The sequence below is a fragment of the Sphingomonas pruni NBRC 15498 genome (assembly GCF_001598455.1).
Lineage (GTDB): Bacteria > Pseudomonadota > Alphaproteobacteria > Sphingomonadales > Sphingomonadaceae > Sphingomonas > Sphingomonas pruni.
Genome location: NZ_BCYZ01000022.1, coordinates 1 through 53,917, shown reverse-complemented (window position 1 = coordinate 53,917; position 53,917 = coordinate 1). Strand labels below are relative to the sequence as shown.

Here is a 53,917-nt window from a genome sequence, read left to right as displayed (position 1 = left end):
ATCGCCGTCGTGACGACGCTGATTGTGCATTTTCCAGGAACTTTGGTCGGTTCTCAGGGCGAGTTATGTAATCATCTTGTCGGCGGTGAGACCTCGTGTCGGTCGCTAACTTATGCTCCGTCGTTTCTTCCGGACTGGAGCACTGCGGCCGAAATCCTTATCGCGATTTTGATCGGCGCCTCGATCGGTATCGTTACCGCTCGCCGTATCGCAATGACCGCGATGCCGCAGCTCGTGGCCGCCTTCCACTCGCTAGTCGGTCTGGCGGCCGTGCTCGTCGCGGGCGCCGCCTTCCTCAACCCCGAAGCCTTCGGCATCGCCGCGGCTGGCCAGATCTTCACCCAGAGCCGCATCGAAATGGGCCTGGGCGTCGCGATCGGCGCGATCACGTTCAGCGGCTCGGTGATCGCCTTCCTCAAGCTCAACGGCAATATGGGCGGCAAGCCGATCATGCTGCCGGGGCGTCACGTCATCAACCTGGCGGTGCTCGCGGGCATCCTCGGGCTGGTCGCGTATTTCACCCAAGATCAGTCGCCCTGGGTATTCTGGACGATCACCGGCCTCTCGTTCGCGATCGGCTTACTGCTGATCATCCCGATCGGCGGCGCGGACATGCCGGTCGTTGTCTCGATGCTCAATTCCTATTCGGGCTGGGCGGCGGCGGCGATGGGCTTCACGCTGCATAACACCGCGATGATCATCACCGGTGCGCTGGTTGGCTCGTCGGGCGCGATCCTCAGCTACATCATGTGCCGCGCGATGAACCGCAGCTTCATCAGCGTGATCGCCGGCGGGTTCGGCGGCGACAGCGGCGGCGGCGCGGCAGCCGCCGCGACGGATCGCCCGTGGAAGCGCGGCTCAGCCGAGGACGCGGCGTTCCTGATGAGCCAGGCCGAACAGGTCATCATCGTCCCCGGTTACGGCATGGCGGTGGCGCAGGCGCAGCACGTGCTGCGCGAGATGGCCGACAAGCTGAAGGAAGAGGGCGTCCGCGTCAAATACGCGATCCACCCGGTCGCGGGACGCATGCCGGGGCACATGAACGTGCTGCTCGCCGAGGCCAACGTGCCTTATGACGAAGTCTTCGAGCTCGAGGACATCAATAGCGAGTTCGCCCAGACCGACGTCGCGTTCATCATCGGCGCCAACGACGTGGTCAATCCGGCGGCCAAGACCGACAAGAGCTCGCCGATCTACGGCATGCCGGTATTCGACGTGAACAAGGCCAAGACCGTGCTGTTCATCAAGCGATCGATGGGTGGCGTCGGCTATGCCGGCGTCGACAACGACGTCTTCTACCAGGACAATACGATGATGCTCCTCGCCGATGCCAAGAAGATGGTCGAGGAGATCGTGAAGGCGCTGGGCTGAGCATAATGGACGGCGCGAGCTCGATTGCGCGGCCCGGAGCGCTCGTACTCGGTCAGACCGGTGCGCGGGTCCACCTCGCCGCAGCGGCGGTCCGAGCCGGCGCCGAGGTCGTTGCCGAGGCCGATTGGGCGGATGCCGTTTTGCCCGGTGCGACGGGTGCGCAAATCGTCATCGCTGCGCTCGAAAATCTCTCGGGCGACTCGCTGAACGACGCGGTCGACCGGCTCGGTCATGTGCCGGAAACCGAATTCGGCCTGATCGTCACGCTGACCGAAAGCCAGATCGACGCGGTCGCGGCGCCATTGCTCGCCCGGCGCATTACTTTGCTGTGCGATCCGCGGCCGGCCGACCTCGCAGCGGCGATCGCGCAGGCCCTGGTCGCACCGGCTGAGCCCGTGGCGCGCGTGCTTCCAGCCACGGTCGCCGATCAACGCAGCGAATACGGCTTGCCCGCCGAGCCGGTGCAAGTCGCGGCGGCTGATGTCCGCAAGGCGATCCGTGCCCGACGGCTGCGCAGCCGTCCGTTTCCCGACGTGCTGTTCGAGGACCCGGCCTGGGACATGTTGCTCGATCTGTACGCGGCGCATCTCGAACGCGCCCAGGTGTCGGTATCGAGCCTGTGCATCGCCGCCGCCGTGCCGCCGAGCACCGCACTGCGCTGGATTTCGAAGATGACCGAGGACGGCCTTTTCGTGCGTGAGCCCGACCCGTTCGACCGCCGCCGTGCCTTCATGGCGCTGAGCGCAGCGTCGCTCGATCGCATGAACCGCTATTTCGCGACATTGGCGCAGAACGGCCTGGCGATCGCCTGACCCCCTTGCGCTGGCGGCCAAGCCGCGCCAGAGGACTGGCGTACGGGCGGTTAGCTCAGTTGGTAGAGCATCTCGTTTACACCGAGAGGGTCGGCGGTTCGAGACCGTCACCGCCCACCATTCCCCAGCGCAGCGCAGAGGGAGCCGGCATGCATTGCCGGGCGGAGCATTCGACGTCGAGCCGAGCGCCCTGACGCCGATGCGGTCGTTCGCGGCGAATACTGCCGCCCGCCCAAAAGTTCAATCGCAAGGGTCTGGATTCTCATTCGTGCATATGTAATTCTCGTTTTCATAGGCGAGAAACGTCGCGAGATGTTTCCGGACCCGTGGAGAGCGACCGATGCTGACGAGACGTGACGCCTTGCTGAGCGGGGCAGCGGCCGCCTTGGCCGGCAAGGTTGGTGTCGCCCAGGCGACAGCAAGCGCGCCATTCGCTGCCGACTGGCAATCGCTCGCGGCCGGGTACCGCCACCCCGAATGGTTCCGCGATGCCAAGCTCGGCATCTGGGCGCATTGGGGGCCGCAATGCCAACCCGAATTCGGCGACTGGTATGCGCGGCTGCTGTATATGCAGGGGCGCCAGCGCTGGGAACATGGCGAGACGGCCTATGAAAACCATGTCCGGCGCTATGGGCATCCGAGCCGGACCGGCTTCATCGACATCATCGGCGACTGGAAGGCCGAGAACTGGCAGCCGGATTACCTCGTCAGGAAATATGCGGCGGCGGGTGCGCGCTACTTCGTCGGCATGGGGTGCCATCACGACAATCTCGATCTGTACGCGAGCAGGCATCACGAATGGAACAGCGTGCGCGTCGGGCCGAAACGGGACATCCTGGCGGCCTGGGAAAAGGCCGCGCGCGATGCCGGCTTGCGGTTCGGTGTGTCCAACCATTCGGGCCATGCCTGGCATTGGTATCAGCCGGCCTATGGCTATGATGCGGAAGGGCCGATGCGCGGCCGGCGCTACGATGCCTATTGGCTCCGCAAGCAGCACGGCGCGGGCAAATATTGGGAAGGCCTCGACCCGCAGGACCTCTATACCGGCCCGTATTACGTGGCGCCGGACGGCATCGAATCCGCCAAGGAAATGTCGGACTGGCACGACAAGCGCGACGGCCAGTGGCTCGAGGGAGTGCCTTCGGGCAATCTCCGCTTCGTCGAGACATGGCTGAAGCGACAGAAGCAGATCGTCGAGGATTACAAACCCGACCTCATGTTCATGGACCATGCCGGCGTGCCGTTTGGCAAATACGGGCTGGAGGCGGTCGCCCATTATTACAACCAGGCGGTCGAATGGCACGGATCGCCCGATGTGATCATGACCGGCGGCGTGCTCGACGCGTTCGCGCAACGGGCGATTACCTGGAATGTCGAGCGCGGCGTGCTCGACGATATCCACGAAACGCCGTGGCAGACGTGCACCTGTATCGGCGCGTGGCATTATTCGCGGCCGCTCTATGAGAATAACGGCTATAAGAGCGCTAAGCAGGTCGTGCAGATCCTGGCCGATGTCGTGTCGAAGAACGGCACCCTGTTGTTCAACGTGCCGGTGCGCGGCGACGGCACGATCGACGAGAAGGAAGAGGCGATCGTCGACCAGTTCACCGGCTGGACACAGCGTAATGGCGAAGCGATCTTCGCCACGCGTCCCTGGCGCAAATATGGCGAAGGCCCGACCAAGCCGCCCCCCGCCGGCGCGTTCGGCGAGGACAAGCAGAAGCCCTTCACCGGCGAGGACATCCGCTTCACCAAGAAGGGCGACACGCTCTACGCGATCTTCCTCGACTGGCCGACGAGCGAAAGCGCGATCGCCTCGCTCGGCAAGACCGCGCTTCGCGACGCGGTGATCGAGCGCGTCGACCTTATCGGCGGGCCCGAACTGCGGTTTCACCGCGACGCCGACGCGCTGCGGCTGACCTTGCCGGCGCCGCAGGACGGCGCCTTCGCGCCGGCGTTGCGGATCAGGGGGAGGGGGCTGGTCTAGCGCGTCGCGTCATCACAAGGCACGGACCAGCGTCCGCGCTTCCGCGATCCAGGCAGGATCGCTGATCACTTGCTGACGTTGGCCGGAGCCGAGTGGGAGAAGTTGCAACCGGTCGCCTTCGCGCCCGATCAGCCGCCCGAACAGGAACCGCCCGCCGGGGCGTGGTACCAGCACGTCGCGGTTGAGCGCGCGGCCGAACGCTTCGGGTGCCAGCCGCGCACACCAGATCGTGTCGCCCGCGCGATAATCGCCGATCCCCGCGCTCACCGATATCGCCATCGCGCCGGCTTCGGGACGCGGCGGCGGGATCAGGCTTTCCCGAATGGGCGCGAATACGCCCTCTGCGCTCAGCACGGCGGCTACCGGCAACTCCGTCTGGTCGGGCAAGCGCACCAGGTCCGCCGCTTCGACGTTAAGCGCAGCGGCGATGCGATTGAGCCATTTGACCGAAACGGTGCGCATCCCTGTCTCCAAGCGGCCGATCGTCTGCGCGGTGGTCGGCGGCACGCAGCGTTGCGCGACATCGTCGAGCGTCATCCCCTTGGCACGGCGTACTTCGCGGATCGCGGTAATCATAACGCCCTCAGGAAAACCAAATCGGTTCATCATCGTGCTGCAATTTAGTCGATCCGGCAACACAGAATATAGACGATGCCTGTCCGCTCTTCGCGAACTGCATCCGCAATCATTAAACCACTCGGTTGACAATACCCATCGTCCGCCAATATGAAACCATATGGTTGAACGACTCGATCTCACCTTCGCGGCGCTGGCCGATCCCACGCGTCGCGCGATGCTCGCCAGTCTCGCGCTGGGCGAGCGATCTGTCGGCGAACTTGCCGCGCCGCATGCAATGAGCTTTGCCGGGGCCGCCAAGCATGTCGGCGTGCTGGAACGCGCCGGGCTGGTCGAACGCCGCAAGGCCGGCCGTCAGCAACTCTGCCGGCTGAAGGCGGAGCGGCTGCGCGAAGCCGACCAATGGATGCGGCAATGGGAACGTTTCTGGACGTCCACGCTCGATCGGCTGGAGGCGATCATCGTCGAGGATCAGGACAAACTGAAATGACCGACGCCAAGCCGTTTCTGATGTTCGAGGGACGCGCCGAGGAAGCGCTCGACTTCTACGTCGCGACGATTCCGGAAAGCCGGATCGAGCATATCGACCGCTATGGCGCCGGCGAGCCCGGCCCGGAAGGATCGGTCCGGCTGGCGCGGGCGGTGGTCGCCGGGCTTCCGATCCTGGCCAGCGACAGCTTCGTCCACCATGGCTTCACCTTCACGCCGTCGATTTCGTTCATGCTCGGCTGCAAGGACGAGGACGAGCTCGACCGCCTCACCGCCGCATTGGCCGAGGGCGGCGGCGTGCTGATGGCGCCCGGCAATTACGGGTTCAGCCGGAAATTCGCCTGGGTGAACGACCGGTTCGGCTTCTCCTGGCAAGTGAATCTGCCATGACCGACCCAATTATCCTGACGGTCAGCCGCGATATTGCCGCCTCGCCCGAGCGGGTATTCGACGCCTGGATCGATCCCGCGACGGCGCGGCGTTTCCTGTTCGCGACTCCCGATGGCGAGATGCTGACGTGCGAGATCGACGCGCGGGTCGGCGGGCGCGGGCTGATCGTCGAGCGGCGGCCGTCGGGCGATGCGCGTCACCGTCTGCTTTTCGAGGAAATCGACCGTCCGCGCCGCCTGGTGTTCCTGTTTGCCGCCGACCCGGCCGAGGAAGGGCAATGGACGCGCGTGACGATCGAGATCGCGGCGACCGCGGCGGGCGCGCGACTGACGCTTACCCACGCAATGGACCCGGCCTGGGCGGCGTACGAGGAGCAGACGCGCCACGGCTGGACGATGATCCTCGACACGCTTTCCGACACGATTGGAGAAGAACGATGACCGATAGCATCACCGCAACCGAGCTCCGCTTCGAGCGCCTCTTGCCCGCCCCGGTCGAGACCGTCTGGAAATACCTGACCGAGTCCGAGCTTCGCCAGCGCTGGTTTATGGGCGGGTCGATCGACGCCCGCGTCGGCGGCGATATCGAATTCGTGTTCGATCACGACCGATTGTCGGACGACGACGTGCCGATGCCCGAGCGCTTCGCCGGCAATGTCGGCCGCCGCTGGAGCGAGAAGGTGGTGCGCTATGAGCCACCTCGCGTCCTCGCCTATACGTTCGGCAGCGACGCCGACAGCATCGCGACGTTCGAGCTGAAGGACGCCGGCGACGGCAAGACGTTGCTCACCCTGGTGCATAGCGGGATCAAGAATCGCGACCAGGCGGCCAATTTCGGCGGCGGCTGGGCATCGCATCTGGCGGTGCTCGAAGCCCGGCTCGAAGGACACGGTATCCCGGATTTCTGGGCGCTGCACCGGGAAGCGGAAAGCCGCGCCAAGGCGATGCTGGCCGGCGCGGAGGTCTGAACTACTCCGTCATGCCGGGCTCGTCCCGGCACCCACCGGGCGGCGGGCGAGCCGCAACTATCCTGGAGCGGCCGTGGGCGGTGCCGAAAGGTGCTGCTCGACGTTCGGAGGGCAGCCTTGCGGTCGCGTCACGGGCGCCGCTACGTCGTGCGGCCCATAAACGACCGCTTCGCAGTCCAGGCCTGAGGGGCCATAAGCATGTAGGAAACCGACCGAGGTTCGGCTCGCTACGTTGAGCTCCAAGGCGCTATTTCGAAGCTGACTTCCGAAAAGTCGATGTGAACTGTTGGCTCGCCAGCATTACTATACCCTTCAATCATCGTGAGGCGACCTTCGTTTCCCCAGATTAGAAGCCCGATACCGTATTCCACGCCGGATACGGAGGCGTTGCCGCCTTCCAACGGGAATTTGTCAGTAATCGGCGGGACGTTTTCCGCGACAGCCAAGTTGGAAAAGAATCCTCCGCCGGTGTTCTCGAAGGCAACGACCTGTGCGCTGCCGATTTGCGACCGGATCGCCTCAGCAGACGCAGGGTACTCCTTTATCGTCATTCGAAGAGCTTCAAGCTCGATTGGCCAAAGAAAACGCATCAACGTCTGATACATGACTTTGGAAGGTCGGCGAATGTATAGCTCCGGGAGAGGCGGCTTTATGCGCCCGCCAACAAACCAAAACGCTGCTTTTCCGCCCCGTCAGGCCTTCGAACGGTAACGCACATGCTATAGGCCCGCGCTCCAGCGACAATGGAGGCTAGGATGGCGCGAGAGGTTCGGTTCGAGAATGCGACGGGCGTGTCGCTCGCGGGATCGCTCGAATTGCCGCCGGGGCGAGTCCGCGCCATCGCCCTGTTCGCGCATTGCTTCACCTGCACCCAGGCAAGCCATGGCGCGCGGCGCGTCAGCACCGCGCTCGCCGCGCAGGGCATCGCGACCCTGCGCTTCGACTTCACTGGTCTCGGGAAGAGCGAAGGCGACTTCGCCGACAGCCATTTCGGCGCCAATATCGAGGACCTCGTCGCCGCGGCGGCGCATCTCGAGGCGACGATCGGCGCGCCGTCGATCCTGATCGGCCATTCGCTGGGCGGTGCGGCGGTGATCGCCGCGGCCGCGCATATCCCGTCGTCGCGGGCCGTGGTGACAATCGGCGCGCCGTTCGACCCGGCGCATGCGCTGCATCATATCAGCGCGGAGGACGCGGCGCGGATCGAGGCCGAAGGCGTGGGCACGGTGGCGATCGGCGGGCGCCCGTTCCGCGTCGGGCGCGACTTTCTCGACGCGGTCAAGGGACAGGACCAGGCGACGCGGCTGGCGCATCTCAAGAAAGCGCTGCTCGTGCTCCACGCGCCGACAGACGCGGTCGTCGGAATAGAGAATGCCAAGGCGATCTACGACGCCGCCAAACATCCGAAGAGCTTCGTCGCGCTGGACGGCGCCGACCATCTGCTGACCGATGTCGAGCGCGCCTCCTATGCCGCGTCGATCATCGCCGCCTGGGTCGAGCCCTTTTTGCTGCCCGCCAAGTCGCCCGACATGTTGCCCGAAGGCTGCGTCCGCGTCGGCTCGGGCGAAGGACCGTTCGTCCAATTGGTCGATGCCTCGGGGCACACGCTCCTGGCCGACGAACCGCTGCGATCGGGCGGCGGCGACCTCGGGCCCACGCCGTACGATCTGCTGCTCGCGGCGCTCGGCACCTGCACCGCGATGACGATCGAACTCGTGGCGCGCGCCGAAGGCATCCCGGTCGAGGGTGTCGAGGTGCTGCTTCGCCACGAACGCCGCCACGCCGATGACTGCGCCGCCGCGGCGGGCGGACGGCCGCGGCTGGAGATCCTTCATCGCGAGATCCGGCTGGACGGCAACCTCACCCCGGAACAGCGCGACCGTATGCTGGTGATCGCCAACAAATGCCCGGTGCACCGGACGCTGGAAAGCGGCCCGACGGTGGAGACGAAGTTGGTCGATTAGCCTGGAGCGACTCTAGCTATTTGTGGTCGCATCGCTTGCGCGGAAAACCGGTACCCACTTTTCTGCGCGATGCTCTAGAGGGGGCGCGATGACTGTCCTCAAACTCGGCACGCGAGGGTCGCCGCTCGCGCTGGTCCAGGCCAATATGGTGAAGCATGCGCTCGCGGCGGCGCACGATATCGCCTGCGAGATCCACGTGATCCGCACCACCGGCGATCGCGTCCAGGATCGCGCGCTGGCCGACATCGGCGGCAAGGCCTTGTGGACCAAGGAGCTCGACCGCGCGTTGCTCGAGGGCGAGATCGACCTCGCGGTCCATTCGATGAAGGATGTCGAGACGATCCGGCCCGACAGCATCGTCATCGCCGCGATGCTGGAGCGCGCCGATGTCCGCGACCGGCTGGTCGGTGCCGAGAGCATCGCGGCGATCCGCGAAAACGGCGTGGTCGGCAGCAGCAGCCCGCGCCGGCGCGCGCAGATCCTCCGCGCGCGGCCGGACGTATCGGTGGTGCTGTTCCGTGGCAATGTCGACACCCGGCTGGCCAAGCTGGCGGCGGGCGAAGCCGATGCGACCTTGCTCGCGGCGGCGGGGCTCGCCCGATTGGGGCGCGACGATGTCGGCGTCGCCTTGGCGGTCGAGGAAATGCTGCCCGCCCCGGCGCAAGGCGCGGTGGGAATAGAATGCCGTGCCGATGACGCCATGACGGCGGCGCTGCTCGCGGCGATCGACCATCGCGTCACCAGCCGCGCGGTCCGCGCCGAGCGCGCGTTCCTCGCCGCGCTCGATGCGACCTGCCACTCGCCGATCGCAGCGCTGGCGACGATCGCCGACGATGTCGTGACGTTGCGCGCCGAATTGCTGTCCGAGGATGGCGGCGAGCACGTCGCTGGTGACGCATCGGGGCCGGATGGCGAAGCATTGGCGCGCGACCTGGCGAGCGCGCTGTTCGAGCGCGCGACGCCGGCGATTCGCGCGGGGTTTGCCGGATGAGCCGCGCCGTCGCGGTGCTGCGCCCTGAGCCGGGCAACGCCGCTACCGCCGCCGCGATCGAGGCGGTGGGATTGACCGCGATCCGCCTGCCCTTGTTCGAAATCCATGCGATCGACTGGACGCCGCCGGACGTCGCGCGATTCGATGCATTGTTGCTGACCAGCGCCAACGCGGTGAGGCATGCCGGACCGGGGCTGGCCAGCCTGCGGAGCCTGCCCGTTCACGCGGTCGGCGACGCCACCGCCGCCGCGGCGCGCGGGGCGGGGCTGGAGGTCGTCTCGGTCGGCGATCGCGATGGCGCGGCGTTGGTCGCGGCCGCCGCGGCAAGCGGTGTGCGGCGCGGCTTGCTGCTCGGCGGCCGCGACCGCGCCTTGGGAAGCGATCCAATCGTCGCCGAGGCGATCGCGGTCTATGCCAGCGACCCGGTTGATGTACCGGCCGAGACGCTCGACCAACTGGCCGGCTCGGTCGTGCTGGTCCATTCGCCGCGCGCCGCACGCCGCGTCGCCGACCTGATCGATCGCGCCGGAATCGACCGCCGGACGATTCGGCTGGCGGCGATCAGCACGGCTGCTGCCCATGCGGCCGGCGGTGACTGGGAGCGGATCGCGGCGGCGGTTTCTCCCGATGATGCCGCGGTGATCGCGCTCGCGCGCACCCTGGCCGATTGACCGTCCCTGCCCTGCGGCGGATAAGGGCGCCATGAGCGACATCGCGCAAAGTCCGCCGGAGCCCGCCCGGCAGCTGACCCTGAACGCGACAATTGGGATCGCGCTCGCCACCTTCATCATCGGGTTGCTGATCGCCGGGCTCGTCGTCTGGCGGATGGTCCCCGCGCAACCCGTGCCCGAACCGCAAGCCGCGGAGCCCGCCACCAAGGTCATCGTCGCCCCACCGGTGGCGACCGACCCCGCCTCGCTCTCGGCGCGCCAGCAGATGCTCGCCGCCGAACTCTCCGCGCTTGAGCAGCGTACCGCAGTGGTGACCGGGGAGGCCGCCAATTCCTATGGCAATGCGACTCGCGCCGAAGGCATGATGATCGCATTCGCCGCTCGCCGCGCGATCGATCGCGGATCGCCGCTGGGCTATATCGAACAGCAATTGCGCGACCGGTTCGGCACGACGCGACCCAACGAGGTCGCCGCGATCATCGATGCCGGGCGCAACCCGATCACGGTCGAGGACCTTCGGCTCGGGCTCGACCAAATCGGATCGCAACTCGCTTTGGGGCCGGCGGGCGACGGCTGGGGCGGGTCGTTCATCCGCATGCTCGGCAGCCTGGTGGTGATCCACCCGCGCAACGCGCCCTCGCCGGTGCCGGGAGAAAGGCTGGCACGAATTCGCCGCTTCCTCGCCCAGGGACAGGTTGAGGCCGCGGTCGAGGAAGTGAAGCGGCTGCCCGGTGCCGCGCAATCGAAGGCTTGGCTCGATGGCGCGCAACGGTACGTCGCGACTCGGCAGGCGCTGGACACGCTGGAAGCGGCGGCGCTGCAGGGGAATGCCGTGGCGCCGGCACCGGCTAGAAGGTAGGGATCCACCCCTCGTCATCCCCGCTCCCGTGGGATGACGGCTTGGGGAAGCGGATATTGGCCCATAGCTTCATGGACGCGGTCGGGCTGGAAGCGACGAATTGCACATAGGCGAAATCGCGACGAGAATACCTAGATGCGACGAAATGAGACCGTCGATGGTGTTGAAGCCATCCGAAAAATGGCGTCCATGTCGCCCGAAACGCAGCAGCGCTTTGACATGGTCGTCTCGGCCGGCTCGAACGAGCCGCTACAGATATACGTGGGCTGCGCGGCCATCGGTGCTGCAATAGGTTCAAAGCGTGCGCCAATAAGTGACGCAAACAAGAAACGAATCTTTGATTATGCAGAGTACCTGTTGAGGTTCGGCTCCGATCAAGTCAGCAACGCCGTTGCAACTTCTATGCTTGAAGCGATCTGGAACGCAGCACTCGAAAGCAGCTTCGATTTCGAATCGGTGGACTCCTTTTTAGGGCCGGAGGCACGGCGCTATCTCGTAGCGTGGGATGATTTCAATGATAGGCGCACACCCGGGCTTAGGCGATCGTAGTTGCGTGCCTCGAGGTCGACAAAGCGGCAGGGCGTGGGCCGCTGAAATAAGGTAATAGCCGCTAATCACCCGACCTCGGACGTGTTCCCGTTTATGAGCGCACAACCTAAATCCGCGCGATCAATGCCTGCGCTGCTGCCGGCGCGCGGACCTTGGCGCCGTTGATCATGAAGATGAAAGTATCGCGCGGCGTCTTCGGCGCGGGATCGGCGACATAAGGCAGCCCTTCAGGCGATCCGCCCGCCGCCCATTCCTTCGCGACAACCGCCCAATGGTCGAGCGCGGTGGAGGAATAACCCTGCGGCTCTTCTTCCACCGCATTTTCGAGCCGGGCATAGACGAAATCGCCGGTCACGTCGGCGATCGCGGGATAGTCGGCCGATTCGGCATAGACGATCGCGACGCCAGCCGCGCGGCACAAGGCGACGAATTCGGGGACGTGGAAACTGTCGTGCCGGACCTGCACCGCGTGGCGTAGTGCCACGCCTTCATGGCTCGCGGGCAGCAGCTTCAGGAACGCGCCGAAATCGTCCGCGTCGAATTTCTTGGTCGCCATGAACTGCCACAGGATCGGCCCGAGCTTGGGGCCGAGCTCGACGATGCCCTGGCCGACGAATCGCGCGATCGATTCGCCGCCTTCGGCCAGCACCTTGCGGTTGGTGCAGAAGCGCGATGCCTTGACCGTGAAGACGAAGTCGTCTGGCACGACTTCCGCCCAGCCGGCGAAGGTCGCCGGCTTGAACCCCGAATAATAAGTGCCGTTGATCTCGATCGCGCTGAGCTGGCGCGATGCATATTCAAGCTCTCGTTTTTGCGGCCATTTTTCCGGAAAGAAGGTTCCGCGCCACGGCTCGTAGGTCCAGCCGCCGATTCCGATTCGTATGTTCGCCATGAAAGAGAGGATATCGTCAACGCGGTACGAAGCGATAGCGGTCGCGGATGCGGCGATTGAAGAATCCGCCTTTGGAGGTCGCGCGGCGCATCGCTGCGACAACGCGCTCGGGCACGTCGAGATACGAGTAAACCCGCCCGCTGACGAAGCGGATATCGAGCCGGTGCGCGGCTTCATCATAATCGAAAGAGCGTATCACGCTGGACGGCATGGCTTTTCAACGCATTGACCGGCAGTGGCGTTTCACGACGGGAAGGGCGCGCCGCTTGAAACGCAGTGCGCGCTGGTGCACACCCGCGACTCGGGTGCGGGGGGCGCCTGTCGCCGCACATCCGCGGCTGCGCGCGCCGCCAACCCGCCAGGTGAGGGGTGAGGCGTGTTGCGTTTGATGAAGTCCCGGATTGCTCCGTTGCTGGCCGCGCTCGGCGGCGTGATCAATGCCAGCGTCGCGCACGCGCAGGATTCGCTCAACGACCCCGCCGGATCGGGCGTATTGGTGTCGGCGGTGCGCTGGCTGCAGGGCACCTTGCTCGGCACTGTCGCCACGGTCGTCGCGATCATCGCGGTCGCCGCGGTGGGGTTCATGATGCTGACCGGGCGGATCAACTGGCGCTATGGCGCGACCGTCATCGTCGGCTGCTTCATCCTGTTCGGCGCCGCCTCGATCGTCGCGGGAATCCAGTCCACCGCCACTCTGGGCAATTGAGCCATGGCCGGGGGGCTCGATCGCGATCCCTTGTTCGTCGCCTTGACGCGACCGCAGATGTTCGCGGGCGTGACCTATAGCTATTTCGTCGTCAACGGCGTGGTCGCGACCGAATTGTTCCTGATCTTCCATTCGATCTGGGTGCTGGCCGCCGCTGCCCTGATCCACGTCGTCGGCATGATCCTGTGCGTGCGCGAGCCGCGCTTTTTCGACCTGTGGCTGGCCAAGGTCAGCCGCTGTCCGCGCGTGCGCAATTATTCGATCTGGCGATGCAACTCCTACCGCCCCTGACCAACGACCGCCGAACAATCGCGCGCGAGAAGGCGGCCGGGGCGCACCTTCCCTATGCGCGCCACGTCGACGATCACACGATCGAGACGCGCGACGGCCTGTTGATGCAGGTGATCCAGCTGCGCGGGCTGTTGTTCGAGACCGCCGACACCGACGAGATCAATTATCGCAAGTCGTTGCGTGACGCGATGCTACAGGCGATCGGATCGTCGCGTTTCGCCATCTATCACCATGTCGTCCGGCGCGAAGCCGATGCCGAGATGTCGGACAAATTCCCCGACGATTTCTCGACCCGGCTCGACGCGGCATGGCGCGCGCGGCTGTCGGCGCGGCGGCTCTACGTCAACGACATATTCCTGACCCTGGTGCGGCGGCCGATGCAGGGCCGGGTCGGCGTCGCCGACCGCATTCGCGGCTGGTTCGGCAGCACCGGGGTCGACCCCGATATCATCCGCAAGCACGAGGTGCATCAGCTCGACACTGCGCGCGACGCGCTGCTTGCGCAGCTCGGCAGCTACGATCCGCGTTTGCTGTCGGTCTATGAAACCAAGGCGGGTTTCTGCTCCGAACCGCTCGAATTCCTGTCGGCGCTGTACAATGCCGAGATGCGCCCGGTGCTGATGCCGATGCAGGATGCGGGGGCCTATCTACCCTATCGCCGGATCAGCTTCGGCGAGGAGACCGTCGAGCTAGGCCCGGCGGGCAATACCGGTCGCAGCTTCGTCGGCATGGTATCGATCAAGGATTATCCCGCGCAAACCGCGCCGGGGATGCTCGACGAATTGCTGCGGCTGCCGTTCGAGATCACCGTGTCGCAGAGCTTCGGCTTCGTCGATCGCCAGGCCGCGCTCGGCAAGATGAACCTGGCGCTCAGGCGGATGCGCTCGGCCGAAGACGAGGCGGTGAGCCTGCGCGCGGAACTGTCCAACGCCAAGGACGATGTCGCCGCCGGCCGTGCCGGGTTCGGCGAGCATCACATGACCGTCGCGGTACACGGTGAGACGATCGAGGAAGTCAATGCCGGGGTCGCCGAGGTACAGGCCTCGCTGTCCGACCTGGGGATCATCGCGGTGCGCGAGGAGATCGCGCTCGAGCCCGCTTTCTGGGCGCAGTTCCCAGGCAACTTCAAATATATCGCGCGCCGTGGTCTGATCTCGACCGGCAATTTCGCGGGCTTCGCGTCGAGCCACAATTTCGCTCTCGGCAAGCCCGAAGCGAACCATTGGGGCCAGGCGGTCAGCCTGCTCGAGACGACCGCGGCGGGCCCCTATTATTTCAATTTCCACCAGGGCGACCTGGGCAATTTCACCGTCATCGGCCCGTCGGGCTCGGGCAAGACGGTGGTCGTCAATTTCCTGCTCGCCCAGGCGCGCAAATTCCATCCGCGGATCATCTTCTTCGACAAGGACCGCGGCGCCGAATTGTTCATCCGCGCGATCGGCGGGCGCTACGACGTACTGCGTCCCGACATGGCGGCGGGGCTCAACCCACTGCAGCTCGAGGACAGCCCGGCTAACCGCCAGTTCCTGATCGACTGGGTCGCGCAGCTGGCGGGCGGCGCCGATATCGACGAGACCGCACGGATCAAGGACGCGATCGACGCCAATTTCGACCAGCCGGTCGAGCATCGCCGGCTGCGCCACCTTGCCGAATTGTTCCGCGGCGGATCGCGGCCGAGTGCTGCCGACCTCTATTCGCGCCTCAGGCCCTGGTGGGGCGAGGGCGAGCGGGCGTGGCTGTTCGACAATGAGCGCGACCTGACCGATCTGTCGGCCGACTCAGTCGGGTTCGACATGACCCAGATCCTCGACGATCCCGCGGTGCGGACGCCGGCGATGATGTACTTGTTCCACCGCGTCGAGGAACGGCTCGACGGCTCGGCCGCGATCATCGTCGTCGACGAGGGATGGAAGGCGCTCGACGACGAGGTGTTCGTCCGCCGCATCAAGGATTGGGAAAAGACGATCCGGAAACGGAACGGCATCGTCGGCTTCGCAACGCAGAGCGCGCAGGATGCGCTGGAGAGCCGCATCGCCTCGGCGATCATCGAGCAGGCCGCGACGCAGATCTTCATGACCAATCCCAAGGCGCGCGCGTCCGATTATATCGACGGCTTCGGGCTGACTCCGCACGAATATGAGATCGTCCGGACCCTGCCCGACGACGCGCATTGCTTCCTGATCAAGCATGGCACCGAAAGCGTCGTGGTGCGGCTCAACCTGACCGGCGAGCGCGACATCCTGACGATCCTGTCGGGGCGCGAACGCACGGTCCGCCTGCTCGACGAGATCCGCGCCGAAAAGGGCGACGACCCCGCCGACTGGATCCCGCCGCTGTTGGAGCGCGCGTGATGCAGGTGGCGTGCCCCGCGATCAACGACTCGCAATTCCTGTCGAGCGTGCTCGGCCATATCGATTGCCAGGCGCAGACCTTGGGTGCCGCCGGATATCAGGCGATGGCGGCGGGCGGATCGGCATCGTCACTGATCCTGGGCGGCGTGCTGACGGTGTTCATCGCTTTGTTCGGCTATCGGCTGATCCTGGGCGACACGCCCGATGCGCGTTCCGCCATCCTCACCGTGATCAAGCTCGGCGTGGTGCTGCTGCTGGCGACGAGCTGGCCGGCGTTTCGCACGCTCGCTTATGATGTCGCGCTCAAGGGCCCGGCGGAGCTTGCCGGCGCCGTCGGCGGTGCCTCGGGGCTACCGGGCGCCGGCGGCGGGTTGGTAGCGCGACTGCAGGCGATCGACGACGAGATGGCTGAGTTGAACGTCGTCGGCACCGGTCGCCCACCCAATACCGATTTGGTCACGGGGCCGACCCCGCAGCCTTTGACGCCCGAACAACAGGCGCAGGAACGCCGCCGGCTGCAGGATCTGGCCAGCCATGCGCGCTGGGACCCGGCGCGCGATCTGTCGCTGCTGGGCAGTGCGCGGACGCTCTTCCTGGCGGGAACGATCGCCGCCTTTGCCAGCGTCCGGCTGATCGCCGGGCTTTTGCTCGCTTTGGGGCCGCTCTTCGCCATCTTCCTGTTGTTCGACGGCACGCGCGGCCTGTTCGAGGGCTGGGTGCGTGGCCTGGCCGGCGCCGCATTGGGGGCACTGGGCACCGCGATCGTGCTGGGGGTCGAGCTCGCCTTGCTCGAACCCTGGCTCGCCGCAGTGATGGACTTGCGGCACCAGGAGATCGCGACGCCGGCGGTGCCGGTTGAATTGCTCGCTTTGTCGCTGATCTTCGCGGTGACGTTGTTCGCGGTGCTGGTGGCGGTCGCACGCGTGGCGCAGGGATTTCGCATACCGACGAGTTGGAAACAGGCCGGCGAGCGGGTCGCCACCGGCTTCGCCGACCGCGTCCCGGTACTGGCCGGCGCCCGCGGCAATGAGGGCGTCATCACCGACCAGCGATCGCGCGCGATCGCCATCGCCGATGCGGTGACCGCGACGCAGCGACGCGAGAGCCATGCGGGCCAGCCACCCGCCACGTCACTTGGACGACCGGGGATCGCGCCCACCAACACCACGCGAGAGATCGCCGTTGCGGCAGCGGTGCCGCTCGGCCAGAGTTTCAGGAGGCGGACGCGGGGGCGCGTGTCGGCCGGGGCAACACGGCGGGATAGCAACAGATGAAACAGGCCGCGCGCGAATCGCTCGACGCTTATTATCGCGAAGCGGACAGCTGGGCCGACGATCGCCAGGACATGCTGCGCGCATCGCGCCGCACGGCGTGGATCGTCGCCAGCGTGGCGGTGGCGGTGGCCCTGTTCGAAGCGATCGCGATCATCGTCATGATGCCGCTCAAGACCGTCGTCCCCTATACGCTGCTGGTCGACAAGCAGACCGGCTATGTCCAGGAATTGAAGCCCCTCGACGCCGAGAAGATCGCCCCCGACACCGCGCTGACCCAATCGTTCCTGGTGCAATATGTCATTGCCCGCGAGAGCTACGATGCGGGCACGGTCCAGGCCAATTATCGCAAGGTGCAGACCTGGTCGGCCGACGTCGCCAAGGCCGATTACGTCAACGGCATGCAAGCGGCTAATCCGGCCAGCCCGCTCAGCCGCTATCCGCGGTCGGTCGTCGACACGCGGATCAAGAGCATCACGTCGATGGGCGGCAACCAGGCGCTGGTGCGGTTCGACACCGTGCGTCGCGATCCCGGCGGGCAGACGCAGCCGCCCGAATCCTGGGTCGCGGTGATCAAATACCGCTTCTCGACCGGGCCGATGCGCGCCGAGGACCGCTTCATCAATCCGCTGGGCTTCCAGGTGTTCGGCTATAATCGCAGCCAGGAAAATCTCGCGCCCCAGGCGGCGCCGGCCGCCAGCACAGCACCGTCGGCGCTATCAAGCCAGCCGCAAGTACTTGCCCCCGGCGCGCCAACGAGTCCGAGCCCGACGCCGTCGCGCGCCTCCAACGGCGTCGAGGTTACGCTTTGAGGCGCATCTTCGCCCTGATCCTGGCCGCAGCGTTTGTCGCTTTACCGGCGCAAGCGCAGGTGCGGCCGCAACCCGGCACCGGCGATCCGCGCATCCAGACGGTGATGTACGATGCCGACCAGGTCGTCTCGCTGCAGGTACCGGGCGGGTATGAATTGACGGTCGAATTCGCCCCCGATGAGCGGATCGAGAATGTCGCGGTCGGCGATAGCGGTGCGTGGCAAGTCACGCCCAACAAGCGCGGCGACCGCCTGTTTCTCAAGCCATTGCAAGGTGTCACCACCAACATGACCGTGGTGACCGACGCGCGCAGCTATGTGTTCGAGCTGTCGCCGGGCAGCGCCGGCAGCGCGCCGTTCATCGTCCGCTTCCGCTACCCGCCGCCACCGGCGCCTGCCGATACCGGGCCGGCGCCGGTCGAGCCCGGCCGCTACAAGCTCGCCGGGTCGAACGACGTGCGGCCCGAGGCGATTTCGGACGACGGATCAAAGACCTTTATCCTGTGGCGCGACAGCCAGACCCTACCGGCCGTGTTCGTGATCGACCGCGACGGCAAGGAGACGCTGGCCGACGGCGCGATGCGCGACGGGCGCTATGTGCTGGACAGCATCAACAACAAGCTCGTTTTCCGGCTCGACAAGAAGATGGCGAGCGCGACGCGCGTGCCGCAGGTGGCGCGCTGATGGCGGTCGCGGGAAGCGATCCGCGCGCCACGCTGCCGCCGCCAGCCGATGTCGAGCCGAGTGCGCGGCCGGTCGTCGCGCGGCCCGGCGGCGGGCTGCCCAATTGGGTGATCGCGGCGGGCATCGTCGTCGCGGGGCTGATCCTGTTCCTGATCCTCGACGCGCGCCGCCGGCAATTGTCGGCGCCGGCCACGCGCGTGCGCACCGCCGATCTGCGCGGCGGCGCCGAGCCGCCACCGCTCTACGTCCCGCCGGTGCCCGAGCCGGTACCGACGGTGATCCCGCCGCCGCCCCCTCCACCGCCGCCGCCCCCTCCGCCGCCACAGCCGCGCGTCGTCTATGTCCCTGCGCCGCCGCAGCCGCAGCCGGTCGCGCCACAGGCGCCGCCGCCGCGCGCCTCTGCCGATCCGGTGCTCGTGCTCGACACCACGACCGGCGAGGCGGTCGCACCCAGCGGGCCAGCGGGAGAAGGCGGCGCCGGCGCCGTCGCGACGGCCAATCCCGGTAGCGGGGGCGCCACGCTGGGCGGCCGTGCGCGTGCGTCGGTCCTGCGCAACCGCGCGACTACGGTGCCGCAAGGCACGCTGATCCCGGCGGTCCTGGAAACCGCGCTCGATTCGACGCGTCCCGGTCCGGCGCGCGCGCTGGTGACGCGCGACGTCCGTGGTTTCGACGGCAGCAAGGTGCTGATCCCGCGCGGCAGCCGGCTGATCGGCGACTATAAGGCCGACCTGCAGCCGGGGCAGAATCGCGCCTTGGTGATCTGGCAGCGCCTGGTACGTCCGGATGGCGCAACGATCGAGCTTGCTTCGCCCTCGGCCGATCCGCTCGGCCGGGTCGGCATCAAGGGCAAGGTCAACAGCCACTTCCTCGAGCGGTTCGGCAGCGCGCTGCTGCAATCGACGCTCAACCTCGGCGTCGGGGTCGCGACCTCGCGGATCGCCGGCAACAATTCCAGCGTGCTGCTCGCCTTGCCCAATTCGGCGGGCGGCTCGACCGGATCGTCGTTGAGCGACAGCCAGCAATTCCAGCGCACCTTGCGCGTGAAGCAGGGCGTCTCGGTCAGCGTGTTCGTCGCCAAGGACCTGGATTTCACCGCCGTGGAGACCAAGCGATAGCCGCCAGCGATCCCGTCTATCTGAAGAGCTATCTCGCCCCGTTGGGCGGGATGCTGGCGCGCGACGACGTCACCGACATCTATGTCAACCGGCCGGGCGAGATCTGGGTCGAAACATTGGGCGGGGCGACCGAGCGGCACGACGCCCCGGCGCTCGACCGCGCGACGCTTGATCGGCTGTCACGCCAGATCGCGGCGCTGTCGCATCAGGGGATCAGCCGCGAGCATCCGTTGCTGTCGGCGACCTTGCCCGACGGCGCGCGCGTCCAGGTCGTCGCACCGCCGGCGACACGCGGCGATCTGGCGCTGGCGATCCGCAAGCACGTCTCTCCCGACCTCAGCCTGTCGGATTATGTCGCCGCGGGATCCTTCGCCGATACCAGGCGCGGCGAGGTCGGCGAGCGCGCGCCGATCGACGTGGAATTGTCGCGGATGCTCGACGCCGGCGATGTGGCCGGGATGCTCGCCACCGCGGTCAAGGCGCGCAAGAACATCCTGGTGTCGGGCGGCACCTCGACTGGCAAGACGACGTTCCTAAACGCGCTGATCCGCGAGATTCCGCCGCACGAACGGCTGATCCTGATCGAGGATACGCCCGAACTCCATCTGGGGCACGCCAATGCGGTGGGGCTGCTCGCGGCGCGCAGCGCGCTCGGGGAAGCGCAAGTCACCGCCGACAGCTTGCTCGCCGCGTCGCTGCGCATGCGCCCCGACCGGATCATCGTCGGCGAATTGCGCGGTCCAGAGGCGTACACCTTCCTTCGTGCGGTCAATACCGGCCATCCCGGATCGATGACCACTGTCCATGCCGACAGCGCGGAGCGTGCGATCGAGCAGATCGCCTTGCTGGTGTTGCAGACCGGCACCCGGCTGGGGCGCGAGGACGTGCATCATTATGTTCGCAGCACCGTCGACATATTCGTCCAGCTGGCACGGACCGGCGGCCGCAGGCACGTCGCCGAGGTCGTCTTGGCGCGTTGAGCTCCGCTGACCAGCGCCGGCGAAAATGAAGAGGCCCCGCCAGTTACGGCGAGGCCTCCCTTTTCCGTCCCGTCGCGGTAGCGATCAGCTGTGCGAGATCGTTCCGGTGAATGCACCGGGGCTGGTGTTGCCCGTTACGTCATTGTCACCGAAGCTTTCTAGCTTCGCGCTATTTACCGCATTGAGCGCCGTGCCATTGTTGGTGATCGCGGTATCGCCGACCCGAACCGCCGCACCGGCGCCATTCGAATTGATGCCATAAACGGGGTTCCCGGAGATGGACGAGGACTTGATAACGATCGTGGCGGTCCCGGTAGGTGCCTTGGCCACGATGCCGCTCGCGCCCGCGACGCCGCCACCCGCGATCTGGCTATTGGTCATTGTGGCCGAAAGCGCAGTTGCGCCACTTGCCGTCGACAAAGCGAGGCCGGCGACGCCGTTGCCGAGCAGACGGACATTGTTGAGGTCCGCGCCCGCCGAGAAGCCGGCAGACGGCTGGAGGACGATGCCGCCGCCGGTATTGTTGTTGATCGTCGTATTGTTGACGAAGAGCTGGACGTTCGAGGAGGTCGTGTCGACGCTGATCCCGCGCCCTGCGCCTGAGCCGAATCCGAAGATGTACGAATCTTCGACAGTCACGCTCTGCGCCTGAAAAACGTGAATTCCGTATGTGCCTGGGGTTGTGCCCGCGCCGTTGATGCTCAGGCCGCGCAGGACCACCACGATATTGGCGCCATTGACGTTGATGCCGCTCGTGCCCGACGCCAGGATGCTGCCTTCCGTCTCCCGGCAATCGAGCGTGATCGATTTGGTGATTGTCACCGTGCCGAAACCACCCGGATCGAGGCAGTCGATCTCGCCCCCGGCCGCCGTCTTCGAAATGGCGCCGGCAAAGGTCTTGCACGGCGCAGTGCGGCTGCACGGATTGACGTCGTCGCCGACTCCCGAAATCCAAGTACGCGTCGCCTGTGCCGCGGCCGGCGAAGCATAGAGAATCGACGCCACGAATAGTGCGCCAAGCAACATCATCAACCGATTGGTAATGTGCGACATTATGCCCCCCCAATCCCAATTGACGGGCACGCTAGCCCATCATCATAATTAATATTCTATTGTAGTTTTGTGCAAAGGAACAGTCCGGATTCCGGACGGCTCGAACAGCGAAGAAATCGATCAGCGTTGGTCTTACTCAATTTGGTCGTTCCCAAAAGTATAAGGGGTTCCGACCGTTGCCGATCGAAACCCCTTATGGGTCAGACACATGACTTTACGATCAATGCCGCGCGATCGTCCCGGAAAATGCGCCGTCGGTGGTGTTGCCATCGAGCCGGTTGTCGCCATAGCTCAGCGCTTGCGCGGTGCCGAGGACGAGCAGGCCGGTGCCGTTGCCGGTGATCGTCGTACCGCCGACCCGGGCATTGGCCGAGGCCGGGGTGCCGTTGACGATCAACCCCTGGCCGGTGTTGAGCGCCACCACTGAATTCGTCAGCATGACCTTGGCCGTACCGGTGCCGTTGGGCGCCTTGGCCAATATGCCCACGCCGTTGTTCGACAGCGTCACGTGGTCGATAGTGGCACTGATCGCCGATCCGACGATACCGCTAGTATCCATGCGGATCCCGACATTGGTGTTGTTGACGATTTGACTATTGGTGATCGTGGCATTGCCGATCCTTCCGGCCGCCGGACTGATGTTGATGCCGCCCGAGGCCGTGGGCGTCGCGCTGCCCCCGCTCTCGCTGATCGTCACGTTGTCGACAAACAACTGGCTATCGGAATTCTGCGGTTGAAAGTTGATGCCGTAGCCGTTGCGGAAACCGCGAATCCTCGAGTTGCGGATATGGACGGCCGCCGCGTCGAGAATGTAGATGCCGTTAACCCCCGCTACACCGGTCTGGCCCAGGCCCTCGAAATCGAATCCGCTGATCGTCACGACGGCGGTGGTCGAATTGATGATGAACGCGTTGGTCGCGGCCACCAGTACGCCGGATTGCGTATTGTCGCAGATCAGCGAGATCGATTTGGTGATCGTCAACGCTCCGAAGCCGCCAGGATCGAGACAGTTGATCTCGCCGCCCGCCGCCGTCTTGGAGATCGCGCCGGCGAAGGTCTTGCATGGCGCGGTGCGGCTGCACGGATTCGCATCGTCGCCCACGCCCGAAATCCAGGTGCGCGTGGCCTGTGCCGCGGCTGGCGCGCTCCACAGCGTGGCGCACGCCGCGATGATCGCGGCAAAAAGTGTCGAACGCTTCAAACCCCTCATAACCTTCCCCTCCTCAACATGCCGTCATGGCGCGCGCTCATCACCTTTCGGATTATGGCGAGTCGACCGCGAAATCAGGGCGCACTCCCAATGCATGCGACAGACGAACCATGCGATTGCCTGGAAGCAACTCCCCTGCTTCACCGCTGCCCCCAGCCCCAAATTAGGATTAACAGCTTATTGTACTTCCGCCTGATTGGGTAGTACCGATCCATCCCGACCATCCAACTCACGCCAGACTTCGCTCCTGCCGCAGGTATTGAGACCGCGAAGATACGTTCAAGTCTTCAATATCGTGATAGGATTCCGACATCGCATCGGACTTTTCCCATAACTACTAACAAGCTGGCGCGGTGGGATTTTTTTCTTCATCCCCGCCTCACGGAGTTGAGCTGTCGTTCGCCAAGGCCGTGCATATGTCCATCGCCGGGACACTTACTGCGCTCGGGTATCGAATTATTGATCGAAAACGACGTGCCGAGAAATGTTCATATTGGTTGTATTGGCGACGATGCCAGCTTAGGCTGTCGGTAAATAGGACATTAGGGGGTTTCGACATGACCGCTTCCCATACCAGCACGGTTAGCCGCCGTGGTGCGATGAGCAGGATGGCCATTGCTGCCGCGGCGGGGATCGCCGCACCGACGCTGGCCCCGGTTGCGCATGCCGCCGGAGCGATCGACGGCAATCTCAAAACATTCAAGGGCCGCTATGCGCTACGCGGCGGCCGCATCATCGACGGCTATTTCGTCGCACCAGGCAATTCCTCCGGCCTCGACGTGGTCGTGGTGCTCCATGGCGAGAACGGCTTCGACGCCGGCGCGCGCGCACTGGCCCACGACCATGCCCGCGCGGGCAAACTGGCGATCGTGCCCGACATGCCGGCGACCTATCGCGGCATCGCCGCGCTGGCGGGTCGCGACGCGCACGTCGCCGACATCAAGGCGTTGCGCGACGCGTTCGGCCGCCACGTGCGCGGCAATGGCAAGGTGGAGTTCGTGTCCGCCTGACTCGACCGGGTGTTGCTGAGTGAAAGGAGCCGCCGGATGCTTTTCGGCGGCTTTTTTCGTGTCCGTGAAATTTGTGTAGGAGCGTGAGGCCGGAAGCGCGCGTAGCCCGCCAGGGCGGAGCGCCATCAAAGGACTCAAGGGTTCCGGCACGGCAAAGCCGTGCCGTCGGTCGCCGCAAGCGGCGCCGGCCGAAGTTTCGCTAATCACGATTTAGCGCAGCTAAATCGCTGCGAAACTGGAGCGGGCGAAGGGATTCGAACCACGCGCGTAGCCCGGCAGGGCGGAGCGCCATCAAAAAGACTCGAGGGTTCCGGCGTGGCAAAGCCCCGCCGTCGGTCGCCACATGCCGCGCCGGTCGAAGTTCCGTGATCACGATTTAGCGCAGCTAAATCGCTGCGAAACTGGAGCGGGCGAAGGGATTCGAACCCTCGACCCCAACCTTGGCAAGGTTGTGCTCTACCCCTGAGCTACGCCCGCTCTGGCGCCTGCCCGTGAAGCCACGGGCGGGTAAGGAGGGGCGCCATTAGCAGCGCTCCCGCAGGTCCGCAACCCCCTGTCGCGCATCAACCAAAAAGCCTTGGCTTCGGCGCCGCGACGCCCACATAAGGGCCTTTGCCGCTGACGGAGAAGAGACTTGGCTACGCTAGGAATGACCCCGGACCAGAAGGAAGCCGTCGAAGCCTTCCGTCGCGACGTGGTCGAGCCGTCGATGAGCAAGCTGGTGATCATCGATTTCTGGGCCGAATGGTGCGGGCCGTGCAAGGCACTGACGCCGGTGCTGGAGAAGGTCGCCGCCGATTACGCCGACAAGGGCGTGGTGCTGGCCAAGGTCGATACCGACAAGAACCAGTTCATCGCCGCGCAATTCCAGATCAAGTCGATCCCGACCGTCTATGCGATGTTCCAGGGCCAGTTGATCGCCGATCTGACCAGCGCGCGGACCGAATCGCAATTGAAGGCGATGCTGGACCAGGTGCTGCGCCAATTGCCGGTCGACAGTGCCGAGGCGCAGCAGGAGGCCGAGATCGAGCCGCTGGTCGCGGCCGCCGAGCAGATATTGCACGACGGCGACGCGGAACGCGCTTTATCCTATTTCGAGCAGATCGCGGATATCGCGCCCGATCATCCGGAAGTCGTGTCGGGCCGCGTCCGCGCGCTGGTCTCGCTTGGCCGGCTGGACGATGCCGAGGCTGTGCTCACTGCCCTGCCCGAAGATGCCGCCAAGGGTGCGGAGATCGATCGCGCCCGCGCCGCGCTCGATCTTGCCCGCTCGGCCCCGCCCGCCAAAGACCTGGCGCCGCTGATCGCGGCGGCGGAGGCCGATCCCGACAATCTGCAGGCCCGATTCGACCTCGCCAATGCGCAGATGGCGGCCGGCGAGCGCGATGCCGCGGCCGATTCGTTTCTGGCGATCGTCGCCAAAGACCGCGCCTGGAACGACGGCGCGGCGCGCGCGCAATTCCTCAAGCTGCTCGAAGTCGTCGGGCTGGAGGATCCCTGGGTGTCGGCGCAACGCCGCCGGCTGTCGGCGATTCTGTTCACGTGACGACGACGCGGCTCTCGATCTTTCCGCTCGCGGGGGCGTTGCTGTTTCCGCGGATGCATCTGCCGCTGCACATCTTCGAGCCGCGTTATTGCGCAATGGTGTCGGACGCGATGGCGCGCGACCGCCGCATCGGGATGATCCAGCCGCGCGGCGACGGCGACCCGCCGCCATTGTTCGACCTGGGCTGCGTGGGCCGTATCGCCGAGGTCGAGGCGCTCGACGACGGCCGCTACAATATCGTGCTCGAAGGGACGTCGCTTTTCCGGGTCGCGCGCGAACTGGACGTCAGTACGCCATTCCGCCAGGTCGAAGCAGAATTGATCTCGATCCCCGACGAGCCGGAAACGCTGTCACTCGGCCATCGCGCCGCGCTGGAAACCGAATCGCGCCGATTCGCCGATGCGCAGGGCTATGCGGTTGACTGGGATTCGGTCGCGCGCCTCGATGACGAGGCGCTGGTCAACGGCATCGCCCAGATCGCCCCGTTCGACGCCGCGGCGAAACAGGCGCTGCTCGAGGCGAGCGACCTTGCCGCGCGCGCCGAACTGACCGTGCAATTGATGCAGTTCTTCGGCCGCCACGACGGCGAAGATCGGGTGACGCTGCAATAACGCCCGTCATCCCAGCGAAAGCTGGGATCTCTTGCCATCTTTCCTCGCAAGAGATCCAGCTTTCGCTGGGGTGACGCTAACTGGGGATCTGCTGCGAGATGCAGTGAAAACTGCCGCCGCCGGTCAGGATGTGGTCGGCGCGCAGGCCGACGGTCTTGCGCCCCGGGAATAGCGCGCCGATCGAGGCGACCGCCGTCTCGTCATTCTCCGTACCGTAGAGCGGCACCACCACGCTGGCATTGCCGATATAGAAGTTCATGTAGCTGGCCGGGATGATCTCGTCGTCGCGGAGCACGCGGCCGGGCGACGGGATCGGCACTACCTCGATATCGCCATGCTGGAGCGCGCGTGCGGTGGCGCGTTGATAGACCTGCCAATTGGGATCGTTCTCGCTCGCTTCGGGAATCGCCAGCCGCCGCGTGCCGACGAACCGCGCGAGATTGTCGACATGCCCGTCGGTATGGTCATTGAGCAGGCCGTCGCCGAGCCACAGTACCTCGGTATAGCCTAGGTCGCGACGGAGCAGTTCCTCGATCTCGCCGCGCGACATCGACCCGTTGCGGTTGCGGTTGAGCAGGCATTGCTCGGTGGTCACCACCAACCCCTCGCCATCGCCGTCGATAGCGCCGCCCTCGAGCACCCAGGTGAACGTCTCGACCGTCTTGCCGCGCGCCTCGGCCAGCCGGGCGCCGATATCGTCGTCGCCCGGCAAGTCATATTTGCCGCCCCAGCCGTTGAATTGAAAATCGGCCGCCACGCCGTCGCCGCGGATGATCGGCCCGGTGTCGCGCAGCCAGATATCGCCGAACGGCTCGATCACGATCCTGGCGATGTCGCCGGCGCGCTTGCGCGCCGCCGCGGCCGCTTCCTCGTCGGCGGCGACCAGCAGCACTTGTTCGCCTTTGCCGTCGGCATGGACGGCGCGCGCGAAGGCAGTCACCTCGTCGCGCGCGGGCTCAAGATCCAGCTCCCACAATTCAGGATGGCTGGGGAATCCGATCCATACGGCCTTGTGCGGCGCCCATTCGGGCTTGGGAGGGGCGAGCTTGATCATTGGCCGGCGCCTGCCCCGGCGCGGGAGCGATCGCGGATCGCGCGGAACTCCGCGGTCTTGTACCAGTTCGGCCAGGCAGGCGTGTCGGCGAGCTGGCGCCCGAGTTGGTAATATAGCGTCAGGTCCTGCACCGCGCCCATCCAGTTCCAATTGGGGTCATATTCGTCCTGCGGCTTGTGATAGCGGTTCTCGATATAATCGAGCGTCGCGGCATGGCCCTTGGCGACACCGCCATCGACCAGATCCTCGCCCGACCCGCCGTCGAACATCGGCACGCCCAATTTGGCGAAGCTGAAATGGTCCGAACGGAAATAGCCGCCGCGTTCGGGATTGGGTTCGGGCTTCATCACCCGGCCCTGCGCCTCCACCAAAGGCTTCATCAGATCCTCCAGCTCGGACTTGCCATAGCCGGTGACGACGAAATCCTTGGCCGGGCCGATCACGTTCAGTCCGTCCATGTTCACCCCGCCGACCGTCTTGGCGAGCGGGAAGATCGGGTGTCCGGCGTAATATTTCGACCCGAGCAGCCCCGATTCCTCGGCAGTGACCGACAAGAACACCATCGTCCGCTTGGCCGGTCCCGCTTTGGCCTGTGCCTCGGCCAGCGCGATCAGTCCGGCCGAACCCGAGGCATTGTCGAGCGCGCCGTTGCAGATATCGTCGCCCTTGACCGGGGTGCAATGGCCGAGATGATCCCAATGCGCCGAATAGATCACCGTCTCGTCGGGTTTTTCGGTCCCCGGCAGGATACCGATGACGTTCTTCGACGCCTGGCGTTTGATGTTGTTGGTGAAGCCGACCGAGAATTTGACCCCGAGCGGGACGGCCTTGAACCCCTTGACCTTGGCCGCCGTCTGAAGCTGGTCGAAATCCTTGCCCGCGCTAGCGAAGACCTGCTTGGCCTTGGCGAGCTGCATCCAGCCGATCGCCTGGCTCTGGTCCAAATGGTCGCCCTTCTCATCGAGTTCAAGCTGCGCGCCCGACCAGCTCGACCGCACCACGCCCCAGCCATAAGCGGCGGGATCGGTGTCGTGGACGATGATCACAGCGGCGGCGCCTTCGCGCGCGGCCTCTTCGTACTTGTAGGTCCAGCGGCCGTAATAGGTCATCGCCTTGCCTTCGAAGAGGCCCTGATTGGTCGGTGTCTGCCAGTCGGGATCGTTGACCAGCACGACCACGGTCTTGCCCTTCACATTGACGCCGGCATAATCGTTCCAGCCTTTTTCGGGGGCGTTGATGCCATAGCCGACGAACACGACGTCTGAATTGCGGATGTCGACCTTGGGCGTCACGCGATAGGTCGAGACGACCATGTCGTCGCGATAGGCCAGACTGACCGGTGCCTTGCCCCCGGTGAAGGTCATCGGCGTGATGTTCTCGGCGGTCATCTGGACCATTGGCACGTCCTGGAACCAGCTGCCTCCATTGCCGGGTTTCAGCCCCGCCGCCTTCATCCGTTCGACGATGTAGGCGACGGTTTTGTCCTCGGCAGGGGTGGTCGGCGCGCGCCCTTCGAACGCGTCGGAGGACAGCGTTTTGGTGACGTCCTTGAGCGTGTCGACCGAAATGGCGGGCGCGCCGGACTGGGCAAGAGCGGGCGCGGCGGTCAGCGCGGCTAAGGACAGGACGAGACGGCGCATCGGCGACCTTTCGTTTGGAATGGCCGCTGTCTGGCAGCGCCTCGCGAGCGGCGCAAGCTGGACGTCCGGCCGAGCGCCACGGCCCGGCACGATGCCCACTAAGTCAGTCGAAACTATTCGATCCAATATGATGCGAAAGGCCCCTGTGTACGGCGCCCTCCCTTGCTTAGTCGTGCGTCGCGTTTATCCATTGTTACAATGGGGACGAAGGGGAGACTTATGCGTAAATTGTGCCTGGCATTGGCCTTTGGCCTGACGCCGCTCGCCGTGGCGGCACAGGATGTCCCCGCCAAGCCCGGCAACAATCTTGCCGAGGCGTTCGGTGCGCGCGAAGCCGTACGACAGATTAGCCTGTCGCCGGACGGCACGAAGGCGGCGATCATCCAGCCCACCAAAGGCCATGGCTCGGCACTGATGATCGGGGACATGGTCAATGGCGGCGAGCTGAAGACAATCCTTACATCCAGCGGCAATCCGGATAAGCTCGGTGATTGCCACTGGTCTACCGACACGCGGCTGATCTGCCGCATATCCATCACCAGCGATGTGGATGGTGAGCGCCTCGGTTTTTCGCGGATCGTCGCAATCGATGCCGACGGAAAGAACCTCAAGATGCTGAGCGCGCGGACCAGCGATCGGGCCCTGGGGCTCATGCAGAATGGCGGCTCGTTGATCGATTGGGGCGCTCGAGGTGATGGATCGGCGCTGATGACCCGCTTGTTCGTTCCCGAAGTCTCTACCGGGACGCATATTGCAGAAAGCCAGTCAGGATTGGGTGTCGAACTGATCGATACCCGTTCGCTATCACGCAAACAGATCGAGCCGGCGCGAGAAAGTGCCGTCGATTATATCAGCGATGGCCGAGGGAATGTACGCATCATCGGCCTCCAGCCCAAAACCGGCACAGGCTATGATTCGGGCAAGATAATCTATTCCTACCGCACCGCCGATAGCCGCGCGTGGAAGCCGCTGACCACGGTAACGGTCGTCGCCGGGCAAACGGCGGGCTTCGTACCTTATGCCGTCGATCCCGCGCTCAATGTCGTTTATGGTTTCGAGAACCAGACCGGCCATACCGCGCTCTACAGTATCGCCCTCGACGGCAGCCTGACCAAGAAGCTCGTCCTGTCGCGGGCGGACGTCGATATCGACGACTTGGTCGAAGTGGGCCGGCAGAACCGCGTCGTCGGCGCGACCTTCGTCACGGATCGCCGCGAGGCGGAGTTCTTCGACCCGGCACTGAAGACGTTGCGCGCGGCGCTTGGCAAGGCTTTGCCGGGCAAAATCATCACCTTCATCGACGCCAGCGCGGACGAGAGCAAATTGCTGCTGTTCGCCTATAGCGACGTCGATCCCGGACGTTATTATCTGTTCGACAAAAAGACGCGGTCGATGGCGGAAGTTCTGGCGTCACGGCCGGGTCTCGATGGCCTCAAGCTCGCAACGGTCAAGCCGGTCACCTACCAGGCTGCCGACGGCACCAATATTCCTGCCTATCTGACGCTGCCGGCGGGAAGCGACGGTAAGAATCTGCCGGCGATCGTGATGCCACATGGCGGTCCGGGCGCGCGCGACGAATGGGGCTTCGACTGGCTCTCGCAATATTTCGCGGCGCGCGGCTATGCCGTTATCCAGCCCAATTTCCGTGGATCGACCGGCTATGGCGACGCCTGGTACGAGAAGAACGGCTTCCAATCGTGGCGGACCTCGATCGGCGACGTCAACGACGCCGGCCGCTGGCTGGTGAAATCGGGCGTCGCCGATCCGAAGAAGCTCGCCATCGTCGGCTGGTCCTATGGCGGCTATGCGGCGTTACAGTCGTCGGTCCTCGACCCCGATCTGTTCAAGGCGATCGTGGCCATCGCGCCGGTCACCGATCTCGACACGCTGCGGAACGAGGCGCGCAATTTCACGAACTTTCCTCAAGTCGATGCGCTCATCGGCCACGGGCCGTGGGTTGCCGAGGGGTCGCCGGCACGCAACGCGGGCAAGATCAAGGCGCCGGTGCTGCTGTTCCACGGCGACATCGACACCAATGTCCGGATCGGCGAATCGCGATTGATGGCCGACAAGATCAAGAGCGCCGGCGGCAAGGTCGAATTGGTCGAGTTCAAGGGCCTCGACCACCAGCTCGACGACGATACGGCGCGCGCGCAGATGCTGGGCAAGGCCGATGCCTTCCTGCGCAGCGCGATGGGGCTGTAAGGCCCGAGACGATCAGGCGCGTCGCGCGCTGATCAGCAATTGCGCCGACACCAGCCGCGCGGTCACCTCGATCGCGTCGCCCGCCACTGTCTCGATCGGTTCGGACAGCGGATGGATCGGCGCCCCCCAATGCGACCGCGACTCGTCGAACGGGCTGTTTTCGAACGTCACCCCCGCGCCGAAATCGACCCGCAGCCACTGTGTTACGCCATGGATCACGCCGCCATCGGAGATCAGCACTGCAGTCTCTTGAGTCGGCCCGAACGTGGGTGCCTCAAAGTCCATGGCGAGTAGGCTGGTGGGAGACGACCGGCGGGTGGCTCCATCGCTGCGCGCGCGCAACACTGCCGGGGAAGGCGCGGCAAGCAGGTTGAAGGGCGACATGTCGAAACCTTCCACCATGCCGAGCGGCCATTCGGCGGGGTGGTCGAGCGCGACGAGCGCGCACCGCAATTCGGCGCGCGGTGGCAGGATCGGCGCGTCGGGCCGGACCAGCCGCCCGCGTGCATCCGCCATGACCTGGACGATGTCATCGCCGAACAGCGCGTCGTCGAACAATTCGGACATCAACAGGTCGGCGGGCTCCGCCAGATCCTGACCCATTTCCAGCTCGGTCGAATATTTGGAAATGACGGTGATGCGATCGGCCAAGCCATTGCGGTGCGCGATCTCGCGCGCCGCCGCCGCGATCACCGGATTGGCTTCGCAAGTGATGACCTGGGCGCCGGCCCGGGCGGCTAGCAGCGACAGCAGTCCGGCTCCCGTGCCGATCTCCAATACCCGCATTCCCGGGGTCACCAGCCGGGCGATCGCCTGGGAATAACAAGCGTTGCGCGGCCCGTCGCGCAGCATCGGTGCGTGCCAATGCGGCACGCCCGCGGATAGCGCCGCGCGGACCAGATCGCGCACATCGGTATCGCCGGGCGCCGCCGCCACCGCGGCCAGTCCCAGCGCATAAGCGTCGCCGGCCAGTCCCTTCGTCTTGAGCGTCTGGCACAACATCGCCATCGCGAGCGGCTCGCCCGCGACATTCGGGTATCGTTGCAGGATATCGATCACATTTCCCCAGTGCCTGCCAGGTTCGTCCGTTTCGCGACCAGCTGGTAGGTCGGGGATCTCGACCTCGCGGCGGAGCTTCAGACGTCTCTAGAATGTTTATCCGTCAACGCAAAAGGGCGGCCCCATAGGGACCGCCCTTTCGGATATCGACGATGTCGGTTGATCAGCGCGAATAGAATTCGACGACCAGGTTCGGTTCCATCTTCACCGGATAGGGCACCTCGTCGAGCGTCGGCACGCGGGTGAAGGTCACCTTGGCATTGCCGTCCGGCGAAACGTAATCGGGGATGTCGCGCTCGGCGAGCTGCTGCGCTTCCATCACCAGCGCCATGTCCTTGGCCTTGGTGCCCAGCGTGATCTCGTCACCGACGAAACAGCGGCGCGACGCGATGTTGCACTTCACGCCGTTGACGCGGATGTGGCCATGGCTGACCAGCTGCCGCGCGGCGAAGATCGTCGGCGCGAACTTGGCGCGATAGACGATCATGTCGAGACGCTGTTCGAGCAGGCCGATCAGGTTCTGCGAGGTATCGCCCTTCATCCGGGCGGCCTCGTGATAGCAATGCCGGAACTGCTTCTCGGTGACGTCACCGTAATAGCCCTTGAGCTTCTGCTTGGCGCGCAGCTGGATGCCGAAGTCCGACATCTTGCCCTTGCGGCGCTGGCCGTGCTGGCCGGGACCGTATTCGCGCTTGTTCACCGGGGACTTGGGACGACCCCAGATGTTCTCGCCCATCCGGCGGTCGAGCTTGTGCTTGGCGCTGGAGCGCTTCGACATAAATATTCCTTTGCAATTGCCAACAACGACGCCGCCCGAAGGCGGCGCTAATTCCGGTCATCGCTCTGCTGAGATCAGGAGATCGGCAGGGCCACCGCTTCACCGGAAGTGCGGGGCCGTTTGCGAAGGGCGCGCCTCTCGCAGAGGCGCCTGATCGTGTCAAGCCTTAGCGGGGACTCGCGGCACGGTTGTTCGGATGCGACAGCATGTCGTCGGTGCTCCGCGCGTTCGCGGCATCGATTGCTGCCCATTCGCTTCTGGTATGGCAGGTGGACCGGGCGCCGATGATGGAGCCGGTCGTCGTTTCACGACGACACACCTTCTTTTCCTTGACCGGTTTCGGCGCTGCCGAATCGGTGGCTGGCGCGGTCTGGGCGAACGCGGGAGCGGCGAGAGAGATAGCGGCAACGAACGCCATCGTGTTGAAACGCATCAGTAACTCCACAATTTTGGATTGCCGGCTGCTTATCGTTTCCTTGACAGTAACGGAAGACTAAAACGTCAGCCTCGCTGACGCGGATTGGAAAGTGCCGACAGGACGCCGCGCAATGTACGTATTTCCTGGCTCGACCAGCCGGGCTTCGTCAGTAGCGTGCGCAGAGTTCGTTTCGTGGTCGGCACGCGGCCGGGCGGGAAATAGAAGCCGGCAACTTCCAGCATCGCATCGAGTTGGCCGATCATGCCGTCCAATTCTTCTTGAGGTGCCGGGAGCGGCAGATCGGTATCAGTCGGCTGGGCAAGCGCGACCCCCTTTGACCATTCATAGGCGACGAGGATCACCGCCTGGGCGAGATTGAGGCTGCCGAATTCGGGGTTGATCGGCACCGTGACGATCGTGCGCGCCACGGCGACGTCGTCGGTTTCCAGGCCGGAGCGTTCGGGGCCGAACAGGATCGCCGAGCGGCCGGGCTGGCCGTGGATCTCGCGGGCCGCGGCCTCGGGGGTCACTACCGGCTTGGTGACGCCTCGCTTACGGACGGTGGTGGCGTAGACGTGCGGGCAATCGGCGACGGCGTCGGCCACGCTGTCGAACACCCGCGCGCGTTCGAGCACCACGTCGGCGCCTGATGCCGCCGGCCCCGCTTGCGGGTTGGGCCAGCCGTCCCGCGGCGCGACCAGGCGCATCTCGGTCAGCCCGAAATTGAGCATGGCGCGCGCCGCCTTGCCGATATTCTCACCAAGCTGCGGACGGACGAGAACGATAACTGGCTGGTCGGATTTGGTAGTCTTAGTCACGAGAGAGGCGCGCGCTCCAGGCATAGCCACGATACAGCACGCGGTGTTGCGCGTTCAGCCCGATCTTGTCCACCACCTCGAACAGATCGGCCCGCGGCGTGACGTCGAACTTCGCCAGCCAAGCGAACAGCATCGCGCGGAACCAGCGCGGCAGGCGCTCCTGCTGCCCGAAATCGACGATGTCGAGCCTTCCGCCCGGCGCGAGCTTGCGGGCCGCTTCGCGGATCGCTCCCGTCCAGTCGGGGATCATCGACAAGGTATAGGATTGGAACACTCGGTCGAACTCATCGCGACCGAACATCGCCTGCGCGTCGAACGCGGTCGCGTCGCCCTGCGCGAAGGTAATGCTATCGCTCAATCCCGCCTTTGCGACATTGGCGCGTGCGGTCTCGAGCATCGCTTCGGAGATGTCCACGCCGTAATAATGCGCGTCGGGCCAACGCCGCGCCGCGACGATGAGGTTGCGCCCGGTGCCGCATCCCGCCTCCAGCACGCTGCCGCCCGGCGGGGGCGCGAGGCCCTCGATCAGCGCGTCGCGTCCCAGCAGGTAATATTTTCGGGTCAGGTCGTAAAAGTGGCGCTGGGAGCGATAGATCGCATCCATATGCGCCGCATGCGGCTGCTCGCTCAGGCGGCGTCCCCCAGCACGTAGAGATGCACGCCGCCATAGATCGAGGAGCGATCGCGGCGGGTGTAATCGAGCGAGTCCTCGGCGCGATAGGTCCAGCGGCCGAGCACCGCGTCGGGCACGCGACCCGGCAGGATGGTCGGCGCGCCCGCGGTGCGGAACAGCACGCGCGATCCCGGCCGCGCGGTGCGCGTGATCTCGGTCCACAGGTCGGTCAGTTGCTCGTCGGTCATCCAGTCCTGCGCGTCGAGCAGGATGTAGCGATCGAGCGAGGCGTCGGGCTGGCGCTTGAGGAACTCGGCATAGTTCGAATGGAGGATCTCCATCCGGTCGAGCCGGTCGACGACATCGGCGTAATTGTCGGCCTGGAGATAGGGCGGCAGCGGCGCCTCGGGCCCCTCGCCATAGCCGCGGCCGAACGCCTGCCAGGCGAAGTAATTGTCCTTGAGGTCGAAGTCGCAGGCGAGCTTTTCGAGTCGCTCGCGCAGAACGGTCGCCATCTTGGCATCGCCGGCCAGCGCTTCGTATTGCGCGGGCGGGATGCCGAGGCCGAACAACGACGCCGGCTGATCGGTCAACCAGCGCACGAACGCCTTGTCGAAGAACGGCGCATATTCGCGATCGAAAATCTCGCGTTGCTCTTCGATCGTGTTGGCCTTCAGGATCGCCTTTGGATCGAGCCCGTGAAGCCGGGCCAGCATGTGCGCCGCGCCGATGAAGCCGCCGAGCAGCCCGCGCTTGTACAGGCCCTTGGCGAAGCCGCCGATGCGGCGGCGGCCGGTCACGTCGCGGCTTTCCCAATAATGCCGGGTCGGCTCGTCGAGATGCGGGCGGATATAGGTCTTGTACGCCGCGATGTTCGCCTTGGTGTTCGCTTCGGCGAAAAAGCGATGGAAGGCGTCGTAATCGGGCAGGTACCGCGCCGCCGCGAGCTTCAATTTGTTGAGCGCGATATGCGCGGTGTTGAGGTCGACCGCGGTGATCCGGCGCGGATTGGCGGTCAGATAGCTGAGCGCGTTGCACCCGCCCGACGCGATCGTCACGACGTGATTGTCGGGCTGGATCGCCAGCGCTTCCATGTCGACCGTGGGATCTTCCCAAATCTGCGCATAGACCAGCCCACGAAACGCGAACGTGAAGGCGCGTTCGAGAATGCCTTGCTTGGTCAGATGGTCGTGGCGATGGACCGCATCCTGGACGGCGCGGTTCTTTTGCGGTGCGAGGGCAGTGGCCATGCGAAGTGTCCCTGAGGTGCGCTGCTTTACCGCGCCCGGCCTTTTCGCGCTACGGCAATCCGGTGACGTTTCGATGACGCCCGCACGACTCGCGACGGAATGAGCTGGTCACGGGGTCATTGCCCCGCCGGCCGGGCTGGGCCCCGTTGCCGACGCGCGGCTGGCTCGAGATAAAACCCAAGCTCGGGGTAGCGTAACGCGCCGAGGCTCGGTAAGGGCGTCCCACACGACAGCTCTAAGGACCCGCGCCCAGTTCATGCGCATCGCCATCGCGTCCGATCATGCCGCCATCGCCCTCAAGGCGACGCTTGCGGAATGGTTGCGTGCGGCCGGGCATGAGGTCGACGATCTGGGGCCGCACGACGGCGCGAGCGTCGATTATCCCGATTATGGCTACAAGCTGGCCGACGCGGTGGCGTCGGACGCGGCGGATCGCGGCGTCGCCCTTTGCGGGTCGGGCATCGGCATCTCGATCGCGGTCAATCGCAATCCGAAAGTTCGCTGCGCGCTCGTCTCGGAGCCTTTGTCCGCCGCGCTGGCGCGCGAGCATAACGATGCCAATGTCGTCGCGATGGGCGCACGGCTGACCGGCGAGGCGATGGCGATCGCCTGTCTCGAAGCCTTTCTCACCACTCCCTTTGCCGGGGGCCGCCACCAGCACCGGGTCGACAAGCTCGGCAGCCCAGTCAATTCAACGAAAGCCTGACCGATGAGCACCAATCCCAGCACGCTCCACGACGTCCAGCCTGACGGCTATTTCACTCGCGGCCTGGCCGAGGCCGATCCGGCGGTGTTCGCCGGTGTCCGCCACGAACTCGCGCGCGAGCAGGACCAGATCGAGCTGATCGCGTCGGAGAATATCGTCTCCAAGGCAGTGCTCGAGGCGCAGGGATCGGTGTTCACCAACAAATATGCCGAAGGTTATCCGGGCAAGCGCTATTACCAGGGCTGCCACCCGTCGGACGAGGTCGAGCAGCTGGCGATCGACCGCGCGAAGGAATTGTTCGGCTGCGAATTCGCCAACGTCCAGCCGCATTCGGGCGCGCAGGCCAATGGCGCGGTGATGCTCGCTTTGGTCAAGCCGGGCGAGACGATCATGGGTCTCAGCCTCGATTCGGGCGGCCATCTGACCCACGGCGCCAAGGCGGCAATGTCGGGCAAGTGGTTCAACGCGGTGCAATATGGCGTCGACCCGACCACGCATTTGATCGATTTCGACGAAGTCGCGGCCAAGGCGCGCGAGCATAAACCCAGGCTGATCATCGCAGGTGGTTCGGCTTATCCGCGCCAGATCGACTTCGCCAAGTTTCGCGCGATCGCCGACGAAGTGGGCGCCATCTTCATGGTCGACATGGCGCATTTCGCCGGGCTGGTCGCGGGCGGGGTCCACCCGACCCCGTTCGGCCATGCCCATGTCGTTACCACCACGACGCACAAGACCTTGCGCGGCCCGCGCGGTGGCGCCGTGTTCACCAATGACGAGGCGATCGCCAAGAAGATCAATTCGGCGGTGTTCCCCGGGCTGCAGGGCGGCCCGCTGATGCACGTCATCGCCGCCAAGGCGGTGGCGTTCGGCGAGGCGCTGCGTCCCGACTTCAAACTCTATGCCGCGGCGATCATCGAGAATGCCAAGGTGTTGGCGGCGACCCTGGCCGAGCGCGGCGCGGCGGTCGTGTCGGGCGGCACCGACACGCATCTCGCGTTGATCGACCTCACGCCACTGGGCGTTACCGGCAAGGATGCCGACGAAGCGCTCGAGCGCGCGGGCATCACCTGCAACAAGAACGGCATCCCCAACGATCCGCTGCCCCCGGTCAAGACCAGCGGCATCCGGGTCGGATCGCCCGCCGGCACCACGCGCGGATTCGGTCCCGCCGAGTTCCGCGAGATCGGCAATATGGTCGCCGACGTGCTCGACGGATTGGCCAAAAATGGCGAGCAGGGCGATGCGCAAGTCGAAATGGCTGTGCGTGAGCGTGTTAATGCACTATGTCACCGGTTCCCGATCTATCCGGAGACCTGAGTTATGAGTGAAGACAATCTGAAGCGGATGTGCGCGCATTGCGACGCGGCGCTGCCCGATGGTGCGAAGTTCTGCCCGGCCTGCGGCGTGGCGACCGGCGACGGTTCGACGACTTACGAAGAGGCCAAGGCCTTTGTGATGAACAGCGCCGCGGAGGCGGAGAAGACCGCCCGCGACCTGATGAAGAACGAGGATGCGCAGAAGATCGCAGGCGCGGCGGCGGTAGGCGCGGTGGCGGCGATCGTATTGCCGATCTCGATGGTGACGGGCGCAGTGATCGGCGCCGGGATCATGGCGTATAATCGGTTCGCCAAATAAAGGGACTTGGATGAGTTCTTCGGACCAAACGCTTGCGGCGGCACGCGCCGCTCTCCAGCGCTCACGCGCCGGCGAGCCCGAATCGGGTGTCGGCGGTGCGATGAAGCGCGGCGCGGTGCTGGGGGCGATCGTCTCGCTGCCGGTCGCGGGCATCGGTGTGATTGGCGGGGCGGTGATCGGTGCCGGCGCCGCCGCGCTCGACCGATTGACGAAAGACTGATCCGCCTTGCGTTGCCCCTTTTGCGGCCATGAAGATAGCCAGGTCAAGGATTCGCGTCCGACCGAGGATGGCGCGGCGATCCGCCGGCGACGGCAATGCGAAGGTTGTGCGGCGCGCTTCACGACCTTCGAGCGCATCCAGCTGCGCGATCTGGTGGTGCTCAAGAGCGACGATCGGCGAGAGCCGTTCGACCGCGAGAAATTGATGCGCTCGATTTCGGTCGCGACGCGCAAGCGCCCGATCGATCCGGTGCGGATCGAGAAACTGGTATCGGGCATCCAGCGCCAGCTCGAAACCAGCGGCGATCCCGAAATCCGCGCACAGCAGATCGGCCAGATGGTGATGGAAGGGCTCAAAGGGCTCGATTCGGTCGCCTATATCCGCTTCGCCAGCGTCTATAAGGACTTCACCGAGGCCAAGGATTTCGAGGAATTCGCCGGGTCAGTGAGCGAGATCGGGGCTAAGCCGTAGGGCTGGATTGTCGCCCCGGCGGTTGCTGATCCGCCTGACGCCACGAAAACCCATCAATAGCTTAATCTCGGCGTGACGCGGGCCACACCGCCGATTAGGTCCACGCCCATGACCGCCTCCGCGATCACTCGCCGTTCGATTGTCGCGCAGGCCTGGCCGATCATGATCGGGCAGATCACCGTGCCGTTGGTCGGGCTGGTCGATACAGCGGTGATCGGGCGCACCGGCGATGCGGTTGCGCTGGCGGCAGTCGCGCTTGGCAGTTTCGTCGTCACCTTCCTGTTCTGGACCTTCGGCTTCCTGCGGATGGGAATGACCGGCCTGACCGCGCAGGCCGAGGGTGCGAAGGACGGGCGGGAGGTACGCGCGCTGCTCGTCCGCGGGATCGCGTTAGGCGTCGGACTCGGGTCAGTGCTGCTCGCGCTCCAGGCGGCGATCGTCCCACTCGCTTTTCGCATCTTCGCAGGCTCGGGTGAGCTCGACCACGTGGCGGAGGGCTTCGTCGCCGCGCGCCTGTTCGGCGCGCCGGCCGCGCTCGCCGGCTTCGCGATCAACGGCTGGCTGCTCGGACTCGGACGGACGCGGGCGGCGCTGCTTCTGCAGATCGTGATGAACACCGCCAATATCACGCTCGATCTGATCTTCGTCTGGCATTTCGGCTGGGGCGCGCGCGGCGTCGGCTTCGGCACGTCGAGCGCCGAATGGATCGCGCTGGCGACGGGGCTGGGCATTGCGGGCTTCGTGCTGGGCCGCGACGGCCGCGCGGCTGTCCGTGCCGAGGTCGTCCGCGCGTTCGACCCGGCGGCGCTCAGGCGGCTGTTCGGGGTCAATGCCGACATCATGGTCCGCACCGTCGCGTTGCTGATCCTGTTCGGCTGGTTCGCCAATGCCGGCGCGCGGCTGGGCCCGGTCCAGCTCGGCGCCAATCATGTCCTGTCGCAATTTGTCGGCCTCGCCGCGTATGTGCTCGACGGTTTCGCCTTCACCGCCGAATCGCGCGTCGGACAGGCGATCGGGGCGAGGTCGCGCGACGATTTCCTCCGCGCGATCCGGTTGACCGGGGAATTCTCGTTCGCCAGCGGGCTGGTGTTCGTCGCGGCGATCGCGTTCGGCGGCCGCTTCCTGGTCGAGCTGATGACCAGCAACCCGCAGGTCCAGCAACACGCGCTGGCGCTCGCGCCGTTCGCCGCGCTGCAGCCGCTGATCGGCGCGCCGGCGTGGCTGCTCGATGGCATCTTCATCGGCGCGACGCGCGGCAAGGCACTGAGAAACGCCGCGATCCTGTCGACCGTCCTGTACATCGCGACTGACCTGGCGATGCGCCCCTGGGGCGCGCTAGGCGTGTGGATCGCGCTCACCTTGAGCTATGTCTATCGCGCCGGCGCGCTCGCTTTGTGGTGGCCGGGGCTGCTCAAGGACGTGGGAACGCCCCCACCGCTTGCGGAACCGTCCCCCGGAACCTAGAGGCGCATCGCAAATCCCCCTTCCAGTTTGCGGAGCCGCCATGTCGGAAAAGATCAATCGCGTCGTGCTTGCCTATTCGGGCGGCCTCGACACCAGCGTCATCCTAAAATGGCTTCAGCAGACCTATCAATGCGAAGTCGTGACCTTCACCGCCGATCTCGGCCAGGGCGAGGAGCTCGAGCCGGCGCGCAAGAAGGCCGAGATGGCGGGGGTGAAGCCCGAGCACATCTTCATCGACGATCTACGCGAGGAATTCGTCAAGGATTACGTCTTCCCGATGATGCGCGGCAACGCGCTTTATGAGGGACTGTACCTGCTCGGCACGTCGATCGCGCGGCCGCTGATCGCCAAGCGCCAGATCGAGATCGCGAAGCTCGTCAATGCCGACGCGGTCAGTCATGGCGCGACCGGCAAGGGCAACGACCAGGTCCGCTTCGAGCTCGGCTATTACGCGCTCGCGCCCGACATCAAGGTGATCGCGCCGTGGCGCGAATGGGATTTGACCAGCCGCACCAAGCTGATCGAATTCGCCGAACAGCACCAGATCCCGGTATCGAAGGACAAACGCGGCGAGGCGCCGTTCTCGACCGACGCCAACCTCCTGCACACCTCGTCCGAGGGCAAGGTGCTCGAGGATCCGTGGGAAGAAGTGCCCGATTACGTCTATTCGCGCACCGACAATCCGGAGGACGCGCCCAACACGCCGGAATTCATCACGATCGATTTCGAGGGCGGCGACGGCGTGGCACTGAACGGCGAAGGGATGTCCCCCGCGACCTTGCTGACCAAGCTCAATGAGCTCGGCAAGCGCCATGGCATCGGCCGGCTCGACCTGGTCGAGAACCGCTTCGTCGGGATGAAGTCGCGCGGCATGTACGAGACGCCGGGCGGCACGATCTATCACCTCGCGCATCGCGGCATCGAACAATTGACGCTCGACCGCGGCGCCGCGCACCTCAAGGAGGAACTCGCGGTGCGCTATGCCGAGTTGATCTACAACGGCTTCTGGTTCTCGCCCGAGCGCGAGATGCTCCAGGCGGCGATCGATCACAGCCAGGAAAAGGTCAGCGGTACCGTTCGCCTCAAGCTCTACAAGGGCGGCGTGTACGTGGTCGGCCGCAAGTCGCCTTATTCGCTCTACAGCGAGAAGGTCGTCACCTTCGAGGACGATCAGGGTGCCTATGACCAGCGCGACGCCGCCGGCTTCATCAAGCTGAACGCGTTGCGGTTGCGATTGTTGGGACGGCGCGACCGCTGAGCCAACGTCCGTGATCCCAGCTTTCGCTGGGATGACGGCTATAGGTGCCCGTCCGCGTGTCTTGCTAGCTTGGCCGAGCAGGAATGGTCCGATTCCGCTCATCCCCAAGCGCGCCTTAGGGCTCCGTTAACCACTTTCCCGCCAAGGCTCTCCCGACCATCGCGGTTCGGGGGAAAGTAGACATGCGGGACGACCAGGCAGTCGATGTCGCGATCATCGGCGCCGGCCCAGCGGGCCTGACCGCTGCGTATCAGCTCACCAAGCTCGGCTATTCGGTCACCGTGATCGAGAAGGATCCGGTCTATGTCGGCGGAATCAGCCGGACCGTCGAGCATGACGGCTTCCGGTTCGATATCGGCGGCCACCGCTTCTTCTCGAAATCGAAAGAGGTAGTCGATCTCTGGAACGAGATCCTGCCCGACGACTTCATCGAACGCCCGCGGATGAGCCGCATCTATTATGAGGGCAAATTCTACAGCTATCCCTTGCGCGGGTTCGAGGCGCTGATGAACCTCGGCATCTGGCGCTCGGCGATGTGCATGCTGAGCTATGCCAAGGTCAAGGCGTTTCCGACCAGGGATCCGCGCTCGTTCGAACAATGGGTGGTCAACCAGTTCGGCCACAAACTCTATTCGATCTTCTTCAAGACCTACACGGAAAAGGTTTGGGGCATGCCGTGCGACGAAATGTCGGCGGACTGGGCCGCGCAGCGCATCAAGGGATTGAGCCTGGGCGGCGCTGTGATCGACGGCCTCAAGCGCTCACTCGGGCTCAACAGGCGGCGCAACGACGGCATGGCGGTCAAGACATTGCTCGAAACCTTCCGCTATCCGCGCCAGGGGCCGGGTATGATGTGGGATGCGGCGCGCGACAAGGTGATCGCCGGCGGCAACCGCGTGCTGATGGGCACCGCGCTGCATCAGATCAGTCAGGACCAGGCGACGGGGCGCTGGCGAGTCGCCGCGCGCCGCGGCGACGAGATGCTGACGATCAATGCCGGCCATGTCATCTCGTCCGCGCCGATGCGCGAGCTGGCCGGACGGATTCATCCGTTGCCGGCGACGCTGCCCAATGCCCTCGACCTCAATTATCGCGACTTCCTGACCGTGGCGCTGATGATCCGGTCGGACGATTTGTTCCCCGACAATTGGATCTATATCCACGATCCGCGCGTGAAGGTCGGCCGCGTCCAGAACTTCCGCAGCTGGTCGCCCGAAATGGTGCCCGACGAAGCGCTTGCCTGTGTCGGCCTCGAATATTTCTGTTTCGAAGGCGATGGCCTGTGGTCGGCGTCGGACGACGATCTCGTCGCGCAGGCGACGAAGGAACTCGCGACTTTGGGGCTGGCGGATCCGGCCACTGTCGTCGGCGGGCGCGTCGTGCGGCAGGAAAAGGCCTATCCCGTCTATGACGACGCCTACCGGACGAATGTCGAGGAAATGCGCGGCGAGCTCGAGGCGCGCTATCCGACGCTCCACCTGGTCGGCCGCAACGGCATGCATCGCTACAACAATCAGGATCACGCGATGATGACCGCGATGCTCACCGTCCGCAACATCCAGGCGGGCGAGCGGATCTACGATATCTGGGCGGTCAACGAGGACGCCGAATATCACGAGAGCGGCAATGAGGGCGAGCGCGCCGCGTTGGCCTCTGAGCGCCTCGTCCCGGCGCGCCTGCAAGTCGCATGATGAATCGCGTCATGGCCTTGCTGTGGCGAGCGACCTATTTGCGCTATCTCGCCGCGAGCGTGCTCGCGCTCGCCGTCGATTTCTCGCTGTTCCTGGCGCTACGGGCCACTGGCATGCCGATCGCGCTGCTGTCGGCGCTCAGCTACAGTGCGGGCATTCTGGTCCATTGGCTGATATCGAGCCGGCTGGTGTTCGCCGGTGAGCTGCGCGACATCGGCATCGACCGCGCCCGGCAACAGGCGCTGTTCCTGCTCTCGGCCTTTGCCGGGCTGTTGATCACGGTCGCGATTGTCAGCCTTGCGGTCCAATTCGGCATCGACGCCCGACTGGCCAAACTGGTCGCCGTCGCAGCGAGCTTCCAGGCCACGTATCTCTTGCGGGCGAAAATCGTCTTCGCATGACCAAACGGCGCTTCTGGCTGTCGGTCGCAGCGATCTGGGCGATAACGTCGATCCTCCTCGTCGTGATTGCCTGGAGCGCAATCGTCGCATGGCGCTTTCCCGATCCCGACGATCAGATGCGGCTGCTGCAGGTGCGCGACTGGCTGGCGGGGCAGAGCTGGTTCGATCTGACCCAGCATCGTCTCAACATCCCGGCCGGCGTGCCGATGCACTGGTCGCGCGTGGTCGATCTTCCCATCGCAGCGGTAATCCTGGCGCTGCGGCCGTTGCTCGGCCAGCTCGCCGCCGAACATGTCGCCTTGGTCGCCGTACCGCTGCTGACGCTCGGCGTAGTGATGGCCTTGGTGGCGGCGCTCGCCCGGCGGCTGCTGGCAAACGACGGCGCGGCGCTGATGGCGGCGTGCATCGTACCCCTGGGCGTGGAAGTCCTCCATCAGCTTCGGCCGATGCGGATCGACCATCACGGCTGGCAGATGGCGACTGCCTTGCTCGCGGCTTATGCGTTGGTCGGCGCGCCGACCAGGAAGGCTGGCCTGCTGGCCGGAACGGCGATTGCGATCTGGCTGTCGATCTCGCTCGAAGGCTTGCCGATGATCGCGGCGATCCTGGCGCTGGTCTCGCTCAAATGGGCAGTGGCGCCCGCCAACCGCGCGCTGTTGACGGCGACGGTGGCCGGCACCGCTTCGGGCGCCGTCCTCATCTTCCTGGTATTGCATCCGGTGGCCGCCTGGCGGGTGTCGCCATGCGACGCAGTGTCGCCCGTCTATCTGGCGATGCTCGTTGTCGCGGCGGCAGGCACGATCGTCCTGACGGCGCTGCCGATCCGGACGATCATCGGTCGTCTGATCGGACTGGCGGGCGTCGGCGTGGCTGCGCTCGTACCGCTCCCGTTGCTCGCGCCGCAATGTGCGGCGGGCCCGTTCGGTCAGCTCGATCCGCTGGTTCATCACTTCTGGTACATGAACGTGGCGGAAGGCCTGCCGCTCTGGGACCAGGCGCCGTCCGTGATCGCCGACACCATCGCCCTTCCGCTGCTTGGGTTGGCCGGTGCCGCCTTTGCGGTGAGGAAAAGCGCGGGCGAAGCGCGCACGCGCTGGATCACCTTGACGTTCCTGCTGGCGGCGGCGACCGCAGCGGCGATTGTCGTCCAGCGTGCCGGCGGGGTCGCCAATCTGCTGGCAATCGTGGGCGCGATGCGCTTGCTTCATCCCCTGCTTCTGCGGGCCCGGACCATCGACAACCTGCCCAAACGGATTTTGGCGACGTCATGCGTGCTCGCCGCGGCAGCGCCGGGCGCGGTTTTCGGCGCTACGTTGCGAGCATTGGCACCCGACCCGCGCGTCGCGACAGTCCATCGGGCAATGGGCTGCCTCGACGCCAGTGACATGCAGGCGCTCCATGCACTGCCGCCCGGCAACGTGCTCGCGCCGCTCGATATTTCGCCTGCGATCCTGCTGTTAACGCCGCACGATGCCGTCGCGAGCGGGCATCATCGCGGCGCGACCGCGATGCATGATGTGATCGCGGCGTTTGTCGGAACCGAGGCGCAGGCCCATGCCATCGTCCTCAGGCGGCGGATCGACTATGTCGCGTTCTGCCCGGGGCTGCCCGAGATCATGATCTACGAAAGCGAAGCGCCCTCCGGGTTTCTGGCAGGTCTCGATGCCGGCCGCACGCCGGCTTGGCTGACGCCGGTCGCATTGCCGGGCTCCCCGGCAAAGGTCTGGCGCGTGCGTTGACCTTGCGGCGCGACCCTGCTCGTGCCTAAAGCCGCGAAGATGGACGGCAACGACAAACTTCAATGGTGGCAGACGCGCACCTTCGTGGTGATAATGGCGTTGTTGTCGATGGTGCCGTTGCTATGGCCCAATATCCCGCCGCTGGTCGACCTGCCCGGGCATATGGGTCGGTATCGCGTCCAGGTCGATCTCCAGAATTATCCCTGGCTGCTCGACTGGTACAATTTCCAATGGTCGCTGATCGGCAATCTCGGCGTCGACCTGCTGGTCGAGATCATGCACCCGATCTTCGGGCTCGAACTGTCGGTCAAGCTGATCGTGCTGTCGATTCCGCCGCTGATCGTGATCGGGCTGTTGTGGATCGCGCGCGAGGTGCATGGCCGCATCCCGCCCACTGCCCTGTTCGCGTTGCCGCTCGCTTATTGCTATCCGCTGCAATTCGGCTTCGTGAACTTCATGCTGTCGATGGCCTGGGCGCTGCCGATGTTCGCGCTGTGGCTGCGGCTCGCGCGGCTCGAGAAGTTCCGGCTGCGCGCGCTCCTCTTCGTGCCGCTTTCGTGCATCCTGTGGGTCTGCCACACATTCGGCTGGGGCGTGCTCGGCGTGCTTGCCTTCTCGGCGGAAATGGTGCGCGAGCATGACCGCATAAAGGACCAGGTCGGGGCGCGGATCGGGCCGATCACGCGCGAAGGCGCCAAGCGCTGGGCGATGGGATTCGTCCGCGCCGGGCTGCACTGCCTGCCGCTCTGTTTGCCGATGCTGATGATGATCGCCTGGCGCAACGGCCAGCATGTGAGCGGGCAGACCGGCGACTGGTTCAACTGGCAAGCCAAGATCAGCTGGCTGACGATGATGCTGCGCGATCGCTGGATGGCGTTCGATATCGCTTCGGTGGCGGTGATCGGGCTCGTCATCTACAAGGCGGTGCGCGATCCCAATTTCGAATATTCGCGCGCGGTCGGCCTTTCGACCGTGTTCCTGGTCACGGTCTTCGTACTGTTGCCGCGTATCGTGTTCGGTTCGGCTTATGCCGATATGCGGCTGGCGCCGTTCATGGTGGCGATCGCGGTCATCGCCATCAGGCCCAAAAAGATGGTGTCGTCCCGCGCGATGAAGACGGTCGCGGCGCTCGGCCTTGCCTTCGTGGTGGTCCGCACCACCGCGACGACGGTCAGCTTCTATATTTTCGACCAGGCTTACGACCGCGAGCTCAAGGCGCTCGACCATATCCCGGTCGGCGCGCGCCTCGTCAGCTTCGTCGGCAAGACCTGCAATAACGAATGGCTGATGAGCCGGCTCGAGCACCTTCCCGGGCTCGCGCTCGAACGCAACGCTGCCTACACCAACGACCAATGGTCGATGCCGGGCGCGCAATTGCTCACGACCAAATATGTCGCCGCCGGGCATTTCTCGCACGACCCGTCGGAGATCGTCACCGAGCGCCAGTGCCCGCGCGAATGGTGGCGGCCGATCGACCGCAGTCTCGCGCTCTTCCCGCGCCCGGCATTCGATTATGTGTGGCTGATCACGCCGCCGCCCTATCACGCCAAATACGTCCAGGACCTGACCCCGATCTGGCGCAGCGGCGACAGCGTGGTGTTCAAGGTCAACCATGTCGACGTGGCGCCGCAAGCCAAGAGAGGCGATTTCCCGCTCCCGCCTAAGAGCAAGGTTCCCCTCTTCTGAACGGCGTGAGCTGCGCCAGATATTGCTGGTCGCTCTCGACCCCTGCGCGCTCGCGCGCCAGGAAATCGGCGATCGCGCGGCGGAAATTGCGGTCGGGGATGTAATGCGCCGACCAGGTCGGCACGGGGACATATCCGCGAGCCAATTTGTGCTCGCCCTGCGCGCCCGCCTCGACCGTCGACAGCCCGCGCGCGATCGCCGCGTCGATCGCCTGGTAGTAGCAGAGCTCGAAATGGAGGAAGGGGACGTCCTCGACGCAGCCCCAATAGCGGCCATAGAGCGTATCGGCACCGATCAGGTTGAGCGCCCCCGCGATCGGCCGTCCGTCGCGTTCGGCCAGGATCAGCAGCACATCGTCCGCCATCCGCTCCCCGAGCAGCGAAAAGAACGGCCGCGTCAGATAGGGATGCCCCCATTTGCGGCTGCCGGTATCCTGATAGAATGCCCAAAAGGCGTCCCAATGCGCCTCGGTCAGCTCGGCCCCGGTGACGTGGCGAATGGTCAGCCCCTCGATCGCCTTGGCGCGCTCCTGACGGATAGCCTTGCGCTTGCGGCTGGCGAGCGCGGCGAGGAAATCATCGAAGCTGGCGTAGCCGTTGTTCTGCCAATGAAATTGGGTGCCTTCGCGGATCAGCCAGCCCGCTGCCTCGAACAACGGCAGCTGGTCGGGTGCGACGAAGGTCGCATGCGCCGAGCTCAGGCCGTTCTGATCGGTCAGCGCCTCGATCGCGCCGATCAGCGCGGGGGCCATCGCCGGGTCGCGTAACAGCAACCGCGGGCCCGGTACCGGAGTGAACGGCGCGGCGATCTGCAGCTTGGGGTAATAATCGCCGCCGGCGCGCTCCCAGGCGTCGGCCCAGGCGTGGTCGAAAACATATTCGCCCTGGCTATGGCTCTTGGCATAGGCCGGCGCGATCGCGGCCGGACGCCCGTCCGGGCCGTCGGCGATCACCGGCAGCGCCTGCCATCCGGTGCCGCGCCCGACACTGCCCGATTCTTCGAGGATCGAGAGGAAGGCGTGGCGCACGAACGGATTGCCGGTGCCGGCGCAGGCGTCCCAGTCGGCCGCGGCCACTTGCGACACGCCTTCCGAGATGCGCGCGGTAATTGGAGCGCGACTCACTGGCCGCAGTCTTTCGTTACCCCGGCCTTGTACCGGGGTGCACTGCGCCGTTTTCCTCGCATGCGCGGAATATGCGGATGGGTGGATGCCGGGACAAGCCCGGCATGACGTTTAGTTGGCTCAGTCCGCCAGCTTGACGACCGCGTCGACCTCGACCGCGGCTCCCCGCGGGAGTGCAGCCACACCGACCGCGCTGCGGGCGTGCTTGCCGGCCTCGCCGAACAAAGCTTCCATCAGGTTCGACGCGCCATTGGCGACTTCGGGCTGGTCGGTGAAATCGGGCGCCGAATTGACGAACACGCCCAGCTTGACGATCCGTTCGACGCGGCTGAGATCGCCGCCCAAGGCGGCCTTGATCTGCGCGACCAGCATCAGTCCGCACAATTCGGCGGCTTCCTGCCCCGCCACCTTGTCCATCCCGTCGCCCAGGCGGCCGGTGACCACCTTGCCGTCCTTGAACGGCAGCTGCCCCGAAATATGGAGCAGGCCGTTGGCGTCGACCGTCGGCACGTAGGAGGCGACCGGTGCGGCCGGCGACGGCAGGCTCAGGCCCATTTCCTCCAGCTTGCGGTCGATACGGTCGGTCATGCGGAAATCCCTTCTGTTATGGCCGGCTGGTCGGCGGCGAAGCGCTGGGCGATCCAGTCGCGTGCGGCCCCCCAGTCATCGATACGTGCGTGCGCGTGCGCCGCGGGCGGCACTTGCGGTGCCATTGCGGGCTCGGCGACTAGGTGCAGCCGGTGGACCGTGGGCGCGTGCTTGGCAACCGATTCGTGGTGCGTCGCCAGATCATCGACGAAAACCGTGACCGGATTGCCATATTCCGCGACCAGTCGAGCGACCGGGCCGCCCTTGCCGCCCTGATTGGTCTCGACGCGGTGGCGAATGCCGTGCCGCGCCAGCTGCTCGATGCGGTGCTCGCGACAATGATCGCCCAGATTGGTCAGGATGACGATGTCCGCGCTCTCGCCTAGCGCCGCCAGCGCCTCGGCGGCGCCGGGGACAAGGGTCTGGCGCTCCATCTCGGCGGGAAAGAATTCGTCGAGCATCGCCCAGATCCGCTGGTGATCGACCGGGCTGCCATCGGCATGGGTCATGGCGATGAAGCTGCCCGTTTCGTGCGCGAAGGCGATGTCGTGGCGCTCGCGCAGCCAGGTGCCGAAATGGCGCACCATGTGCAGCAGCACTTCGTCGCAATCGCAGATCAGTAACGGGCGCGTCATGCTTCCAGGCTCCGGCGGGCGGCGACCAGCGCCTCGGGCTTGACGCCGAGTTCGGCGGCGCAGGCGACGAGATCAGGCTCGTGCGCTTCTAGGAACCCCAGCACCGCCGCCTGGGTACCGCGATTCCCGGCCGACCCGCGCAACGTATCGGCGTCGAGTCCGGTCAGGTCGAGCAATCGCCGAGCGCGCGCCGGATCGGCCAGCGTCCAGGCCAGCGCGTGCAATGCCAGGGTCGGGGCGTCGTTGGTGTCGGTGGGGTTCATTGCTATGTCGTGGTCCAAGGAGACCCCGTTGGCAAAGCGCGTGCTGGTTGTCGAGGACAACGAACTTAATCTGAAGCTGTTCTGCGATTTGCTGCGCGCGCACGAATTCGAGACCGAACCCGTGCGCGACGGCCGCGAAGCAGTCGAGCGCGCGCGCGCTTTCGTTCCCGACCTGATCGTGATGGACATCCAGCTGCCCTATGTCAGCGGCTATGATCTGATCCTGCAGATCAAGGCGGACGGGGACCTGGGCAGGATCCCGATCATGGCGGTGACCGCTTATGCCGGGCGCGAGGACGAAGAACGGATTCGTGGCGCGGGTGCCGACGCCTATGTGTCCAAACCGATATCGGTCGCGCGATTCGTGGAAGAGGTGAATTCGCTACTTTAGCGCTATATCCGTCACCCCAGCGAAAGAGCGTCGGGTGACGCCAGAGAGCTGCGGGCGAGGGCTTAAAAACGAAAAGGCCGCTAGGGTTTCCCCTGCGGCCTGTTGGATCCCGGCCTGCGCCGGGATGATCGATCGGCGGCTTACGCCGCCCGCTCGATCACTTGATCTTCGCTTCCTTGAACTCGACGTGCTTGCGCGCGACGGGATCGTACTTGCGGAACGACAGCTTCTCGGTCTGGGTACGCGGATTCTTCTTCGTGACGTAGAAGAAGCCGGTGTCGGCCGAGCTGACGAGCTTGATCTTGACGGTGGTCGGCTTGGCCATGACCCAAATTCCTGTTTCGCTTGAAATGCAAAAGCGGCGGACGCGCCGCCGCTTGTCAGGGGCGGGCCATTGGCCCAGCCGAGGGAGATTGTCAAGCGCAAGGGGCTTTAACATCCCCTTTACCATATCGGTAGCACTCTCGCGCAAGCGAAGCGGGAGTAGGGGAAATGGGGGTTTCTGCTCGTAATGACGATCTCGCCGCGCGGATCGCGCGGCTCGACCTGATGGCGCGGCATGTGCGCCCGCGCGACCTCGTCGTCGAAGTCGATTCGATTCGCTGCGTGGCCGAAGCGGCCGGCGTGCTGCCCGTCGTGGCGGTGGCGCATGCGCTCGAATCGGCCCTGGGGCGCGGCGAAAGCGGGATGATCGTGCGCGGCTGGATCGCCATGCTGAGCGAAGCGGTCGGTTGCGGTCAGACCGATGCGCAGACCGGCCATGTCTTCCTCGCCGCCGGTGCGATGCGACTGGGCGGCTGATGGATTCATTGATGGCGGCGCTGGTCGCCGCCTTGCTGATTCGCGCGACCGATCCGACCGCGACCTACGTCGCGCGCGTCGCCGATCGTTCGGGTAAGGCCGGCATGGTGCTGGCCGGCGCGCTGGTCGCGATCCTGATCACGCACGCAATCGCCGCGGTGGCGGGCTTCTTCCTCGCGCCGCATCTCACTCCCAATCCGAAGCGCCTGTTCGTCGCCTTCGCGCTCCTTGCGGCGGCGAGCGGCGGCATCTGGCCGGGCAAGCCGATCGAGCCGGGCGAGGGGCGTCGCCCGTTCTGGACCGTCGCCGTCCGACTGGTCGCCAGCGGGTGGAGCGGTCGCACCGAATTCGTCACGCTCGCGCTGGCGATGAGCGGGACAGCCGCGCTCGCCGGCATCGGCGGGTTCATCGGCAGCGCGGTCGTGTTGGGCTTCGCGGCGCTTGGCGGCGACCTGATCTGGCGGACCCTGCCGCACCGCGTGATGGGCTTGGTTGTCGGCGGATTGCTCGCGGTCGCCGGGTTCTGGCTGGCATTCTCCGCGCTGCGGCTGATCTAGTCGCTCGATCACTCTGCCCGGCATTTTCGTGCGGCGAAGGGTGGACCCAATCCTATATTGATCCGTTGTCGCAACGATTCTTTCGCCCAACGGAGACACCATGCCCAACGCCGACCTCAAGACGCCGACCGATCTGTCCTCCAACGCAGCGAAAAGCGTGAAGGACGCGCTTAACGCGATCCTCGCCGATTCGTTCGCGCTCTACCTCAAGACCAAGAACTTCCATTGGCACGTCTCGGGCCCGCATTTCCGCGACTATCATCTGATGCTCGACGAGCAGGCGGCGCAGATCTTCGCCTCGACCGACGACATTGCCGAGCGAGTGCGCAAGACCGGCAACGTCACCTTGCGCTCGATCGGCGACATCGCCCGGCACCAGACGCTCAAGGACAACGATCAGGATTTCGTCTCGCCCGACGACATGCTCAAGGAATTGCGCGACGACAATCTGAAGCTGGTGGAGAGCCTGCGCGAAGCGAAGGATATCGCCGACAACGCCAAGGATAATGCCACCAGCGCGATGATCGACGACTGGACCGACCAGGCCGAACGCCGCGCCTGGTTCCTGTTCGAGGCTGGCCGCAAGGCGTAACACCTAAGGCACTTTCCGAAGCTGTTCAAATGTACCGAAGCCTGCCGTGACTAGCTGGCCCTTGGCGAGCGATTTGCGGACCGCCAGACTTGCAGCTGTAGAGAAACGCCGCTGCCTTCTTAGCCAAACGGCAGGATGGTGCTCGTCCCGTGGCGGGTAGCCTTGTCATACGCGATGTCATGTTCGGCAATCGCTCTTACGGCCGCGCGAGCTGCTGTGTCTGCGGTGGCGCAAGTGGCGGCGTTTATCGCAGCAGCGATGTCGCCACGGTGGTTCCAAGCATAGCGAATGTGCCCATCCTCGTGGACTAGCAGCGAGTGAAGATAGCGGTCGAATTGCTCGTGCAGCTTCGGCGAAGCGTCATCGTCCATCAGCCGTGGTGCGGTAACCGTCGCGCTGAAAAGAACATCTTCAGGCGCGGCAGCGCACGTCCCCTCACCGTTGCGATGCCAGCGCCAGTGGAATTCGTAGTGGCTCAATCCATCGACACGGATGCGGTCATTGGGGTCGGTTGGCCGCTCCGCGTCGATAGACCGACGAATCGCGGCGGGATTGCGGCCTGCCACATCGTAGGAAACGACCGTCACATTTGGAATGTCGGCAAACGGCGTAACTTCCACTGCGGTCGTTACCGACATCGCGGAGAGAGGGGTTGTCAATACGACTGCCGCGACGAGCAGTGGCGAGCTGAAAATAGACATCACAGCGAAGTTTAACCCTAATCGAGAACGGCGCAACGAGTGAACGTCTCCATTCCGCGTCATCGTCGCCACTTCCCGTTGGCTGCAGATTATTGGTGCTTCGGAAGCCCGCGCTTCACCCCTCGAGCGTGATCAGCCACAGATCGGGCGGGGCGCCGAATCGCAGCGGCGGGCCGCTTGTGCCCAATCCCCCGGTCACGACGACCGCGAGCCCCGGGTCCATCACCAACCCGCAGCGATAGCGATCCTTGAAACGCGACACGCTCGCGACCGGCCCGTAAATGGGCAACACCCCTTGTCCGCAATGCGTATGCCCGGCGAGCAGCAGGTGCACGTCCGCCGGTAATCGCGGCGCTATGTCGGGCGAATGCGTCAGGATGATGCGCGCTCCCTCGAACGGGCGCAGCTTGGCCATCGTCGCGGCGATGTCGGCATGATTGGTATAATCGTCATCGACCCCGCCGATCGCGATCGGCCCGCGGGCGGTGACGTCGTTGACCAGCACGGTGATCCGCGCCTGGGCCAACAGGCCGGTGATGTCGTCGGGTCCGGTCCAATGATCGTGATTGCCCAGCACCGCGACGACGCCGAGCGGCGGGTGCAGTTTCTTGAATGGCGCGACCAGGCCGGGCCCTAATTTCCGCGCGCCATGCGGATCGTGGCCGTAGATGAAGTCGCCCGCCATCAGCACGATGTCGGGATTGAGCGCGTTGATCTGGTCGACGATGCGGCTGAGGCGCGCTTCGTCCATCGCGTGGCTGCCGATATGCACGTCGCTGATCAGCACGGCGCGAACCGGCTTTATCCCCTTGGGCCAGCGCGGCAGCTTGATCGTGGCGATGCGAACGATCGGGTCCCACCGCGCCTCCGCGCGGGCATAGAGATAGAATCCTGCCAGGATCAGCAGCAGGATCAGCAGGACCTTGAGAAGCTTTCGCATGGCCGACGGCGTAAGAGGCGCGCGAGCAGCGGGCAATGGTCTGGAAATTCCTCCCCGGCA

Annotated in this window: 60 protein-coding genes and 2 tRNA genes (1 of these 62 cut by a window edge); 40 read left to right on the top strand and 22 right to left on the bottom strand. The window is 65.2% G+C overall.

Translation table 11 applies throughout. The features are described from left to right. The 4 genes from SPR01S_RS08840 to SPR01S_RS08825 form a co-directional block, all read left to right on the top strand. A protein-coding gene (locus SPR01S_RS08840) for an NAD(P)(+) transhydrogenase (Re/Si-specific) subunit beta (protein ID WP_066588194.1) crosses the window boundary here: on the top strand, positions 1-1,371 show its 3' portion. Its footprint begins 141 nt before the window's first position; 1,371 of the gene's 1,512 nt are visible here — the last part of the coding sequence; its start codon lies off the left edge, out of view; its stop codon occupies positions 1,369-1,371. A 5-nt stretch (positions 1,372-1,376) separates the two neighbouring features. Then, positions 1,377-2,183 (top strand): helix-turn-helix domain-containing protein, encoded by an 807-nt coding sequence (locus SPR01S_RS21895; protein ID WP_066588189.1) that lies wholly within the window; start codon positions 1,377-1,379, stop codon positions 2,181-2,183. 44 nt (positions 2,184-2,227) lie between these two features. Next, positions 2,228-2,303 (top strand) — tRNA-Val (locus SPR01S_RS08830). A gap of 220 nt (positions 2,304-2,523) precedes the next feature. Next, positions 2,524-4,170 (top strand): alpha-L-fucosidase, encoded by a 1,647-nt coding sequence (locus tag SPR01S_RS08825; RefSeq protein WP_066588182.1) that lies wholly within the window; start codon positions 2,524-2,526, stop codon positions 4,168-4,170. A 12-nt stretch (positions 4,171-4,182) separates the two neighbouring features. Here the strand turns inward: SPR01S_RS08825 and SPR01S_RS08820 are convergent, their stop codons facing one another. Further along, a complete protein-coding gene (locus SPR01S_RS08820; RefSeq protein WP_066588180.1) occupies positions 4,183-4,746 on the bottom strand; it encodes a helix-turn-helix domain-containing protein in 564 nt (187 codons plus the stop codon). Positions 4,747-4,906: 160 nt separating this feature from the next. Here SPR01S_RS08820 and SPR01S_RS08815 point away from each other — a divergent pair, with 160 nt between their 5' ends. Genes SPR01S_RS08815 through SPR01S_RS08800 form a run of 4 tightly spaced genes read left to right on the top strand, consistent with a single transcriptional unit; the run spans position 4,907 to position 6,592 of the window. Then, the gene (locus SPR01S_RS08815; protein ID WP_066588178.1) at positions 4,907-5,236 is read left to right on the top strand and encodes an ArsR/SmtB family transcription factor; all 330 of its coding nucleotides are present in this window, start codon (positions 4,907-4,909) and stop codon (positions 5,234-5,236) included. Then, a complete protein-coding gene (locus SPR01S_RS08810) occupies positions 5,233-5,625 on the top strand; it encodes a VOC family protein (RefSeq protein WP_066588176.1) in 393 nt (130 codons plus the stop codon). The genes SPR01S_RS08815 and SPR01S_RS08810 overlap by 4 nt, the downstream gene beginning before the upstream one ends. Then, complete coding sequence (locus tag SPR01S_RS08805; RefSeq protein ID WP_066588168.1) at positions 5,622-6,065, top strand: SRPBCC family protein; 444 nt, start codon at positions 5,622-5,624, stop codon at positions 6,063-6,065. The genes SPR01S_RS08810 and SPR01S_RS08805 overlap by 4 nt, the downstream gene beginning before the upstream one ends. Next, complete coding sequence (locus tag SPR01S_RS08800; RefSeq protein ID WP_066588166.1) at positions 6,062-6,592, top strand: SRPBCC family protein; 531 nt, start codon at positions 6,062-6,064, stop codon at positions 6,590-6,592. Before SPR01S_RS08805 ends, SPR01S_RS08800 begins: the two co-directional genes overlap by 4 nt. Before the next feature lie 227 nt (positions 6,593-6,819). Here SPR01S_RS08800 and SPR01S_RS08795 read toward each other — a convergent pair whose 3' ends face one another. Next, complete coding sequence (locus SPR01S_RS08795) at positions 6,820-7,185, bottom strand: hypothetical protein (RefSeq protein WP_218016732.1); 366 nt, start codon at positions 7,183-7,185, stop codon at positions 6,820-6,822. A gap of 162 nt (positions 7,186-7,347) precedes the next feature. Between SPR01S_RS08795 and SPR01S_RS08790 the strand changes: the two genes are divergently transcribed. From SPR01S_RS08790 to SPR01S_RS08770, 5 genes are all read left to right on the top strand, one after another. Further along, on the top strand, positions 7,348-8,556 hold the full coding sequence (locus SPR01S_RS08790; protein WP_066588162.1) for a bifunctional alpha/beta hydrolase/OsmC family protein: 1,209 nt from the start codon (positions 7,348-7,350) through the stop codon (positions 8,554-8,556). Positions 8,557-8,644: 88 nt separating this feature from the next. Further along, a complete protein-coding gene (gene hemC, locus SPR01S_RS08785) occupies positions 8,645-9,547 on the top strand; it encodes a hydroxymethylbilane synthase (RefSeq protein WP_066588159.1) in 903 nt (300 codons plus the stop codon). Then, a complete protein-coding gene (locus SPR01S_RS08780) occupies positions 9,544-10,218 on the top strand; it encodes a uroporphyrinogen-III synthase (RefSeq protein ID WP_066588155.1) in 675 nt (224 codons plus the stop codon). Before hemC ends, SPR01S_RS08780 begins: the two co-directional genes overlap by 4 nt. A 31-nt stretch (positions 10,219-10,249) precedes the next feature. Then, on the top strand, positions 10,250-11,077 hold the full coding sequence (locus SPR01S_RS08775; RefSeq protein ID WP_066588154.1) for an MICOS complex subunit MIC60: 828 nt from the start codon (positions 10,250-10,252) through the stop codon (positions 11,075-11,077). A gap of 135 nt (positions 11,078-11,212) precedes the next feature. Next, positions 11,213-11,626 carry a DUF7674 family protein gene (locus SPR01S_RS08770; protein ID WP_066588152.1) on the top strand — a complete coding sequence of 138 codons (414 nt, stop codon included), beginning with the start codon at positions 11,213-11,215 and terminating at the stop codon, positions 11,624-11,626. 106 nt (positions 11,627-11,732) lie between these two features. On the opposite strand, the gene SPR01S_RS08765 is transcribed toward SPR01S_RS08770, so the two are convergent. Together SPR01S_RS08765 and SPR01S_RS08760 are read right to left on the bottom strand one after the other, a co-directional pair. Further along, on the bottom strand, positions 11,733-12,518 hold the full coding sequence (locus tag SPR01S_RS08765) for a DUF72 domain-containing protein (RefSeq protein WP_157082097.1): 786 nt from the start codon (positions 12,516-12,518) through the stop codon (positions 11,733-11,735). 16 nt (positions 12,519-12,534) lie between these two features. Next, positions 12,535-12,717, bottom strand: a complete 183-nt coding sequence (locus SPR01S_RS08760) for a KTSC domain-containing protein (protein ID WP_245661924.1) — start codon at positions 12,715-12,717, stop codon at positions 12,535-12,537. A gap of 189 nt (positions 12,718-12,906) precedes the next feature. On the opposite strand from SPR01S_RS08760, the gene SPR01S_RS08755 reads away from it, so the two are divergent. From SPR01S_RS08755 to virB11, 8 genes are read left to right on the top strand one after another with little or no spacing between them, the layout of a single operon-like run. Next, a complete protein-coding gene (locus SPR01S_RS08755; protein ID WP_066588141.1) occupies positions 12,907-13,224 on the top strand; it encodes a TrbC/VirB2 family protein in 318 nt (105 codons plus the stop codon). Positions 13,225-13,227: 3 nt separating this feature from the next. Beyond that, complete coding sequence (locus tag SPR01S_RS08750) at positions 13,228-13,515, top strand: VirB3 family type IV secretion system protein (protein WP_066588138.1); 288 nt, start codon at positions 13,228-13,230, stop codon at positions 13,513-13,515. Further along, a complete protein-coding gene (locus tag SPR01S_RS08745; RefSeq protein ID WP_066588136.1) occupies positions 13,494-15,866 on the top strand; it encodes a VirB4 family type IV secretion/conjugal transfer ATPase in 2,373 nt (790 codons plus the stop codon). The genes SPR01S_RS08750 and SPR01S_RS08745 overlap by 22 nt, the downstream gene beginning before the upstream one ends. Then, the gene (locus SPR01S_RS08740; protein WP_066588133.1) at positions 15,866-17,140 is read left to right on the top strand and encodes a type IV secretion system protein; all 1,275 of its coding nucleotides are present in this window, start codon (positions 15,866-15,868) and stop codon (positions 17,138-17,140) included. The genes SPR01S_RS08745 and SPR01S_RS08740 overlap by 1 nt, the downstream gene beginning before the upstream one ends. Next, entirely contained in the window at positions 17,137-17,949 is an 813-nt protein-coding gene (locus SPR01S_RS08735; RefSeq protein WP_066588125.1) for a VirB8 family type IV secretion system protein, read from the top strand. Before SPR01S_RS08740 ends, SPR01S_RS08735 begins: the two co-directional genes overlap by 4 nt. Beyond that, the gene (locus SPR01S_RS08730; protein ID WP_066588122.1) at positions 17,946-18,632 is read left to right on the top strand and encodes a TrbG/VirB9 family P-type conjugative transfer protein; all 687 of its coding nucleotides are present in this window, start codon (positions 17,946-17,948) and stop codon (positions 18,630-18,632) included. Before SPR01S_RS08735 ends, SPR01S_RS08730 begins: the two co-directional genes overlap by 4 nt. Further along, entirely contained in the window at positions 18,632-19,750 is a 1,119-nt protein-coding gene (locus SPR01S_RS21520; protein ID WP_157082093.1) for a TrbI/VirB10 family protein, read from the top strand. Before SPR01S_RS08730 ends, SPR01S_RS21520 begins: the two co-directional genes overlap by 1 nt. Before the next feature lie 50 nt (positions 19,751-19,800). Then, a complete protein-coding gene (virB11, locus tag SPR01S_RS08720; protein ID WP_066588119.1) occupies positions 19,801-20,730 on the top strand; it encodes a P-type DNA transfer ATPase VirB11 in 930 nt (309 codons plus the stop codon). Between the two features lie 84 nt (positions 20,731-20,814). On the opposite strand, the gene SPR01S_RS08715 is transcribed toward virB11, so the two are convergent. Both SPR01S_RS08715 and SPR01S_RS08710 read right to left on the bottom strand, forming a co-directional pair. After that, a complete protein-coding gene (locus tag SPR01S_RS08715) occupies positions 20,815-21,783 on the bottom strand; it encodes a right-handed parallel beta-helix repeat-containing protein (RefSeq protein ID WP_066588107.1) in 969 nt (322 codons plus the stop codon). A gap of 220 nt (positions 21,784-22,003) precedes the next feature. Next, complete coding sequence (locus SPR01S_RS08710; RefSeq protein ID WP_157082092.1) at positions 22,004-22,993, bottom strand: right-handed parallel beta-helix repeat-containing protein; 990 nt, start codon at positions 22,991-22,993, stop codon at positions 22,004-22,006. Positions 22,994-23,550: 557 nt separating this feature from the next. Between SPR01S_RS08710 and SPR01S_RS08705 the strand changes: the two genes are divergently transcribed. Further along, positions 23,551-24,003, top strand: a complete 453-nt coding sequence (locus SPR01S_RS08705) for a dienelactone hydrolase family protein (RefSeq protein WP_157082090.1) — start codon at positions 23,551-23,553, stop codon at positions 24,001-24,003. A gap of 402 nt (positions 24,004-24,405) precedes the next feature. On the opposite strand, the gene SPR01S_RS08700 is transcribed toward SPR01S_RS08705, so the two are convergent. Continuing rightward, positions 24,406-24,480, bottom strand: a tRNA-Gly gene (locus SPR01S_RS08700). Positions 24,481-24,652: 172 nt separating this feature from the next. Here SPR01S_RS08700 and SPR01S_RS08695 point away from each other — a divergent pair. Beyond that, positions 24,653-25,549, top strand: coding sequence for a tetratricopeptide repeat protein (locus SPR01S_RS08695; protein WP_066588096.1), 897 nt, complete (start codon positions 24,653-24,655; stop codon positions 25,547-25,549). Continuing rightward, a complete protein-coding gene (locus SPR01S_RS08690) occupies positions 25,546-26,160 on the top strand; it encodes an LON peptidase substrate-binding domain-containing protein (RefSeq protein WP_066588094.1) in 615 nt (204 codons plus the stop codon). Before SPR01S_RS08695 ends, SPR01S_RS08690 begins: the two co-directional genes overlap by 4 nt. Positions 26,161-26,236: 76 nt before the next feature. Here SPR01S_RS08690 and SPR01S_RS08685 read toward each other — a convergent pair whose 3' ends face one another. Continuing rightward, positions 26,237-27,214, bottom strand: coding sequence for an agmatine deiminase family protein (locus tag SPR01S_RS08685; protein ID WP_066588090.1), 978 nt, complete (start codon positions 27,212-27,214; stop codon positions 26,237-26,239). Continuing rightward, entirely contained in the window at positions 27,211-28,854 is a 1,644-nt protein-coding gene (locus SPR01S_RS08680; RefSeq protein ID WP_066588077.1) for a M28 family metallopeptidase, read from the bottom strand. Before SPR01S_RS08680 ends, SPR01S_RS08685 begins: the two co-directional genes overlap by 4 nt. Before the next feature lie 219 nt (positions 28,855-29,073). Between SPR01S_RS08680 and SPR01S_RS08675 the strand changes: the two genes are divergently transcribed. Beyond that, complete coding sequence (locus SPR01S_RS08675; RefSeq protein WP_084251057.1) at positions 29,074-31,059, top strand: alpha/beta hydrolase family protein; 1,986 nt, start codon at positions 29,074-29,076, stop codon at positions 31,057-31,059. Between the two features lie 12 nt (positions 31,060-31,071). Here SPR01S_RS08675 and SPR01S_RS08670 read toward each other — a convergent pair whose 3' ends face one another. The 6 genes from SPR01S_RS08670 to SPR01S_RS08645 form a co-directional block, all read right to left on the bottom strand. Then, positions 31,072-32,118, bottom strand: coding sequence for a class I SAM-dependent methyltransferase (locus SPR01S_RS08670; RefSeq protein ID WP_066588074.1), 1,047 nt, complete (start codon positions 32,116-32,118; stop codon positions 31,072-31,074). 163 nt (positions 32,119-32,281) lie between these two features. Then, entirely contained in the window at positions 32,282-32,896 is a 615-nt protein-coding gene (rpsD, locus tag SPR01S_RS08665) for a 30S ribosomal protein S4 (protein ID WP_066588071.1), read from the bottom strand. A gap of 166 nt (positions 32,897-33,062) precedes the next feature. Continuing rightward, a complete protein-coding gene (locus SPR01S_RS08660) occupies positions 33,063-33,329 on the bottom strand; it encodes a hypothetical protein (protein WP_066588068.1) in 267 nt (88 codons plus the stop codon). Between the two features lie 68 nt (positions 33,330-33,397). After that, a complete protein-coding gene (locus SPR01S_RS08655) occupies positions 33,398-34,132 on the bottom strand; it encodes an RNA methyltransferase (RefSeq protein ID WP_281178776.1) in 735 nt (244 codons plus the stop codon). Continuing rightward, complete coding sequence (locus SPR01S_RS08650; RefSeq protein ID WP_066588065.1) at positions 34,125-34,736, bottom strand: class I SAM-dependent methyltransferase; 612 nt, start codon at positions 34,734-34,736, stop codon at positions 34,125-34,127. The genes SPR01S_RS08655 and SPR01S_RS08650 overlap by 8 nt, the downstream gene beginning before the upstream one ends. A gap of 23 nt (positions 34,737-34,759) precedes the next feature. After that, positions 34,760-35,995 carry a BtaA family protein gene (locus SPR01S_RS08645; protein WP_066588062.1) on the bottom strand — a complete coding sequence of 412 codons (1,236 nt, stop codon included), beginning with the start codon at positions 35,993-35,995 and terminating at the stop codon, positions 34,760-34,762. A gap of 256 nt (positions 35,996-36,251) precedes the next feature. Here SPR01S_RS08645 and rpiB point away from each other — a divergent pair, with 256 nt between their 5' ends. The 11 genes from rpiB (at position 36,252) to SPR01S_RS08590 (ending at position 47,266) form a co-directional block, all read left to right on the top strand. Then, the gene (rpiB, locus tag SPR01S_RS08640) at positions 36,252-36,701 is read left to right on the top strand and encodes a ribose 5-phosphate isomerase B (protein WP_066588057.1); all 450 of its coding nucleotides are present in this window, start codon (positions 36,252-36,254) and stop codon (positions 36,699-36,701) included. A 3-nt stretch (positions 36,702-36,704) separates the two neighbouring features. After that, positions 36,705-38,018, top strand: a complete 1,314-nt coding sequence (gene glyA, locus SPR01S_RS08635; RefSeq protein WP_066588052.1) for a serine hydroxymethyltransferase — start codon at positions 36,705-36,707, stop codon at positions 38,016-38,018. A gap of 3 nt (positions 38,019-38,021) precedes the next feature. Then, positions 38,022-38,336, top strand: coding sequence for a zinc ribbon domain-containing protein (locus SPR01S_RS08630; RefSeq protein WP_066588049.1), 315 nt, complete (start codon positions 38,022-38,024; stop codon positions 38,334-38,336). A 10-nt stretch (positions 38,337-38,346) separates the two neighbouring features. Continuing rightward, positions 38,347-38,556: a hypothetical protein gene (locus SPR01S_RS08625; protein WP_066588046.1), complete on the top strand. Its 210-nt coding sequence runs from the start codon at positions 38,347-38,349 to the stop codon at positions 38,554-38,556. A gap of 6 nt (positions 38,557-38,562) precedes the next feature. Beyond that, entirely contained in the window at positions 38,563-39,027 is a 465-nt protein-coding gene (gene nrdR / locus SPR01S_RS08620; RefSeq protein WP_066588043.1) for a transcriptional regulator NrdR, read from the top strand. A 108-nt stretch (positions 39,028-39,135) separates the two neighbouring features. Further along, on the top strand, positions 39,136-40,491 hold the full coding sequence (locus tag SPR01S_RS08615) for an MATE family efflux transporter (RefSeq protein WP_066588041.1): 1,356 nt from the start codon (positions 39,136-39,138) through the stop codon (positions 40,489-40,491). Between the two features lie 40 nt (positions 40,492-40,531). Continuing rightward, positions 40,532-41,749: an argininosuccinate synthase gene (locus tag SPR01S_RS08610; protein WP_066588035.1), complete on the top strand. Its 1,218-nt coding sequence runs from the start codon at positions 40,532-40,534 to the stop codon at positions 41,747-41,749. 182 nt (positions 41,750-41,931) lie between these two features. Then, a complete protein-coding gene (locus tag SPR01S_RS08605) occupies positions 41,932-43,440 on the top strand; it encodes an NAD(P)/FAD-dependent oxidoreductase (protein WP_066588033.1) in 1,509 nt (502 codons plus the stop codon). Continuing rightward, positions 43,437-43,841 (top strand): GtrA family protein, encoded by a 405-nt coding sequence (locus tag SPR01S_RS08600; RefSeq protein WP_157082088.1) that lies wholly within the window; start codon positions 43,437-43,439, stop codon positions 43,839-43,841. The genes SPR01S_RS08605 and SPR01S_RS08600 overlap by 4 nt, the downstream gene beginning before the upstream one ends. Next, a complete protein-coding gene (locus SPR01S_RS08595; RefSeq protein ID WP_066588027.1) occupies positions 43,838-45,580 on the top strand; it encodes a hypothetical protein in 1,743 nt (580 codons plus the stop codon). The genes SPR01S_RS08600 and SPR01S_RS08595 overlap by 4 nt, the downstream gene beginning before the upstream one ends. A gap of 39 nt (positions 45,581-45,619) precedes the next feature. Then, positions 45,620-47,266 (top strand): hypothetical protein, encoded by a 1,647-nt coding sequence (locus tag SPR01S_RS08590; RefSeq protein ID WP_066588008.1) that lies wholly within the window; start codon positions 45,620-45,622, stop codon positions 47,264-47,266. Here the strand turns inward: SPR01S_RS08590 and SPR01S_RS08585 are convergent. The 4 genes from SPR01S_RS08585 to SPR01S_RS08570 all read right to left on the bottom strand — a co-directional run bounded on the left by SPR01S_RS08585 (position 47,241) and on the right by SPR01S_RS08570 (position 49,875). Further along, entirely contained in the window at positions 47,241-48,389 is a 1,149-nt protein-coding gene (locus SPR01S_RS08585) for a GNAT family N-acetyltransferase (RefSeq protein WP_066588005.1), read from the bottom strand. The genes SPR01S_RS08590 and SPR01S_RS08585 overlap by 26 nt on opposite strands. A 120-nt stretch (positions 48,390-48,509) precedes the next feature. Continuing rightward, complete coding sequence (locus SPR01S_RS08580; RefSeq protein WP_066587998.1) at positions 48,510-48,977, bottom strand: RidA family protein; 468 nt, start codon at positions 48,975-48,977, stop codon at positions 48,510-48,512. Beyond that, on the bottom strand, positions 48,974-49,612 hold the full coding sequence (locus tag SPR01S_RS08575) for a hypothetical protein (RefSeq protein ID WP_066587996.1): 639 nt from the start codon (positions 49,610-49,612) through the stop codon (positions 48,974-48,976). The genes SPR01S_RS08580 and SPR01S_RS08575 overlap by 4 nt, the downstream gene beginning before the upstream one ends. Further along, on the bottom strand, positions 49,609-49,875 hold the full coding sequence (locus SPR01S_RS08570; protein WP_066587994.1) for a DUF3572 domain-containing protein: 267 nt from the start codon (positions 49,873-49,875) through the stop codon (positions 49,609-49,611). Before SPR01S_RS08570 ends, SPR01S_RS08575 begins: the two co-directional genes overlap by 4 nt. Positions 49,876-49,903: 28 nt before the next feature. On the opposite strand from SPR01S_RS08570, the gene SPR01S_RS08565 reads away from it, so the two are divergent. Next, a complete protein-coding gene (locus SPR01S_RS08565; protein ID WP_066588212.1) occupies positions 49,904-50,266 on the top strand; it encodes a response regulator in 363 nt (120 codons plus the stop codon). A gap of 157 nt (positions 50,267-50,423) precedes the next feature. Here SPR01S_RS08565 and rpmG read toward each other — a convergent pair whose 3' ends face one another. Beyond that, a complete protein-coding gene (rpmG, locus tag SPR01S_RS08560; protein WP_046348982.1) occupies positions 50,424-50,591 on the bottom strand; it encodes a 50S ribosomal protein L33 in 168 nt (55 codons plus the stop codon). A 167-nt stretch (positions 50,592-50,758) separates the two neighbouring features. Here rpmG and SPR01S_RS08555 point away from each other — a divergent pair, with 167 nt between their 5' ends. The 3 genes from SPR01S_RS08555 (at position 50,759) to SPR01S_RS08545 (ending at position 52,216) form a co-directional block, all read left to right on the top strand. Further along, a complete protein-coding gene (locus SPR01S_RS08555; protein ID WP_066587992.1) occupies positions 50,759-51,067 on the top strand; it encodes a hypothetical protein in 309 nt (102 codons plus the stop codon). Between the two features lie 11 nt (positions 51,068-51,078). Next, a complete protein-coding gene (locus SPR01S_RS08550) occupies positions 51,079-51,624 on the top strand; it encodes a TMEM165/GDT1 family protein (protein WP_169803405.1) in 546 nt (181 codons plus the stop codon). A gap of 100 nt (positions 51,625-51,724) precedes the next feature. Further along, positions 51,725-52,216, top strand: a complete 492-nt coding sequence (locus SPR01S_RS08545; RefSeq protein ID WP_066587989.1) for a Dps family protein — start codon at positions 51,725-51,727, stop codon at positions 52,214-52,216. A gap of 119 nt (positions 52,217-52,335) precedes the next feature. Here SPR01S_RS08545 and SPR01S_RS08540 read toward each other — a convergent pair whose 3' ends face one another. Continuing rightward, positions 52,336-52,980 carry a DUF922 domain-containing protein gene (locus SPR01S_RS08540; protein ID WP_084251056.1) on the bottom strand — a complete coding sequence of 215 codons (645 nt, stop codon included), beginning with the start codon at positions 52,978-52,980 and terminating at the stop codon, positions 52,336-52,338. A gap of 52 nt (positions 52,981-53,032) precedes the next feature. Then, the gene (locus SPR01S_RS08535) at positions 53,033-53,857 is read right to left on the bottom strand and encodes a metallophosphoesterase (protein WP_066587985.1); all 825 of its coding nucleotides are present in this window, start codon (positions 53,855-53,857) and stop codon (positions 53,033-53,035) included. Positions 53,858-53,917 lie beyond the last annotated feature (60 nt).

What these genes read in the sequence shown, in the direction of transcription:
- SPR01S_RS21520 (WP_157082093.1), top strand. Translation starts at nt 18,632, where the DNA reads ATGGCGGTCGCGGGAAGCGATCCGCGCGCCACGCTGCCGCCGCCAGCC.
- SPR01S_RS08630 (WP_066588049.1), top strand. Translation starts at nt 38,022, where the DNA reads ATGAGTGAAGACAATCTGAAGCGGATGTGCGCGCATTGCGACGCGGCG.
- SPR01S_RS08820 (WP_066588180.1), bottom strand. Translation starts at nt 4,746, where the DNA reads ATGATTACCGCGATCCGCGAAGTACGCCGTGCCAAGGGGATGACGCTC.
- SPR01S_RS08605 (WP_066588033.1), top strand. Translation starts at nt 41,932, where the DNA reads ATGCGGGACGACCAGGCAGTCGATGTCGCGATCATCGGCGCCGGCCCA.
- SPR01S_RS08595 (WP_066588027.1), top strand. Translation starts at nt 43,838, where the DNA reads ATGACCAAACGGCGCTTCTGGCTGTCGGTCGCAGCGATCTGGGCGATA.
- SPR01S_RS08535 (WP_066587985.1), bottom strand. Translation starts at nt 53,857, where the DNA reads ATGCGAAAGCTTCTCAAGGTCCTGCTGATCCTGCTGCTGATCCTGGCA.
- SPR01S_RS08735 (WP_066588125.1), top strand. Translation starts at nt 17,137, where the DNA reads ATGAAACAGGCCGCGCGCGAATCGCTCGACGCTTATTATCGCGAAGCG.
- SPR01S_RS08660 (WP_066588068.1), bottom strand. Translation starts at nt 33,329, where the DNA reads ATGCGTTTCAACACGATGGCGTTCGTTGCCGCTATCTCTCTCGCCGCT.
- SPR01S_RS08780 (WP_066588155.1), top strand. Translation starts at nt 9,544, where the DNA reads ATGAGCCGCGCCGTCGCGGTGCTGCGCCCTGAGCCGGGCAACGCCGCT.
- SPR01S_RS08810 (WP_066588176.1), top strand. Translation starts at nt 5,233, where the DNA reads ATGACCGACGCCAAGCCGTTTCTGATGTTCGAGGGACGCGCCGAGGAA.
- glyA (WP_066588052.1), top strand. Translation starts at nt 36,705, where the DNA reads ATGAGCACCAATCCCAGCACGCTCCACGACGTCCAGCCTGACGGCTAT.
- SPR01S_RS08545 (WP_066587989.1), top strand. Translation starts at nt 51,725, where the DNA reads ATGCCCAACGCCGACCTCAAGACGCCGACCGATCTGTCCTCCAACGCA.
- SPR01S_RS08555 (WP_066587992.1), top strand. Translation starts at nt 50,759, where the DNA reads ATGGGGGTTTCTGCTCGTAATGACGATCTCGCCGCGCGGATCGCGCGG.
- SPR01S_RS08580 (WP_066587998.1), bottom strand. Translation starts at nt 48,977, where the DNA reads ATGACCGACCGTATCGACCGCAAGCTGGAGGAAATGGGCCTGAGCCTG.
- hemC (WP_066588159.1), top strand. Translation starts at nt 8,645, where the DNA reads ATGACTGTCCTCAAACTCGGCACGCGAGGGTCGCCGCTCGCGCTGGTC.
- SPR01S_RS21895 (WP_066588189.1), top strand. Translation starts at nt 1,377, where the DNA reads ATGGACGGCGCGAGCTCGATTGCGCGGCCCGGAGCGCTCGTACTCGGT.
- SPR01S_RS08650 (WP_066588065.1), bottom strand. Translation starts at nt 34,736, where the DNA reads ATGGATGCGATCTATCGCTCCCAGCGCCACTTTTACGACCTGACCCGA.
- SPR01S_RS08625 (WP_066588046.1), top strand. Translation starts at nt 38,347, where the DNA reads ATGAGTTCTTCGGACCAAACGCTTGCGGCGGCACGCGCCGCTCTCCAG.
- SPR01S_RS08770 (WP_066588152.1), top strand. Translation starts at nt 11,213, where the DNA reads ATGCGACGAAATGAGACCGTCGATGGTGTTGAAGCCATCCGAAAAATG.
- SPR01S_RS08775 (WP_066588154.1), top strand. Translation starts at nt 10,250, where the DNA reads ATGAGCGACATCGCGCAAAGTCCGCCGGAGCCCGCCCGGCAGCTGACC.
- SPR01S_RS08800 (WP_066588166.1), top strand. Translation starts at nt 6,062, where the DNA reads ATGACCGATAGCATCACCGCAACCGAGCTCCGCTTCGAGCGCCTCTTG.
- SPR01S_RS08675 (WP_084251057.1), top strand. Translation starts at nt 29,074, where the DNA reads ATGCGTAAATTGTGCCTGGCATTGGCCTTTGGCCTGACGCCGCTCGCC.
- SPR01S_RS08610 (WP_066588035.1), top strand. Translation starts at nt 40,532, where the DNA reads ATGTCGGAAAAGATCAATCGCGTCGTGCTTGCCTATTCGGGCGGCCTC.
- SPR01S_RS08575 (WP_066587996.1), bottom strand. Translation starts at nt 49,612, where the DNA reads ATGACGCGCCCGTTACTGATCTGCGATTGCGACGAAGTGCTGCTGCAC.
- SPR01S_RS08550 (WP_169803405.1), top strand. Translation starts at nt 51,079, where the DNA reads ATGGCGGCGCTGGTCGCCGCCTTGCTGATTCGCGCGACCGATCCGACC.
- SPR01S_RS08765 (WP_157082097.1), bottom strand. Translation starts at nt 12,518, where the DNA reads ATGGCGAACATACGAATCGGAATCGGCGGCTGGACCTACGAGCCGTGG.
- SPR01S_RS08715 (WP_066588107.1), bottom strand. Translation starts at nt 21,783, where the DNA reads ATGTCGCACATTACCAATCGGTTGATGATGTTGCTTGGCGCACTATTC.
- SPR01S_RS08805 (WP_066588168.1), top strand. Translation starts at nt 5,622, where the DNA reads ATGACCGACCCAATTATCCTGACGGTCAGCCGCGATATTGCCGCCTCG.
- SPR01S_RS08685 (WP_066588090.1), bottom strand. Translation starts at nt 27,214, where the DNA reads ATGATCAAGCTCGCCCCTCCCAAGCCCGAATGGGCGCCGCACAAGGCC.
- SPR01S_RS08710 (WP_157082092.1), bottom strand. Translation starts at nt 22,993, where the DNA reads ATGAGGGGTTTGAAGCGTTCGACACTTTTTGCCGCGATCATCGCGGCG.
- SPR01S_RS08615 (WP_066588041.1), top strand. Translation starts at nt 39,136, where the DNA reads ATGACCGCCTCCGCGATCACTCGCCGTTCGATTGTCGCGCAGGCCTGG.
- SPR01S_RS08570 (WP_066587994.1), bottom strand. Translation starts at nt 49,875, where the DNA reads ATGAACCCCACCGACACCAACGACGCCCCGACCCTGGCATTGCACGCG.
- SPR01S_RS08815 (WP_066588178.1), top strand. Translation starts at nt 4,907, where the DNA reads ATGGTTGAACGACTCGATCTCACCTTCGCGGCGCTGGCCGATCCCACG.
- rpmG (WP_046348982.1), bottom strand. Translation starts at nt 50,591, where the DNA reads ATGGCCAAGCCGACCACCGTCAAGATCAAGCTCGTCAGCTCGGCCGAC.
- SPR01S_RS08590 (WP_066588008.1), top strand. Translation starts at nt 45,620, where the DNA reads ATGGACGGCAACGACAAACTTCAATGGTGGCAGACGCGCACCTTCGTG.
- virB11 (WP_066588119.1), top strand. Translation starts at nt 19,801, where the DNA reads ATGCTGGCGCGCGACGACGTCACCGACATCTATGTCAACCGGCCGGGC.
- SPR01S_RS08705 (WP_157082090.1), top strand. Translation starts at nt 23,551, where the DNA reads ATGACCGCTTCCCATACCAGCACGGTTAGCCGCCGTGGTGCGATGAGC.
- SPR01S_RS08740 (WP_066588133.1), top strand. Translation starts at nt 15,866, where the DNA reads ATGCAGGTGGCGTGCCCCGCGATCAACGACTCGCAATTCCTGTCGAGC.
- SPR01S_RS08680 (WP_066588077.1), bottom strand. Translation starts at nt 28,854, where the DNA reads ATGCGCCGTCTCGTCCTGTCCTTAGCCGCGCTGACCGCCGCGCCCGCT.
- SPR01S_RS08755 (WP_066588141.1), top strand. Translation starts at nt 12,907, where the DNA reads ATGAAGTCCCGGATTGCTCCGTTGCTGGCCGCGCTCGGCGGCGTGATC.
- SPR01S_RS08600 (WP_157082088.1), top strand. Translation starts at nt 43,437, where the DNA reads ATGATGAATCGCGTCATGGCCTTGCTGTGGCGAGCGACCTATTTGCGC.
- SPR01S_RS08745 (WP_066588136.1), top strand. Translation starts at nt 13,494, where the DNA reads ATGCAACTCCTACCGCCCCTGACCAACGACCGCCGAACAATCGCGCGC.
- rpiB (WP_066588057.1), top strand. Translation starts at nt 36,252, where the DNA reads ATGCGCATCGCCATCGCGTCCGATCATGCCGCCATCGCCCTCAAGGCG.
- SPR01S_RS08645 (WP_066588062.1), bottom strand. Translation starts at nt 35,995, where the DNA reads ATGGCCACTGCCCTCGCACCGCAAAAGAACCGCGCCGTCCAGGATGCG.
- rpsD (WP_066588071.1), bottom strand. Translation starts at nt 32,896, where the DNA reads ATGTCGAAGCGCTCCAGCGCCAAGCACAAGCTCGACCGCCGGATGGGC.
- SPR01S_RS08695 (WP_066588096.1), top strand. Translation starts at nt 24,653, where the DNA reads ATGACCCCGGACCAGAAGGAAGCCGTCGAAGCCTTCCGTCGCGACGTG.
- SPR01S_RS08540 (WP_084251056.1), bottom strand. Translation starts at nt 52,980, where the DNA reads ATGACGCGGAATGGAGACGTTCACTCGTTGCGCCGTTCTCGATTAGGG.
- SPR01S_RS08790 (WP_066588162.1), top strand. Translation starts at nt 7,348, where the DNA reads ATGGCGCGAGAGGTTCGGTTCGAGAATGCGACGGGCGTGTCGCTCGCG.
- SPR01S_RS08750 (WP_066588138.1), top strand. Translation starts at nt 13,228, where the DNA reads ATGGCCGGGGGGCTCGATCGCGATCCCTTGTTCGTCGCCTTGACGCGA.
- SPR01S_RS08825 (WP_066588182.1), top strand. Translation starts at nt 2,524, where the DNA reads ATGCTGACGAGACGTGACGCCTTGCTGAGCGGGGCAGCGGCCGCCTTG.